49 protein-coding genes and 6 tRNA genes (1 of these 55 running past the window's edge) are annotated in these 57,671 nt (G+C 47.8%); 20 read left to right on the top strand and 35 right to left on the bottom strand.

The genetic code is table 11. From position 1 onward, the window contains the following. The 13 genes in view from RCH83_RS03315 to RCH83_RS03255 are tightly spaced (at most 37 nt apart) and all read right to left on the bottom strand, a layout consistent with a single transcriptional unit that may run on beyond the window. Positions 1-1,295: the 5' portion of a putative O-glycosylation ligase, exosortase A system-associated gene (locus RCH83_RS03315; protein WP_306518999.1), read on the bottom strand. 4 nt of this gene lie to the left of the window's left edge; the window shows 1,295 of its 1,299 coding nt (coding positions 1-1,295); its start codon is at positions 1,293-1,295; its stop codon lies off the left edge, out of view. Continuing rightward, the gene (locus RCH83_RS03310) at positions 1,296-2,522 is read right to left on the bottom strand and encodes a glycosyltransferase (protein WP_306518997.1); all 1,227 of its coding nucleotides are present in this window, start codon (positions 2,520-2,522) and stop codon (positions 1,296-1,298) included. It abuts the gene before it with no gap. After that, complete coding sequence (locus RCH83_RS03305) at positions 2,522-3,757, bottom strand: TIGR04063 family PEP-CTERM/XrtA system glycosyltransferase (protein ID WP_306518995.1); 1,236 nt, start codon at positions 3,755-3,757, stop codon at positions 2,522-2,524. Before RCH83_RS03305 ends, RCH83_RS03310 begins: the two co-directional genes overlap by 1 nt. Further along, positions 3,754-4,743, bottom strand: coding sequence for a hypothetical protein (locus RCH83_RS03300; protein WP_306518993.1), 990 nt, complete (start codon positions 4,741-4,743; stop codon positions 3,754-3,756). The genes RCH83_RS03305 and RCH83_RS03300 overlap by 4 nt, the downstream gene beginning before the upstream one ends. A gap of 29 nt (positions 4,744-4,772) precedes the next feature. Continuing rightward, positions 4,773-6,089, bottom strand: a complete 1,317-nt coding sequence (locus tag RCH83_RS03295) for a nucleotide sugar dehydrogenase (protein WP_306518991.1) — start codon at positions 6,087-6,089, stop codon at positions 4,773-4,775. Continuing rightward, complete coding sequence (locus RCH83_RS03290) at positions 6,089-7,318, bottom strand: TIGR03087 family PEP-CTERM/XrtA system glycosyltransferase (protein ID WP_306518989.1); 1,230 nt, start codon at positions 7,316-7,318, stop codon at positions 6,089-6,091. Before RCH83_RS03290 ends, RCH83_RS03295 begins: the two co-directional genes overlap by 1 nt. Next, positions 7,315-9,234: an asparagine synthase (glutamine-hydrolyzing) gene (gene asnB / locus RCH83_RS03285; RefSeq protein WP_306518987.1), complete on the bottom strand. Its 1,920-nt coding sequence runs from the start codon at positions 9,232-9,234 to the stop codon at positions 7,315-7,317. Before asnB ends, RCH83_RS03290 begins: the two co-directional genes overlap by 4 nt. Positions 9,235-9,236: 2 nt before the next feature. Further along, positions 9,237-11,132 carry an XrtA/PEP-CTERM system amidotransferase gene (locus tag RCH83_RS03280; protein ID WP_306518985.1) on the bottom strand — a complete coding sequence of 632 codons (1,896 nt, stop codon included), beginning with the start codon at positions 11,130-11,132 and terminating at the stop codon, positions 9,237-9,239. Between the two features lie 21 nt (positions 11,133-11,153). Beyond that, entirely contained in the window at positions 11,154-12,311 is a 1,158-nt protein-coding gene (locus tag RCH83_RS03275) for a TIGR03088 family PEP-CTERM/XrtA system glycosyltransferase (RefSeq protein WP_306518983.1), read from the bottom strand. Then, complete coding sequence (gene xrtA, locus RCH83_RS03270; RefSeq protein ID WP_306518982.1) at positions 12,308-13,807, bottom strand: exosortase A; 1,500 nt, start codon at positions 13,805-13,807, stop codon at positions 12,308-12,310. Before xrtA ends, RCH83_RS03275 begins: the two co-directional genes overlap by 4 nt. A gap of 3 nt (positions 13,808-13,810) precedes the next feature. After that, entirely contained in the window at positions 13,811-14,842 is a 1,032-nt protein-coding gene (locus tag RCH83_RS03265; protein ID WP_306518980.1) for a FemAB family XrtA/PEP-CTERM system-associated protein, read from the bottom strand. A gap of 37 nt (positions 14,843-14,879) precedes the next feature. Beyond that, complete coding sequence (locus tag RCH83_RS03260) at positions 14,880-15,743, bottom strand: XrtA system polysaccharide deacetylase (RefSeq protein ID WP_306518978.1); 864 nt, start codon at positions 15,741-15,743, stop codon at positions 14,880-14,882. 4 nt (positions 15,744-15,747) lie between these two features. Then, on the bottom strand, positions 15,748-17,154 hold the full coding sequence (locus tag RCH83_RS03255) for a TIGR03013 family XrtA/PEP-CTERM system glycosyltransferase (protein ID WP_306518976.1): 1,407 nt from the start codon (positions 17,152-17,154) through the stop codon (positions 15,748-15,750). Positions 17,155-17,338: 184 nt separating this feature from the next. Here RCH83_RS03255 and RCH83_RS03250 point away from each other — a divergent pair, with 184 nt between their 5' ends. The 4 genes from RCH83_RS03250 to RCH83_RS03235 are packed head-to-tail and all read left to right on the top strand — an operon-like array spanning position 17,339 to position 22,154. Next, positions 17,339-17,968 (top strand): XrtA/PEP-CTERM system exopolysaccharide export protein, encoded by a 630-nt coding sequence (locus RCH83_RS03250; RefSeq protein WP_373689737.1) that lies wholly within the window; start codon positions 17,339-17,341, stop codon positions 17,966-17,968. Positions 17,969-17,990: 22 nt separating this feature from the next. Then, positions 17,991-19,583 carry an XrtA system polysaccharide chain length determinant gene (locus RCH83_RS03245; protein ID WP_306518974.1) on the top strand — a complete coding sequence of 531 codons (1,593 nt, stop codon included), beginning with the start codon at positions 17,991-17,993 and terminating at the stop codon, positions 19,581-19,583. Further along, positions 19,580-20,512 carry an XrtA-associated tyrosine autokinase gene (locus RCH83_RS03240; protein WP_306518972.1) on the top strand — a complete coding sequence of 311 codons (933 nt, stop codon included), beginning with the start codon at positions 19,580-19,582 and terminating at the stop codon, positions 20,510-20,512. The genes RCH83_RS03245 and RCH83_RS03240 overlap by 4 nt, the downstream gene beginning before the upstream one ends. Then, positions 20,493-22,154 carry a hypothetical protein gene (locus tag RCH83_RS03235; RefSeq protein WP_306518970.1) on the top strand — a complete coding sequence of 554 codons (1,662 nt, stop codon included), beginning with the start codon at positions 20,493-20,495 and terminating at the stop codon, positions 22,152-22,154. Before RCH83_RS03240 ends, RCH83_RS03235 begins: the two co-directional genes overlap by 20 nt. 68 nt (positions 22,155-22,222) lie before the next feature. On the opposite strand, the gene RCH83_RS03230 is transcribed toward RCH83_RS03235, so the two are convergent. Then, on the bottom strand, positions 22,223-23,251 hold the full coding sequence (locus RCH83_RS03230; protein ID WP_306518968.1) for an XrtA/PEP-CTERM system-associated ATPase: 1,029 nt from the start codon (positions 23,249-23,251) through the stop codon (positions 22,223-22,225). 313 nt (positions 23,252-23,564) lie between these two features. Between RCH83_RS03230 and RCH83_RS03225 the strand changes: the two genes are divergently transcribed. The 6 genes from RCH83_RS03225 (at position 23,565) to RCH83_RS03200 (ending at position 24,172) form a co-directional block, all read left to right on the top strand. Beyond that, a tRNA-Ala gene (locus RCH83_RS03225) sits at positions 23,565-23,640 on the top strand. A gap of 13 nt (positions 23,641-23,653) precedes the next feature. Further along, positions 23,654-23,729 (top strand) — tRNA-Glu (locus tag RCH83_RS03220). A gap of 30 nt (positions 23,730-23,759) precedes the next feature. Then, a tRNA-Glu gene (locus RCH83_RS03215) sits at positions 23,760-23,835 on the top strand. 26 nt (positions 23,836-23,861) lie between these two features. Continuing rightward, a tRNA-Glu gene (locus RCH83_RS03210) sits at positions 23,862-23,937 on the top strand. Between the two features lie 22 nt (positions 23,938-23,959). Next, a tRNA-Glu gene (locus RCH83_RS03205) sits at positions 23,960-24,035 on the top strand. Positions 24,036-24,096: 61 nt separating this feature from the next. Further along, positions 24,097-24,172 (top strand) — tRNA-Ala (locus RCH83_RS03200). Between the two features lie 194 nt (positions 24,173-24,366). Here RCH83_RS03200 and RCH83_RS03195 read toward each other — a convergent pair. Continuing rightward, positions 24,367-24,954, bottom strand: a complete 588-nt coding sequence (locus RCH83_RS03195; protein ID WP_306518966.1) for an arylesterase — start codon at positions 24,952-24,954, stop codon at positions 24,367-24,369. Here RCH83_RS03195 and RCH83_RS03190 point away from each other — a divergent pair. Continuing rightward, positions 24,953-25,660 carry an ABC transporter ATP-binding protein gene (locus tag RCH83_RS03190; RefSeq protein ID WP_306518964.1) on the top strand — a complete coding sequence of 236 codons (708 nt, stop codon included), beginning with the start codon at positions 24,953-24,955 and terminating at the stop codon, positions 25,658-25,660. The genes RCH83_RS03195 and RCH83_RS03190 overlap by 2 nt on opposite strands. Further along, positions 25,650-28,220 (top strand): ABC transporter permease, encoded by a 2,571-nt coding sequence (locus RCH83_RS03185; RefSeq protein WP_306518962.1) that lies wholly within the window; start codon positions 25,650-25,652, stop codon positions 28,218-28,220. Before RCH83_RS03190 ends, RCH83_RS03185 begins: the two co-directional genes overlap by 11 nt. A 125-nt stretch (positions 28,221-28,345) precedes the next feature. On the opposite strand, the gene RCH83_RS03180 is transcribed toward RCH83_RS03185, so the two are convergent. The 6 genes from RCH83_RS03180 to RCH83_RS03155 form a co-directional block, all read right to left on the bottom strand. Then, the gene (locus RCH83_RS03180; RefSeq protein ID WP_306518960.1) at positions 28,346-29,239 is read right to left on the bottom strand and encodes a TIGR01777 family oxidoreductase; all 894 of its coding nucleotides are present in this window, start codon (positions 29,237-29,239) and stop codon (positions 28,346-28,348) included. A 43-nt stretch (positions 29,240-29,282) separates the two neighbouring features. Beyond that, positions 29,283-29,648, bottom strand: coding sequence for a dihydroneopterin triphosphate 2'-epimerase (gene folX / locus RCH83_RS03175; RefSeq protein WP_306518958.1), 366 nt, complete (start codon positions 29,646-29,648; stop codon positions 29,283-29,285). Between the two features lie 79 nt (positions 29,649-29,727). Beyond that, positions 29,728-30,111 (bottom strand): lysozyme inhibitor LprI family protein, encoded by a 384-nt coding sequence (locus tag RCH83_RS03170; protein ID WP_306518956.1) that lies wholly within the window; start codon positions 30,109-30,111, stop codon positions 29,728-29,730. A 39-nt stretch (positions 30,112-30,150) separates the two neighbouring features. Further along, the gene (locus RCH83_RS03165) at positions 30,151-31,470 is read right to left on the bottom strand and encodes an ATP-binding protein (protein WP_306518954.1); all 1,320 of its coding nucleotides are present in this window, start codon (positions 31,468-31,470) and stop codon (positions 30,151-30,153) included. Continuing rightward, the gene (locus RCH83_RS03160; RefSeq protein ID WP_306518952.1) at positions 31,470-32,147 is read right to left on the bottom strand and encodes a response regulator transcription factor; all 678 of its coding nucleotides are present in this window, start codon (positions 32,145-32,147) and stop codon (positions 31,470-31,472) included. Before RCH83_RS03160 ends, RCH83_RS03165 begins: the two co-directional genes overlap by 1 nt. A 113-nt stretch (positions 32,148-32,260) precedes the next feature. Beyond that, complete coding sequence (locus RCH83_RS03155; RefSeq protein ID WP_306518950.1) at positions 32,261-32,767, bottom strand: glycine zipper 2TM domain-containing protein; 507 nt, start codon at positions 32,765-32,767, stop codon at positions 32,261-32,263. Between the two features lie 245 nt (positions 32,768-33,012). Here RCH83_RS03155 and RCH83_RS03150 point away from each other — a divergent pair, with 245 nt between their 5' ends. After that, positions 33,013-33,348, top strand: coding sequence for a helix-hairpin-helix domain-containing protein (locus RCH83_RS03150; RefSeq protein WP_306518948.1), 336 nt, complete (start codon positions 33,013-33,015; stop codon positions 33,346-33,348). Between the two features lie 164 nt (positions 33,349-33,512). Here RCH83_RS03150 and RCH83_RS03145 read toward each other — a convergent pair whose 3' ends face one another. The 10 genes from RCH83_RS03145 to RCH83_RS03100 all read right to left on the bottom strand — a co-directional run bounded on the left by RCH83_RS03145 (position 33,513) and on the right by RCH83_RS03100 (position 44,930). Continuing rightward, on the bottom strand, positions 33,513-34,736 hold the full coding sequence (locus tag RCH83_RS03145) for an EAL and HDOD domain-containing protein (protein WP_306518946.1): 1,224 nt from the start codon (positions 34,734-34,736) through the stop codon (positions 33,513-33,515). A 135-nt stretch (positions 34,737-34,871) separates the two neighbouring features. Next, complete coding sequence (gene putP, locus RCH83_RS03140; RefSeq protein ID WP_306518944.1) at positions 34,872-36,362, bottom strand: sodium/proline symporter PutP; 1,491 nt, start codon at positions 36,360-36,362, stop codon at positions 34,872-34,874. Positions 36,363-36,554: 192 nt separating this feature from the next. After that, on the bottom strand, positions 36,555-37,277 hold the full coding sequence (locus RCH83_RS03135; protein ID WP_306518942.1) for a DUF3379 family protein: 723 nt from the start codon (positions 37,275-37,277) through the stop codon (positions 36,555-36,557). Next, entirely contained in the window at positions 37,270-37,830 is a 561-nt protein-coding gene (locus RCH83_RS03130; RefSeq protein ID WP_306518940.1) for a sigma-70 family RNA polymerase sigma factor, read from the bottom strand. Before RCH83_RS03130 ends, RCH83_RS03135 begins: the two co-directional genes overlap by 8 nt. A gap of 116 nt (positions 37,831-37,946) precedes the next feature. Next, positions 37,947-39,641 (bottom strand): BatD family protein, encoded by a 1,695-nt coding sequence (locus RCH83_RS03125; protein ID WP_306518938.1) that lies wholly within the window; start codon positions 39,639-39,641, stop codon positions 37,947-37,949. Continuing rightward, positions 39,635-41,482, bottom strand: coding sequence for a VWA domain-containing protein (locus RCH83_RS03120; protein WP_306518936.1), 1,848 nt, complete (start codon positions 41,480-41,482; stop codon positions 39,635-39,637). Before RCH83_RS03120 ends, RCH83_RS03125 begins: the two co-directional genes overlap by 7 nt. After that, positions 41,472-42,476, bottom strand: coding sequence for a VWA domain-containing protein (locus RCH83_RS03115; RefSeq protein ID WP_306518934.1), 1,005 nt, complete (start codon positions 42,474-42,476; stop codon positions 41,472-41,474). The genes RCH83_RS03120 and RCH83_RS03115 overlap by 11 nt, the downstream gene beginning before the upstream one ends. Continuing rightward, entirely contained in the window at positions 42,469-43,005 is a 537-nt protein-coding gene (locus RCH83_RS03110) for a DUF4381 domain-containing protein (RefSeq protein WP_306518932.1), read from the bottom strand. Before RCH83_RS03110 ends, RCH83_RS03115 begins: the two co-directional genes overlap by 8 nt. Beyond that, positions 42,992-43,966, bottom strand: coding sequence for a DUF58 domain-containing protein (locus RCH83_RS03105; protein ID WP_306518930.1), 975 nt, complete (start codon positions 43,964-43,966; stop codon positions 42,992-42,994). Before RCH83_RS03105 ends, RCH83_RS03110 begins: the two co-directional genes overlap by 14 nt. Positions 43,967-43,979: 13 nt before the next feature. After that, entirely contained in the window at positions 43,980-44,930 is a 951-nt protein-coding gene (locus RCH83_RS03100) for a MoxR family ATPase (protein WP_306518928.1), read from the bottom strand. A 247-nt stretch (positions 44,931-45,177) separates the two neighbouring features. On the opposite strand from RCH83_RS03100, the gene fadI reads away from it, so the two are divergent. From fadI to RCH83_RS03085, 3 genes are all read left to right on the top strand, one after another. Then, positions 45,178-46,488, top strand: a complete 1,311-nt coding sequence (fadI, locus tag RCH83_RS03095) for an acetyl-CoA C-acyltransferase FadI (RefSeq protein WP_306518926.1) — start codon at positions 45,178-45,180, stop codon at positions 46,486-46,488. Beyond that, positions 46,488-48,647: a fatty acid oxidation complex subunit alpha FadJ gene (fadJ, locus tag RCH83_RS03090; protein WP_306518924.1), complete on the top strand. Its 2,160-nt coding sequence runs from the start codon at positions 46,488-46,490 to the stop codon at positions 48,645-48,647. Before fadI ends, fadJ begins: the two co-directional genes overlap by 1 nt. An 85-nt stretch (positions 48,648-48,732) precedes the next feature. Beyond that, a complete protein-coding gene (locus tag RCH83_RS03085; RefSeq protein WP_306518922.1) occupies positions 48,733-48,927 on the top strand; it encodes a hypothetical protein in 195 nt (64 codons plus the stop codon). On the opposite strand, the gene RCH83_RS03080 is transcribed toward RCH83_RS03085, so the two are convergent. Next, positions 48,924-49,736: a LysR family transcriptional regulator gene (locus RCH83_RS03080; RefSeq protein WP_306518920.1), complete on the bottom strand. Its 813-nt coding sequence runs from the start codon at positions 49,734-49,736 to the stop codon at positions 48,924-48,926. The two genes, RCH83_RS03085 and RCH83_RS03080, sit on opposite strands and share 4 nt — an antisense overlap. Positions 49,737-49,865: 129 nt before the next feature. On the opposite strand from RCH83_RS03080, the gene maoP reads away from it, so the two are divergent. Next, positions 49,866-50,213, top strand: coding sequence for a DUF413 domain-containing protein (gene maoP, locus RCH83_RS03075; protein WP_306519127.1), 348 nt, complete (start codon positions 49,866-49,868; stop codon positions 50,211-50,213). A gap of 44 nt (positions 50,214-50,257) precedes the next feature. Further along, positions 50,258-50,413 carry a hypothetical protein gene (locus RCH83_RS03070; protein WP_306518918.1) on the top strand — a complete coding sequence of 52 codons (156 nt, stop codon included), beginning with the start codon at positions 50,258-50,260 and terminating at the stop codon, positions 50,411-50,413. Between the two features lie 354 nt (positions 50,414-50,767). Here RCH83_RS03070 and RCH83_RS03065 read toward each other — a convergent pair whose 3' ends face one another. Next, a complete protein-coding gene (locus RCH83_RS03065; RefSeq protein ID WP_306518916.1) occupies positions 50,768-52,924 on the bottom strand; it encodes a bifunctional diguanylate cyclase/phosphodiesterase in 2,157 nt (718 codons plus the stop codon). A 225-nt stretch (positions 52,925-53,149) separates the two neighbouring features. Then, a complete protein-coding gene (locus RCH83_RS03060; protein WP_306518914.1) occupies positions 53,150-55,924 on the bottom strand; it encodes an insulinase family protein in 2,775 nt (924 codons plus the stop codon). Positions 55,925-56,094: 170 nt separating this feature from the next. Between RCH83_RS03060 and sixA the strand changes: the two genes are divergently transcribed. Beyond that, positions 56,095-56,583 (top strand): phosphohistidine phosphatase SixA, encoded by a 489-nt coding sequence (gene sixA / locus RCH83_RS03055; RefSeq protein WP_306518912.1) that lies wholly within the window; start codon positions 56,095-56,097, stop codon positions 56,581-56,583. Positions 56,584-56,635: 52 nt separating this feature from the next. On the opposite strand, the gene smrB is transcribed toward sixA, so the two are convergent. Continuing rightward, positions 56,636-57,163 (bottom strand): endonuclease SmrB, encoded by a 528-nt coding sequence (gene smrB / locus RCH83_RS03050; protein ID WP_306518911.1) that lies wholly within the window; start codon positions 57,161-57,163, stop codon positions 56,636-56,638. Between the two features lie 35 nt (positions 57,164-57,198). On the opposite strand from smrB, the gene RCH83_RS03045 reads away from it, so the two are divergent. Then, positions 57,199-57,671: HemK family protein methyltransferase (locus tag RCH83_RS03045; RefSeq protein ID WP_306518909.1), on the top strand; the 473-nt coding region annotated here is incomplete at its 3' end.

The following is a 57,671-nucleotide window of genomic DNA, read 5'->3' as shown; positions in this document are numbered from 1 at the left end:
GATGTGGCTTCCTGCGAAACTAAGGCTGGTTCTTTTGCGTTGTTTATTTGTTTTTGTGTGACCGCAAGCAGCGCCACTATTGAAATAACAATATGAAATGGTAAGTCAAAATAGCCCAGCCCCAGAAATGCCCCACCGACGGCGTAAGCGATCAAACTGCACTGCAACATTTTTGCAAGCAGAGCCTGCGAAGCAAACTCCGCTTTACCATCACATAACCTGATCACCTTATTGGCGCTTTTCCAGCTGGTGAAATAAATCATAAACCAGAGGAAAAAGCCGATAAAACCATGATGCGCCATGATCTGGAAATAAATACTGTGTGAATCCTGAAATTCCGGGGCAAAAGGGGCGTATTTCAGATAGTTATTGGCATTAAAGGCATTATAACCACCGCCAAATACTTCGGATTTAGCCAGATTAAATGCCATATGCCAGGCGTCAAAACGGCCGCTGACTGAAGTGTCGTATTGTTCACCTTTGGTTTCGTCGACCACTATGGTGCCCATACGTTCATGCCAGCTTTGTGGCATAAAGTTATAAGCTAGCGGCGCCGCCAGAATAAACATCAGCAAAAAGCCCATTTTATTTGGGCCTTTTAACCACAAAAAAGCTGCCACTGCCAAAGTGCCTAATAAGGCGCCGCGCGACTGTGAACCCAATACGGAAATAACGATAAAACCCATCAGTAACAACAGGCCCCGTTTTGCCCAGATCCAGTTGGCCGGTAATTGGCTGCGCAAATAAAATAACACCGGAAAAATAATCAGCAGGGAAATTGCCAGTTCATTATTACCAGCAAAAAAACCACCATTTGGTCCCCAGACCCGGCCACCGCCGCCTGTCCTTAAGGTAAAAATACCACCTTTAAAACCATAAAAAGCAATACTCAGAGCCACCACCCAAAGCGCCAACTCGATACGGCGAACACTGGTGAGCATAGCCAAAATAACCAGCGTAAATATCTGAATAGTCATGACTTTTTCAAACTGCTGACTGGCGTAAGCACTTTCCGGATTTACAAAAAAAGTAATACACATCCAAAGGTCAAACAACAATAAAAACTTCACCGGTGTTTCCATTGGTACTTTTTTCGGTTCTTTGCTAAATAGAAAACCAGCCAGCAAAGTCAGGCCAATACCGGCAGAAACAGGCATAGTCTGAATAAAGCCAAAAGCCTGACGGTGTGGCACCATATAAGAAATCCAGCACCAGACTAAAACACCATAAAAGGGCCGGCGTAAAATAATGGGCACACTGATCAGCAGCACCAACAGGATAAAAATATCGCGCATTTAGGGCTTAGCTCCGCTGTCAGGTTCAGCCGGGCCCCCAAGGCGCTGATACAAAAAGTGCAACTGCGCAATACGCAAATCCCAGTGATTGGCTTTGGCATAATCTGTCAGCACAGTCGATTGCCATTGGGTTGTCAGGGCATTAAAAAGCGCCGTACTTAACGCTTTGTGCTCATCAAGCGGCACTATCAGGCCAAGTTCAGGCTGGCAGACCACCTCTGCGTTACCACCAACATCTGTCGCCACTACAGGTAAAGCGCAGGCCATGGCTTCCAGAATCACATTGGCCCAGCCTTCGTTGGCTGACGCCAGTACAAATACATCAGCGGCCGATAACGGCTGTTTTAAGGCTGCAGGCGGCAAAGCACCCAAAAAATGCACTCTGTGCGCTAAACCAAGTTGTGCGGTCAGGCTGCGAAGTTCAGGTTCATAATTACCTTCGGCATTGGCGCCGCCCACCACCAGATAATGTACATCCAGGCCTTGTTGGATTAAATCCGGCAGGCAGTTGATCACATGATGAAAACCTTTACGTTTCACCAGGCCGCCGACTGTAATTAAAACTTTGGCATCCAGCGGTAAACCCAGTTGTTGCCGTGCTTCGGTTTTATCGATCACACTAAACTTTTCGGTGTCGATACCATTCCCAACCACAGTAAATTTAGCGGCGTCGGCGCCAAGACGAACGGCATGTTGTTTTAACGAGTCCGACACACAAATCATCGCCGATGCCTGTTGCCAGGTTTGTAACAGTTGTTCACGCCGGCCCGGTAAAGTTGCGTGTGGCACTTCAGTGCCTCTTAAGGTCACGGTACATGGAATGGCCAGCTCTTTGGCAATGCCGCTGGCGGCCAAACCATCGGGGTAGGTAAAGTGGCTGTCAATCAGGGCAAAAGGGGTTTTTTGGTGTAGTTTTTTAATCAGCGCTCCTGCCGCCCTTGCCATCGACGCTGCGTCATTATTACGGCCAAAACCGGGTATAGAAAAAAATCTCGGGTAATACACGCTGATGCCTTGTTGTGTTTCCATCAGCGCTGGCATAGGTCGGTAGTCTGGTTTAAACAACCGGATCAGACTTTGACCAGGAAACCAGGGCACCGGGCTTATCACTGTTAAATCATAGAGTTTTGCCAAGCGAAAAGTGCGTTCGCGGACAAAAAGCCCGGCGTTGGGCCTGGCTGAACTTGGAAATAACGAGCTGAAAATTAATAACCTGGCTTTTTTCATCAGCGCACGTTCTTCTTGTTGTCGTTTTGTTTTTGCAGCAGTGCACGGTAAATATCCGGGTAGGGCGCTGTGCTGTTTTTCCAGTTGCGAACCTGCTCCACAAAACGCCGGCCATTTTGTTTGAGTCTGTCCCAGTCGTGTTGATTAGCCAGCAGCTCGCTGATGCTAAGCGCAAGCGCCGCTGCGTCGTCGGCTTTAAATAACACACCGGTTTCGCCGTGCTGAATCAGCTCACGATGGCCACCAATATCAGAGGCCAACACCAGACCAAGCTGGGCCATGGCTTCCAGCGGTTTTAGCGGTGTTACCAGCTCTGTCAGCCGGATAGATTCTCTTGGATAAACAAAAATATCGACCAGGCTGTAATACTGCGCTACTTGCTGGTGTGGCACCCGGCCGGTAAAAATGACTCTGTCGCTGATGCCAAGTTGTTCGGCCTGAGCTTTAAGCGCTTGCTCTTGCAAACCGCCGCCCACCAGCAATAACACCAGATTGGGCTGGCTGTCTTTTAGTTTGGCCAGCGCATCAAGCAGAATATGCAGCCCTTCATAACGGTAAAAAGAGCCTAAAAACCCAAGCACAGTTTTGCCTTCGAGCTGATGTTTGCTGGCAAGGTCGCTATTGCGTTCAGTCAGCGGTGGGAAGGCATCAATATCCACGCCATTAGGCACTATGCTGATGTTGTTTGCCTGGATGCCCCATTGTTGCACCTGAGTGGCCAGCCCTTGGCAGATAGTGACTACATGGTCGGCGCTATGCAGCGCTTTTTTCTCCAGCCACTGGCCAAGCCGGTAACGCAAATCACCTTCTTTACAGGTGCCATGACTGACAGCTGCGTCTTCCCAGCTGGCGCGCATTTCGTATACCAGCGGAATACCAAAACGACGGGCTACGCTGGCGGCGGCTATTGCATTCAGTGACGGTGAGTGGGCGTGCAGAATATCTGGTTTTTCTTGTGTGATCAGTTCAGCCAGCCGCTGTTTTAACGTGCTTATCACATCCCACTGGTTCAGCACCGGCACTTTGGCAAGAGCGCCCTGGGCTGTGCGGTAGAACTTCAGGCCATCCACCATTTCGTCGGCTGGCGCTTCGGCATAATGTTTGGTGCTGGTCAGCTGTACAGTTTCTATACCCAGCTTGTGTTGTTCACGCAAAATAGCGAGGCTTCTGAAAGAATAACCACTGTGCAGCGGCACTGAATGATCAAAAATATGCAGAACTTTTAACGGCGTCATTTGGCTTCCTTGCGGTGCAGCCTTGAAGCAAGGCTGCGAACTAATGTCACGAGCAACACAAAAAACAGCAGGCTTTCCAGAGCTAAAATGCCCCAGAGCAGGTTTTTTAATTGATACATATGGTTAATTTGCGCCTGGTTTTCAGCTGTGGTTATGGCATACAGTTTGGGGAACTCGCCAAGCGCAACCGCCAACAGCTGTTCAACATGTGGTGAAATGTGGCGGGCTGTTGCAAGCACAGGGTGCTGGTCGTAACTTAAGCTGTTGTTGGCCCAATACATAAAAAAGGTGTTGCGACCTTGTTGGAAATAATCCAATAAATGCTGGTTGTCGCGAAAACCGAAGTTTTTTGCTGAGGTACGCACTATTTCAATCTGTTGTGGTGCACTGAACAATAAGTGTCTGAATTCCAGCACTGACAACGGTTGTTTTGTGGTCGCATCTACGGCGTAAAAACGGTTAAATAAATCCAGCATGATCCATTTTTGCCATTGTGCATCCCAAATCTCACTCAAGGCATGGCCGTGCCCGGCAAAACCATCAAAAGAAATACCCCATTCGCGCACCGGAATGTTCAGGGCATAAGCAATACTGTTGGTTACCTGAGTGTAGTCAGCACAATAACCGGTACTTTGTTGTTCTATCGCTAACAAAGCTGTGTGGCTGTCGGATTGAATAGCGCCGCCGAGGCGTTTTTGTTGTTCAAACCTTTGGGATAACTGCAGCAGTTGTTGCAGCGCGCCAGCAGTGATTTGTGTTGCGACAGGCGTTTGTGCTGCAACTGGCGCAACCCACTGACTGAGCCAGTCTGGCACAGTGGCTGTTTCCTTGCGAAAATCCGCAGGATAGTCAGTTGCCGCCCAGTGGAATTCAGCTTCAGCTGCACTTTGAAACACCATGGCGTTTCGAAGGCGCACCAGCTCGCTGCTGGATGGAAAAAACGCCAGCAATAACAATAACGGCAACATCATTGCCGTTATTAACATTGTTATTTTTTTTCCCAAAGACAACATTATTACCAGCACAAGCCAATATAACGGGCTTTGAGCATAGAAATGTCTTTTAAATGCACCAGGTCAATCAGAGTGTGATCGGCCGTGAGTTTGGCACAGACGTCAGCCACTAAAGCTTTGTCATTTAAACCCAGCACTATCACAGGGTTATCCGCCAGCAAAGCGTCAATGTCAGTGGTCATCAGATCGCCAATATGCGGAATAGACTCTTCAATATATTTTTTATTGGCGCCAATCAGTTTGGAAATACTGACTTCAGGGTCAAAAATATTCAGCAGTTTGCCTTTGCCAATTAAAAACTCGGCCAAATCAACCAGCGGACTTTCACGTAAATCGTCAGTACCAGATTTAAAACTTAAGCCAACCATGCCAATTTTGCGTTGACCCGTTGCCAGAATTTTCTGACAGGCTTGTTGCAGATGTACAGCGTTGGACGCCAGCACATGGCCCAACATCGGAATTTCGATATCGGCTTGTTTGGCCACATATTGCATAGCGCGTAAATCTTTGGGCAGGCAAGAGCCACCAAAAGCAAAACCTGGTTTTAAATAAGCGGTGGAAATATTCAGCTGTTTGTCGGCACAGACTAAATCCATCACTTTAAACGGATCTACCGCCAGACCATCACAAAGCCGCGCCACTTCATTGGCAAAAGTGATTTTCAGCGCGTGGAAAATGTTACAGAAGTACTTCACAGTTTCGGCGGTTTTGACGTCGGTTTTTTTGTATTCACCCGGCAGATGGCCAAACATTTGTTGCATCACACCATGGGCACGCTCTGAATTGGCGCCAACAATGGTAAAAGGCGGGTTGTCATAATCTTTAATGGAGCTGCCTTCACGCAAAAATTCCGGTTGGAAGCAGATATCAAAATCAACACCGTCTTTTTTACCGGAATGTTGTTCCAGCAGGGTTTTTAACACACCTTCCACTGTGCCTGGCAGCAAGGTTGAGCGAAACACGATGGTGTGGTAACTGGTTTTTTTCGCCAGCGCTTTGCCCAGCTGCTCAGCCAAACGTAACACGGCGGTTTGATCCTGACTGCCATTCGCTTGAGATGGGGTGCCCACACAAATAAAAGACAATTCGGTTTTTAACAACGAAGCTTCGACATCCTGACTGATTTGCACCAGCTGGCGGCTCACCACGTCGGCCATCAGCTCTGGCATACCTTCTTCAATAACCGGGGACTTTCCGTCCTGAATTAATGCCAGTTTAACCGGATCTATATCAACGCCAATCACTTTGTGGCCGTCACGGGCAAGGCAGGCCAGCGACACTGCTCCGACATAACCTAAGCCAAAAATACTGATATTCATCACTGCACTTCCTGTTGTGTTAACTGTTTTGTTGCATGTAAGTCTATACATCTGTTCACAATAGTGTCCAGATGCGCCATGGAGTAGCGCCATTGGTGGTTGCTGAGCATACGCTCACGGCCGGCTTTGGCATAACGGCTGCGAAGTTCAGGCTCTGTCATTAAACGCAGCGCCTGACGGGCCAGTTCTTCTTTGGTGTCGGCGATTAAAAAATGTTCGTTGACCACAGCGTCAATACCACCGGCGGCTTCGGAGCTGCTGATCACCGGCACACCCATCGCCATGGCTTCAAGAATTTTATTCTGGGTGCCGCGGGCAATTTTAAGCGGCGCCACCATAGCCGCTGTTTTGCGGATAAAAGGCCGCACATCAGGCACACTGCCGGTGACAATCACACCTGGCAGTTTGGCCAAAGCCAGAATTTCTTTGCTGGGTTCGGCACCAACTATATAAAGTTTGGCATCTGGCAATTTGGCGCGAATAAGTGGCCAGGCACCGGCACAAAACTGCAACATGGCTTGCTGATTCGGGTAATAGTCCATCCGGCCAATAAAAGAAATGCTGTGCATTTCATAATCCAGGTTTTGTGGATCCGGACAAAAATAGTCGCTGTCGACCCCATTTGGAAACCAGTCGGTGGCCGGTGCTTTTTGATAACTTTGTAAGGTCTCAAGTTCGGCTTTGGTGGTACAGCTACTCAGGTCAAAGCGGGTGGCCAGTTGTTTTTCAGCACGTAACATTTTTAACCCTTCCAGCAAATAACCCAGATTCAGTGGGAAAGGTTTAAATTCGCGGTACGCCAGCCACTTTTGCGAGTCCATATCACCAAAATCGAGGATTTTTGGAATGTCAGTGACATGAGCCACGTACTGTGCAACAGATGAACAATGCACAAAAATGAGATCAAATTGCTGTTCAGCCAGTAACTGATTGATATGTTTGGCTAAGTCCGGGCTGTAAAAATAACCCATTGACGAAGGCGTCAGCAGTGGCAGACGCAAAATCATGCGGGCAAACTGCACCGGCTCGCTGACCACAGCAGCATAATAATGACTGCAATATTGTTTGATGCCTTCACCTTCGGCCGCTTCCGCTTTATTACGAGCCAGAGATGCAACAAAAACTTCATGGCCCTGTTGCTGGAAGTGGCGGATCATATTAAAAGGCCGGATCTTGCCGCCTCTTTTTGGCGGAAAGGGGAAACGGTGACAGATATACAAAATTTTCATATCGAAGCCCTGATGGTTTCAGTCAGTTGTTCGGCGCTTTGACCATCAAGGTACAACCGGCACCAGATTTCCAGATTCAGCAAAGCCAGCAGGTGATCGGTATGATCTTCCTGCTGGGCAAAATGTTGTGCCAGCGTTTGTTCAATCACGGGCCAATGTAATAAACCACGTTTTTCCACAGTGTCGCGGTTGATAAAAAACTGCAATAACGCCGCCAGTTCTTTTTTCAGCCAGGCGCCGAGTGGGGCGCCAAAACCACGTTTTTTCCGATCCAGAATATCAGCTGATAATAAATCAGACATCGACTCTTTCAGCAGATGTTTTAACCTGCCGTTTTTCATCACCAACTGCTGCGGAATTTGCACCGCCAGTTCCACCATCTGATGGTCTAAAAATGGTACCCGGCATTCGAGCGAAGTGGCCATGGTCATTTTATCGGTCAGCATTAATAAATCGTCGGCCAGTTGTGTTTGCCGGTCAGTGTCAAACATGCGCCACAACGTTTCGCTTGCTTTACTTTGTTGATAAGTGCGACTGACCCAATCATTGCTCTGGTTGAGTGTTAATAACTGCCGGCGTTTGTCGTCGCTAAACACCTGCATATAATTCTGATAACGCTCAGCCGGCGCTAAATCGGCCGAAGCAATAAAAGCTTTGCCAAGTCTTAAGGTATTCAGCAGGCCGGAATGGCGGTCGCTTGGCAACATCGCGGCCAGCGGTTTAATCAGCTTTTGGCGGATAAAAGCCGGAATTTGCTGATAACGTTCTAAATAATGTTCACCCAGATAACGGCGGTAACCACCAAACAGCTCATCGCCACCAACACCGGATAAAATCACAGTCACGTCTTTTCGGGCAAACTCAGACACCAAAAAGGTGGTGATAAAAGCGCTGTCAGCGACAGGTTCATCAAGATGCCATAACAACTTGGGTAACAAAGACACCACGTCGGGTTTGACCAGAATTTCATGGTGTTCAGTGCCAAACTGGCTGGCGACAGCTTTGGCATAGGGCAGTTCGTTATAAAAAGCACCGGCATCACCGGTATCAAAACCAATAGCGTAAGTTTTTACCGGTCCTTTGCTGTGACGTGACATTAATGCCACTACGGCGCTGGAATCGACACCACCTGATAAAAAGGCGCCAATAGGCACATCACTGACCATCTGCATTTCAACCGACTGCTCCAGCTGGCTGCGGATGGCCTGTACCCATTGTTGTTCAGTGCGGCTGTGGTTTTGCTGAAAGTCCGGCTGCCAATATTGTTGTTCGCTGATACCACTTGGGTTGATCAACAGATAACTGGCCACCGGTAGTTTACGGATACCGGCAAACATCGACAAAGGTGCCGGCACATAACCTAAAGCCAAATATTGCTCAAGCGCCTGTGGATCTATGGCTTTTTCCACGCCTGGCAAAGCCAGAATTGCTTTGGCTTCAGTGGCAAAGGCCAGATAACCTGATTGCTGCGAAATATACAAAGGTTTAATGCCAAGCCGGTCACGTGCTAACAACAACTGTTGTTTATTGTTGTCCCACAGGGCAAAAGCAAACATACCGTTCAGGTGTTGCAAACAATCGAGGCCATATTCCTGATACAGATGCAAAATAACTTCGACATCGGAATTGGTTTTAAAAGCATATTTACCGGATAACTGCTGGCGTAGCTCACGGTAATTATAAATTTCACCATTACACACCAGTACCAGCGAACCGTCGGCGCTGCTGATAGGCTGATGACCGCCGGCAAGGTCAATTACTGACAAGCGGGTCATGCCAATAGCGACGTTATCAGCTACAAAACCGCCATGATCATCCGGACCGCGGTGACGGGTAACAGTGGCCATCACATCAAGCCATTGTGAGGGAAATTGTTGTGGTCTTTGGGTGGCCACTACACCATGAATACCACACATGGTTAACCCACCTGCTGACGATAAAACTGGCTGAACATTAATAAAGTCCAGAGTGCTGAGCTGTGGTCATGTGTGCCAGCCTGGTGCTGATCGTACAGCTGACGGATATATTGTTGATTAAACAAGCCGGAATCAGCCAGCTGTTCACAACTTAATAATTGCCACAGTTTTTGTTTCAGCGGGCCGCGGAACCAGCTTGCCAGAGGCACAGAAAAACCCATTTTTTTGCGGTACAAAATGTCATGTGGTAAATATGGTTCCATCGCCTTTTTAAAAGCAGCTTTACCTTCATTGCCCTGGATATTCAGACTGGACGGAATGCGGCTGGCCCATTCCACCACTTTGTGGTCAATCAGCGGCACCCGGACTTCCAGCGAATGCGCCATACTGGCACGGTCTACTTTGGTCAGAATGTCACCGACCAGATAGGTTTTCATATCCAGATATTGCACCAGTTTCAGCGGATCTTCGGTGCCGGCGTTGGCGGCATGGCGCTCAAACACTTCCAGTGACCGATAACCGGCCAGTTGTTGTTTCAGCTTGTTGCTAAACAACTGATTACGGGCGTCAACACGCATAATCGACATGGTATTGGCATAACCTGACACCGCATCCAGCGCCATCGACTGAAAGGTGGTTTTGGCACGTAAAAAACGCGGAGCCCAATCCAGTTTTGGATAAACCTTGCCAAGGGTGCCAAATAACGGTTTACGCACAGAGGCAGGTAACACAGAACGCATTTTTTCTTCATGCAGCTGATAACGGTAACGGCGGTAACCGCCAAAAAGCTCATCACCACCATCACCAGACAAAGCAACTGTTACATGCTGGCGCGCCAGCTGGCAAACCCGGTAAGTCGGGATAGCTGAGCTGTCGGCATAAGGTTCATCGTATAAATGGGCCAGCTCGTCAATCAGCGAAAAGTCATTGCCGTCCACCACCTGAGTTCTGTGATTTGTTTTATATTGCTCCGCCACCTGATTGGCATAATCACTTTCGTCAAATTTCGGGTCGTCAAAACCGATAGAACAGGTGTTAACAGGTTTATCTCCCTGAATTTTTGCCATCAATGCGACTACTGCGCTGGAGTCAACACCGCCGGACAAAAATGCGCCAAGCGGCACTTCGGCAATCAGCCGGATATCCACAGCCTGACGTAGTCGTTCTACCAGCTCTTCCTGTACTTCTTTTTCAGTCAGCGGTGTTTTTGCAAAATCCACATCCCAATATTGCACTGGTTGCAAAGGGCCACGGCGATTTTTATCAATCAGTAAATAGTGGCCTGGGTTTAGTTTGTAAGCCTGACTGTAAATAGTGTAAGGCTCTGGTACATAACCAAAAGTGAAATAATCTTCAATGGCAGGGGCGTACAACGTTTTGTCAAAATCAGGGTGTTGGGTCAGTACTTTGAGTTCTGAACCAAATAACAGCTCGCCGTTTGGCAGTACCGAATAAAACATCGGTTTAATGCCCATACGGTCGCGCGCCATAAAAATTTGTTGTTTCACTCTGTCCCAAATAACAAAAGCGAACATACCGCGAAAATGTTGCACACAATCCACACCCCATTCTTCCCAGGCGTGCACTATGGTTTCGGTATCGCCATGGGTGGAAAACACATGGCCACGGGCTTTCAGTTCAGTGGTCAGTTCAGCAAAATTGTAAATTTCACCATTAAATACCACGGCAACTTCACCGGTTTCGTTAAACAGCGGTTGATGGCTGCCGGCAATATCAATAATGGACAAACGGCGGTGCGCCAGGCCAACACCAGGCTCAAAATGGTAACCGTCGGCGTCCGGGCCGCGATGTGACTGTGCTGTATTCATCTTTTTCAGCAGAATAGGATCTACCGCAGATGTATTGTTTAATTGAAAAATACCGGCAATACCGCACATGAACTTCAACCTTCCTGTTTTTTAATATTTTTGATGATACAAAGCTTTGTAACGACTGACCATCTGTTTGATACTGAATTGTTGCAGCGCACTTTCGCGCGCTGCGGCCGACTTGCCGGCCAGTTGGGCCGGATCAGCAGCAATAGCAGCCATCAGCGCAGTGAGCTCAGTTAAATTGTTGTTGTCAAATAACCAACCTGTCAGGTTGTGTTGTACCAGTTCAGGGTTACCACCGACCCGGCTTGCCAGCACAGGCACACCACAGGCCATGGCTTCGAGAATAGTGTTTGAAATACCTTCGGCCAAAGACGGCAACACAAAAACATCAAAACAGTGCATCAGCGCCGCCACATCGTCTCTGTTGCCTGCCAGCCAGCAATGTTCAGCAACGCCCCCTTGCGCCAGCATATCGGCAATAGGTTGTTGCAGTTTGCCATCACCAACGATAACCAGCGCAGCTTGAGCGGCAAAATTAGGGTCCTGCTGGCAGTTGTTGATAAAAGCTTTGGCCAGCAGCTGCTGATTTTTCACTTCGGCCATACGGCCAACACAACCAAAAATCAGCGACTTGTGCTGCAGTTGTTTTGGCAATAAGGTCAGGTTTTTTGCTTCAGGCTGAAACTTGTTGGTATCAACACCATTACAAATGAGCGCCAGCCGCTCTGGTTTTACCTGCACCTGTTGTAACAGATAATGTTGGGCCTCAGCAGATAAACAAATGTACTGATGAATAAATAACCTGAATAAACGTTTGAGCTGTAAATACTTTTTATTGCTGCCGCTTAGGTCAGCCATATCCCAGCCATGTTCACCATGGATGCGGTAGCCAATACCAGCCAGCACAGCACAAAGCTGATATTCAAGCGCAGCCAGATTACGACTGTGGCAAATATCCGGTTTTAACTGACGCAGCAGTTTCAGGCAACGCCAGAACGAAGCCAGATCGTGACCTGGTTTCTTCTGCAGGTTAAAAATCTGTACCTGTGGGTGTTTTATACGGCTGAAAAACGCTGGATCATGATCGGTCAGGCAAATAATGCTGTGTCTGAATTGATTGTGGTCCAGTTGATTAATCAGATTGACCACGCCGTTTTCCAGCCCGCCGGTATGAAAAGCAAATACCAGATGGCAAATATGCACAACTTTATCTTCAGCCTGGGTCAAACAGATGTTGTTCATTGTTGCGGACCGGTTTCAAGCTGACGCAATAACGGCAACATCTGATTCAGTTGTTGTTCCAACTGTGCTCTGGCCTGTTGCACATCGCCTTCATATTCAATGCTAAGGGCAAAAAAACTGCCATAAGCACTGATACCAAATACTTTGGATAATGCCTGATAAAAAGTTGCCAGAGTTGGGTTTGCGGTTTGAGTATCTGCGGTCTGATACCAATACCACATCAGCATTTTACGGTCTGGCAGTGCTCTTAAATCCACCTCTGTGACACTAAAAGCACCGACTGATGTCAGGCTCAGGCGCTGTTGTGTTGACGGCGCCCAAAGCTCAGACTGAAATATTTTGTTGTCCCAGTTCACCAGTTCTTTATTGTGTTGATGCCGGTAAAAAGCGGCGTAAAAAGCGATATGTTGTATCTGGCCCTGCACCAGATCGCTGGCATGGCTAAATTGCGGTAACAAAGTTGGGTCGGTTACCGGCGTCAGGCTTTGTTGTAACTGAGTGATATTGTAAGGTGCTGTTGTTTGCTGGCTACTGACATTATTCAGCAGCAAAGTACCGGGCAATAAAATTGCAACTAACAAGGCTAACCAGGGCTGTTGCCGGGCACCAGTTACTGATACTGCGCTGCTTGATGCTGTTGTTGCGACAGGATCGGCAAATTTATTGCCAACATAAAACATCAGAAACACAATCAAACCAAAAAACGCCCAGCCATAAATCAGGTGATCAACACCAACCGCATATTTCATGCCCGACACATGGGCAATCATAATAATGCCGTAAGCACGTAACCCATTGGCAATAACAGGAACCACCACCGAAGCCAGCACAAATATCAGCTGCTTCTTTTTACTGCGGTAACTCAGGTAAGCAAAGATGGTGCCTGTGGCGAGTGATGCAATCAGGTAACGGATACCTGAGCAAGCTTCGGCGACATGGAAAACGCCACTTGGAATCGTCAGGTATAAGCCCTCGCGATACACCGGAATTTGACTCCAGCGCAGCGCTGCCACTGAAATGTCAGCGGTGACCTGCTGTAGCTGTGGCACCAGCGAATCGCCAAGCGGCACGGCAAAAATAAGATAAGCCAGAGGGAACTGCCACAACTTAAATACCGCAGTGCCCAAACACAACCAGACCAACACCGGGATCATCAGTATCACCGCCAGTTGTTTGGCGGCATCCACTGCAGTGACATCAGCAAATAACCACAGCAACAACAACAGCAACAACAAAGGCAAGGCATACCAGCAAGGGCGCCAGTCGAGTGCGGCAGTTTCAGTACGTTTCTGCCAGATAAGGTACAGACTGATGGGAATGATTAAAAAACCGTGGGCAAAGGTATCAGAACGGCGCCAGATGGCCTGCATCGACCACAGCGTGTCAGCAAAGGTCAATAACCAGCTGATGAGCAGCAGCAAAAAACAACCGGCAAACAGCAGGTTGTTTCGGGAATTTGTTGCTGTAGCTGGCGTGACGTGCAGGTTATTGGCCATCCGTCACCCCAGATAATGTGCGAGTTTAGGACCTAGCCAGCGGCTGATTGCCAGCGGCAGCTTTTGCCACATTTTTATAAACAACTGATACTTAGGGTTATTTGGACTCAGATTTGATAGTTGTGTCGCGTTGATCAACTTAAACTGATAGTGCAGTACCTGGTCTTGCATACCCCAGTGTTTTTTATAGCTATAGGCGCCTGATTCGAGTTTGCTGCGGCCAAAATCATAAAAAGTACAGCTTTTGTCTTTTTTGGCGTGACACATCAGCTGGTAATACATTAAATCGTTGCTTTTTAGTTCGCGCGCTACAGGTTTTCCGCCCCCATAGTAGGGCAGTACCTGATTTTTATAATAAAAATTAAACACAGATGACACAGCTTCGCCGTCTTTACGGATGGTCAGAATTTCGGTTTGTGCCGGAAATACCTGTTGCAGCGCATCAATCAGTTTTTTGCTGAACACCGGAGTGCCTAAATTTCGCAGACTTTCGGAATAAATAGCGTAAAAATCGTGGTTGTTGCTGTCGAGCTGCCAGCTCATATCGGTTTGCAGGGCTTTGCGAATCAACGCACGTTGATTCTTTTTAATGCCGGCTAAAATAGCGGCATCGTCGGCGGCAAGTTCGCAACCAAAGGTCGCGTGTTGGCTGCGCGTCAGCCAGTCGTTGTCCTGGGCATCACGATAACGCAGCTCCACATGATCAACACCAAGCTCACGGCCGATTTCAATGGCTTTTTGTTCCAGTGCACGACGCACATCAGCTGCACCCACTGCGCCACCGTAAACACAAAAAGGCGTAGACACCAGGGCATTGCCAAACAACTTACTGTTGACCCATGCCAAAGGCAGAACACCGACAATCTGGTCGTCTTGTGTGGCGTATAAATAGTAACTCGGGTGGCCCAGTGTTTGTTGCAAAACCAGTTGCCAGCCGCAGAGGTGGAAAAAAGTGCCATCGGCCTGTTGGTCAACAAAAGCGTCCCATGCCGAACGTTTTGGATCATCCAGGGCTAAAGTGTTGATCTGGTACATCTAAATCCTTTAGTTGTGCTTTTTGATGGAATTTATTTCAGCGCTTTAGTGTGTCCTGGTACACCTGGCCCAGACTACGCCAGTGAAAATCGGTCAGCAGACGATCCAGTTTGTGTTCCATTTTGTCCAGATTGACATAATGACGGAACTTTGACTTGCGGCCGGCTTCTGCCACCCGGGGTTGGGCCGGATCTATTTCCCAGGGATGGAAATAGAACATATAAGGCATCTGGTCATTGCGTAAAAACTTGCTGATCAGCTTTTTACTAAGCCAATAAGGCATTAAACGGAAATAACCACCCCCGGCTATGGGCAACTGGCGACCATACATAGTCAAAGTTGGCATTGGTATTTCCCAGATGCCTTCAGGGCGCAGATAAGGTTGTTGTGGCCAGTCCGGAACCCCATATAAATCATGTTTCACCGGATAGGTGCTGGAGCTGTACAAATGACCGGCTTGTTGCAGTATGTCGAAAGCCCATTCACTTTGTTTATTAATCGAAAAGCTGGGCGCACGGTAACCAATCACGGCTTCGCCAGTCAGCTGTTCCAGAATATCTTTGGCTTTGTGGATATCAGCGGTGAATTCGGCCTGACTTTGCTGATGCACTCGGGTGTGGGCATAACCATGGCTTGCGACTTCATGACCACGGCGTTTAACTTCTTTGACCAGCTCAGGAAAACGTTCAGCGACCCAGCCCAGAAAAAAGAAGGTGGCAGTTGCGCCGTTGCGATCAAATTGGTCCAATAACTGGCGGGTATTGCGATCAACCCTTGGTACCATATCCTGCCAGTCGGAAGGTTTGATGTTGTTCTCAAAAGCCGCCACATGGAAATAATCTTCAACGTCGACCGTCAGCGCATTAAACTTCTGTGCACTTGATTTTGGCAATGATGTCATTGATTTAACGCCCTTTGCCAAAAAGCACAATCTCTACTGTACGAATAAGGATAACCAGATCCAGCAGCAGGGTACGATGTTTGATGTAATACAAATCAAACTTCAGTTTTTCCTGTGCATCTTCAGTGGTAGAGCCATATGGATATTTTAATTGTGCCCAACCGGTTAAACCTGGTTTTACGTTGTGACGCTGATTGTAATAAGGAATTTCTTTCACCAGTTTTTCGACAAATTCCGGACGTTCTGGCCGTGGACCCACAAAACCCATATCACCAACAATAATGTTAAATAACTGCGGTAATTCATCAATACGATATTTACGGATAAAACCGCCAATTTTTGTGACACGGTCGTCGTTCACAGTGGCCCATTTGGCGCCATTTTTTTCGGCGTCAGCTCTCATACTGCGAAACTTCAGGATATGAAACGGCTTACCGTCAATACCGATGCGGATTTGTTTATACAAAATTGGCGTACCGGTGCGTCGGCCGTCATCCAGATAAATAGCGAGGGCAGTGATTAACATCAGCGGCCATACCAGCAACAAAACACAGATCGCTAACAAGGCATTAAGGCGGTGATCAAGGCTGGTTTTAAACCTGTGGTTCATTTCAAAACCGTTAGAATAAATAACCCAGCTTGGATATATCAGGTTCACTGCAATCTGACCTGTTTCCTGTTCAATAAAATCCAAAATTTCGATAACATCGATACCGCGGGTTTTACATTTGAATAAATGTTCAACAGGTAACATATTGCGTCTTTCGTCGCAGGCAATCACTAATTGTTCAATTTCATGTTCACAGGCATATTCGTACAAATCATTTTTGTAATCGAAATGTATCTTTCTTGCTTCCGGAATGTGACCTGGCTGGTCGCCATCGATCAACACAAAACCGTGAACTTCAAAGTTTCTTTTATCAACGTTACGGCGCATACGGCGTTCAATAATTGAAGCACGTTCACCCGAACCTAATATCATCACTTTGCGGCGACTGATTTTGGTGATGTCGTGATATTGGAACAGCATACGAAATGATGTCAGTGTCAACACCGACAATAAAGCAGCAGTCAGGCTGTAGGTGATGCCTAAATGTAACGAAGGCACTATGCTGAAAATAACCACTTCGAGCAGAATACCGGCCAAAATCAGGGTGATAACCACACGCTTAAAAACACCACCTGTGTCTTCACGCAGTTTTTGATCATAAAGACCAACCGATAATGCACACAGCATTACGCTGCCAGTAAAAAGCACAGCATTAATTGCGGCCATTTCCTGGTCGACGGGTTGGTAAAAGGAATATACATAAGATGCCAACAAGCTGGAGACGAGTAATAACAACATTTCCCCGAGCAAAAACAACTTATCAGCCAACGTATTTTTACCGAATCGAACAGCCTTATTCATTAACACTTCTTCCTGAGTCTGAAACAACAATTTCAGTTTTCAATTTTGTCCACTTGACTAAGTGAATTTGCTGGAGAAGTATACGCTTGTGTGAATAAAACTGAAATTAATTTTTTATGTCTGCAGCCACATCGTTGTAAAATTCGGTTATATTACAAACGCATTAGCAATAAGGACGCAATATATGAATGCAAAGTTAGTTTTGGCTCAAGTTTTCGCCATTGGTGCGATGCTGGTGCTGCAGGGTTGTAGCAGTAATCAGTTAGCTCCTGCCACTGTTCAAAATTCAATGACCACTAAGGTCACAGATTATAAATACCTGATTGGCCCCAACGACACTGTGACCATCTTTGTCTGGCGTAACCCTGAGCTCTCCGGCTCTTTTATCGTGCGCCCTGACGGTCAGATCACCACTTCTTTAGTTGAAGATATTGCTGTCGCCGGTAAGACGCCTACCCAACTGGCGCGGGAAATGGAAACCATCCTGGCCAAGTTTATCCGTGACCCTGTGGTCACTGTTTCGGTCAATGGTTTTGTCGGCCCATACAGCGAGCAGGTGCGGGTGATTGGTGCCGCAGCGCAGCCACAGGCCTACCCATACCGTCAATATATGACGTTGCTCGATTTGATGATAGCGTCCGGCGGTTTAACTGAGTTTGCCAGTGGCAACAGTGCCAAACTGGTGCGCACCATGAATGGCAAACAGGTCAGTTATGAAGTGAAGCTTGATGATTTAATCCGGGACGGCGACATTTCGGCCAACGTGGATATGTTGCCTGGTGACATCGTAATTATTCCGGAAGCCTGGTTCTGATAGTAGTCGCTGGAGTAGTTCGATGAAGGAATTAAACCTTGCAATAGAAATGTTGCTTATCTATTTACAGGGAGTTTGGTTAAGGCGTCGGTATATCGTTATCACGGCTTGGGTTATCTGCCCTATTGGTTGGTTAGTGGTGTTTAATATGCCACCAACTTACGAAGCCAATACCAAGTTATATGTAGAAACCCGTTCTATCCTGGACCCTGCATTGCAGGGCCTGACCATCAGAACTAATCCTGACGAAGAAATTCAACTAATGGCCAGAACCTTATTGAGCCGGCCAAATCTGGAAAAAATTGCCATGGCAACAGATTTGGACGTCACAGTGTCTGACCGTCAGTCTTATGAAAATCTGATAGATGCGCTGCAGAAAAACATTAAGTTGTCTTCTGCCGGCCGCGAAAATATCTATGTTATTTCTTATGCAAATGCTTCCCCACAGTTGGCAAAACGTCTGGTGCAGGAAACGCTCAATATTTTTGTTGAAAGCCGGGTAGGGAACGCTGCCGCGGATAACAAAAAGACGGCAGAGTTTCTCGACAGTCAAATTAAAGATTACGAGCGCCGTTTGGAAGAAGCGGAAGCCCGTTTGTCTGAGTTTAAGAAAAATGAGCTGTTAACCGGACCTACGGCAGATCAGGGTTTTTATGGCCGTATAGAGGCTGAAAAACAACGTCTGGACGAAGCTCAACTGCAAATGCGTGAGCTTGAAGGGCAATTAGCCTCTGCCCGCCGGCAACTTGAAGGTGAAGACCCGGTGATGTTTGATTACAGCACAGGCGCACCAGCAGGTTTCAGCTCGCAGTATGACGAGCGGATCCGCGCTTTGCAGAACCAAATGGATGCATTATTGATCCGTTACACTGAAGCGCATCCGGATGTGATTGAAACCAAAAAACTGATCGAAAGCTTGCAGGAACTGCGTAACGCCGATATTGCGCAACTTGAACAAGCTTCAGTCGCATCTCCGGGCGCCAGCAGTAATCTGAATCAGAATCAGGTTTATCAGGAGCTGAAGCTGAATGTTGCACGGCTGGAAAATGAAATGGCTTCTGTCAGCGTCCGGGTTCGTAATTACAGCGAAAAACTGGCTCAGCTTGAGTCACAACGTAATACCATTCCGGATATTGAAGCGAAATTCACCGGCTTAAACCGCGACTACGAAATTACCAAAGGTAAATACGAAGAACTGTTAAGCAGGCGCGAAGCGATTGATTTGTCGCAAAAAGCTGATGAATCACAACAAGATGTTCAGTTTAAGATTATTGAACCTCCTCATGTACCTATGAAACCATCAGGACCACCAAGAGTGTTGTTTTACACCCTGGTGTTATTTGGTGGTATTGCTGCAGGTATCTTTATGGCTTTTGTCCGTAGCCAGTTACAACCTGTGGTAACCAGTGCGTTGCAGTTAAAAACCATTTCTGATTTCCCGGTTTTTGGTCTGGTATCGCATACGCAAAAAGCGGCGTTGCTGCGGCAAAATAAAAAACATCTGGTGTATTTTCTCGGACTCAGCGGCATGTTGTTATTCAGTTATTGTCTGTTGATCACAAATGAAATGATTTTTGGTTTTACCGCCAAACAATTATTGGGACGGTTGTTATGAGCACTATAGAAAAAGCCCTGGATAAACTGGGCGCTATGAGTCCAGCAACAGCCGAACCTGTCGCTGAAAGCACAGAGCAGGCCGCGCAAGCGCAAGAATCAGCGGCTCAGGTGCATGATGCCGTTCAGACCAATGAAACAGCCAAAGCTGTTGCTGACGACAAAACTTCAGAAGCTGCAGCAGAGCCGGCGGCGCCAAGACTGATGTTAGAAATAGATTTGGCCAGTCTGAGCGAGCGGAATTTTGTGTCGATGGCAACCGAGCGCCGGTTGATTTATGAAGAGTTCCGCGTGATCAAACGCAAGCTTATCAACAACGCTTTTGGCAGTTTAAGCAAAACGTTAAATCATCCGAATCTTATTCTGGTCACCAGCAGCAGGCCGGGTGAAGGAAAAACCTTTACCTCAGTGAATCTGGCGCTGAGTATTGCGCTGGAGCAAGATAAAACTGTTTTGTTGGTGGATGCTGATGTGTTGCGGCCGAATGTCTCCCGTACACTGGAAATTTCGACTCAGCTGGGTTTAACCGATTATCTGAGTTCCAATGATGTTGATGTTTCGGACATTATGTACAGCACTAATGTTGAACGTCTGAAAATTATCACCGCAGGTAAACCCCATCATTTATCTACTGAGTTATTGGCCAGCGACAAGATGATTGAACTGGTGCAGGAATTTGCTTCCCGTTATCCGGACCGGATTGTTATTTTTGATGCGCCACCTTTGCTTGGCGTCAACGAAACTTGTGTGATGGCTGCAATGTGTGGGCAGGCCGTTGTGGTGCTGGAAGAAAACAAAACCAAGTTGCACGAACTGGACAAAGCGTTAAGTTTGCTGCCAAAAGAGTTGGCCGTGGGTTTTGTGATCAATAAAGCATATTACAGTCGCGATAAAGGATATGGCTACGGTTATGGATATTATGCGGAATAACAAAGTGCGTTCAGCTGGCATAGGTGGCGTATTGACATGGCCCTTATTGTTGTTGAGCACCCCTGCGCTCTGTGCTGTGGAAGTGATCCCAACGCTGGCGCTCGAGACCCACGCTTACCGGCTGAAACTTGCTGACAATAATGACGCTGACAGAGGGCTGGCGCAGACGCTGGCTCCCGGTGTCAGTCTGACTTACGACAATTCCTGGTTGCAGTCAGCGCTGAATATTGAACAAAAAGCTGTTATTTATCGTGATGAACAAAGGGATAACGAAAGTTATACCGATTTTCGCCTGACCAACAGAGCAAATTTCTGGCGTGATGACCTTACGCTGAGATTTGGTGCAGGTCAGTCATATCGGGCTGCAAGTTCAAACTTATCCCGTTATGTTGATGAAATTACCGCCAGCGGTGATATGGCAAAAGTTCAGACCCGAGAGGCTGGGGCAGGTTATCAATTTGACCGCTACAACTGGCTGAATGCATTTTTTGATGTAAATGCGGCACAAGCCAGTACAGATAAAAGTGTCTCTGCAGTTTTTAATGACGACCCTTTTGCCGATGTTGCACTGGACAATCAGACCTTAACGGGCAGCGCCGAAATTAAGTCAAAAAACAGAGCCAGTAAGTTTTTTTATGGTTTCAGGGCTAACGGCCAGAAAACCAGCCGGGAATTTGGTGAGGACTTGTACAGCCGACGCGGTAATGGTGTTATTGGTGTGCCGTTTTTCTGGCGGGTGGCGATGATAGCGCAGGGCAGTTATGAAAGTAACAGTAATTTAGGGCAAGTAAATTCCCAGTTTGCCAATTACCGCAGTTATCAAAGTGTTGGCGGCGGTTTTGAGTGGAATATCTCCGACCGTTCCTGGTGGAACCTGACGTACAATAAAATTAATAACTTTCAGGGTGAAAGCGAATATATCGGCACCCAGTTTAATTTTCAGCCGTCGCGCCGTACTAAGTTAACCGGTAGCCTTGACCGTCGTTTTTTTGGCCGTACAGCTGAGCTTTCCGGCAGTTACAGTCTGAAACACCTGACGATGGCAGTACGGGTGTCCGACAGCGTAAATTCTTTGCTGGCACTTAATGCCGGTGATGCAGACTTTGGTTTATTTGTGTGTCCGCCCGGTGTTGCTCCGGGTCTTGCAAGCTGTTTTCAGCCACCAACTGCCCAATACCGGCCGCAACCCGGCGAGCGTTATTTTAATATTCAGCTGCCAGGTGAAGACTTAAGTGATGCGCTGGTGGTCAGACGCTCGGTAAATTACACCATAGGTTATGATTTCAGCCGGTTAAAGCTGCAGTTGCAGCTCGGTGAACGCAGAGATATTTACCTGGAACAGGACGCTGAATCACAAGACAGAAATGCTTCTGTCAACGCTAACTGGCAGTTGTCAAAACGAAATAGTATTGCAGCCACTTCTTCTTATTCAAAAATCAAATTTGAAGGCGAAACAGGCCTTAGCAATAGTTTTGGCAACAGACAAGGCACGCAGGCCAGTAATTCGTTGAGTTTTAACCGTCAGATTAATGAAAAATTAACGGCCGGATTGACTGCCAGACATACAGAAATTGATTTTGAAGGGCGGGAGCTGGATTATCAGGAAGACCGCTTGTCATTTGATATCAAATTTACATTTTAAATCAGTGATTCTGGTGCAAAAAAGGCAGCTTCGGCTGCCTTTTTGCTGTTTCTGTATCTGCCTTTGTGTCAGTTGTCATCTTTATCAAGTTTTTTAATCACCTGCTGATGCTGCTGATTGATCAGAATATCGAGTTCTTTGGCCATTTTTATTTTATGTTCTAACGAATTATCCAGCAGGCCAGACAGTTCACTTAACATGGCATGATATGGGTTCAGGCTGTTAGCTACTGCTGGCGCTGTTGTTGGCGCAGGCGCAGGCACTTCACTTTGCACCGGCGTTTGTTGCGCCACTTCACCCCGGATTTCTTTAATAACTTCCTGAATGTCTTGTGCTGACAGCAGGGTTTTATCTTCTAAAAATCCAAAAAGTAACACTCTGTCCATCAGATTATTAATTTTGCGCGGAATACCCTGACTAAACTGATAAATCAATGGAAAACAAGCTGCCTCAAGCAAGGCGCGGTTCACACCAGCCTGCACAATCCGGTATTCAATATAAGCCTGACAATCTTCAGGAGTTAAAGCCGATAAATTGGAAGAGGCAATAATACGTTGCCGGAACTGTTCCATATGAGGAGATTGAATAATGGCGTTCAGCTCATTTTGCCCCAGCAGAAAACTTTGCAGCAGCGGTTTGCCTGCAAGCTGGAAATTCGACAACATACGCAGCTCTTCCACTGATTCCAATGGCAAATTTTGTGCTTCATCGACAATCAGCAAAGCTCTTTTATTCTGCTGATGTAACTGCGTTAAGTAAATTGAGATGGCTTCGAGATAAGCTGCTTTATTATTGTCTTTGACACTAAGCTGAAACACCGAAGCTATCATTCGTAATAAATCATCGGGGCTGAGTTTAGAGCTGACAATTTGTCTGGCAATTATCCGCTGATGATCCAGTTTGCCAAGCAACTGATTGGCAATAGTGGTTTTGCCTGTGCCAACATCTCCTGTAATCACAATAAAACCTTCACCCTGACTTAAACCATATTGCAAATAGGCGAGGGCGCGTTTATGCAACTTACTGGCATAAAACCATTGCGGATTTGGCGTGAGTTGAAAAGGCCGGTCGTGAAATCCGTAATACGCTTCGTACATCAGTATTTATCCCTAAAGTTGCGGCAGTTTATAAAGTTCAGCTGTGAAATGACACAAATAAAAGCAGCAGAATCATACCACAACAGGGCGAAAATCCGGCAAATTTGTCTGCTGTTGCTGCGGGATATCAGCTGTGAAAAATGCACCGATGCTACTGTTTTCGCGCGCATTTTCGCCGTCATGCCTAAAAAACATCCGAACAGATTCAGCCTTGGAAAAAAGTATTGACACACATAGGTATGCCTCATAGAATGCGCCTCGTCTTGTGAAGCAACGCAGTTAAGTAATTAAATGTGCGCTTACAATATGGTGTGGGGCTATAGCTCAGCTGGGAGAGCGCTTGCATGGCATGCAAGAGGTCAGCGGTTCGATCCCGCTTAGCTCCACCAAATTTTACGATGTGTCCCTTTCGTCTAGAGGCCTAGGACACCGCCCTTTCACGGCGGTAACAGGGGTTCGAATCCCCTAAGGGACGCCAAGTAAACACAAGACACGAATGTATCCGCGGGTCCCTTTCGTCTAGAGGCCTAGGACACCGCCCTTTCACGGCGGTAACAGGGGTTCGAATCCCCTAAGGGACGCCAATACATTCACCCGATAACAGCACTGTGTCCCTTTCGTCTAGAGGCCTAGGACACCGCCCTTTCACGGCGGTAACAGGGGTTCGAATCCCCTAAGGGACGCCACGCTGCTATCAAATCCTGGGATGTCCCTTTCGTCTAGAGGCCTAGGACACCGCCCTTTCACGGCGGTAACAGGGGTTCGAATCCCCTAAGGGACGCCACTTAGGACATTCTTCAGTTGTACCATCTTGTTGCCTCAATCCAGTTGGCAGCAGTCTCGATGGGGCTATAGCTCAGCTGGGAGAGCGCTTGCATGGCATGCAAGAGGTCAGCGGTTCGATCCCGCTTAGCTCCACCAAACTCCGTAATTTTCCTTGTAAGTTAAATCACACTCACAATAATTTGGCTTATTGGCTTATTGGCTTATTGGCTTATTGGCTTATTGGCTTATTGGCTTATTGGCTTATTGGCTTATTGGCTTATTGGCTTTCCATTTCATAACCAGCCTTTTAGCCGTTGCAGCGTGAGCTACAAAGGCTTCAGGATATTTCCTTACAATTTCAACAGCAAAGGCAAGATAAAATCGCGGATAATCGGCTGTGCTTTTTCGTTGGGATGGATACCGTCACTCAGCATCAAACTGGGATCTGTGGCAATCTGATCCATAAAAAACGGCCAATAATGCACCTGATGTTTTTCGGCCAATGCCGGATATAAATCGACAAATAACTTATTGTAACGTGGGCCATAGTTCGGTGGGATCCGTATCTGCATCAGTATAGCTTTTGCCTGTTGTTGTTGAACAAGGCGAATGATGGCACTGAGGTTTTTTTCCAGTTGTGCTACCGGAAAACCACGCAAGCCATCGTTGCCACCCAGTTCAATCAACACCGCATCAGGTTGATGTGTTTTTAATAATTCGGGTAATCTGGCTAAACCGCCAGCTGTGGTTTCGCCGCTGATACTGGCATTAATCAGCTGCCAGTGGTTTTGTTGCTGCTGTAGTAAATGTACCCAGCCTTGTTGTTGTGTCATGCCGTAGCCGGCACTGAGACTATCGCCAAGGACCAATAATTTTTGTGGTTGTGCCTGTACGAACAAAGTGCAGCAGGCCAATAAGATGGTGAAAAAAACTCTCATGTCATTACTACCTAAGATTGATATTCAGGCTAAAGCCTTAAGCAAAGAAGTTCAGCTGCCCGATGCCAGGCTGACTATCCTGCAGCAAGTCAACCTAACAATCAACAGTGGTGAAACTGTGGCTGTGGTTGGTGCTTCGGGCTCTGGCAAATCAACGTTATTAGGCATTCTGGCTGGATTAGATACTGCCAGCAGTGGTGAGGTGTATCTGGCAGGTCAGCCATTGCATCAATTAGATGATGATGCCAGAGCACAACTGCGCGCCAGGGAAGTTGGTTTTGTATTTCAGTCTTTTTTATTATTGCCAAGCTTAACCGCACTGGAAAACGTAACTTTGCCGGCAGAACTTGCCGGAATTAAAGACGCAACAGCGAGGGGGCGTAAGCTGTTGGCCGATGTTGGTTTAACAGCAAGAGCAGATTTTTACCCCAGTCAGCTCTCTGGTGGTGAACAACAACGAGTGGCTATAGCCCGTGCTTTTATCACAGAACCCGCCATTTTATTTGCCGATGAACCTTCGGCTAACCTTGATGCCGCCACAGGCGCCAAAATTGAAGATTTGTTATTTGCGCTGAATGAACAGCAGGGCACAACTTTGGTTTTGGTCACCCACAATCCGCAGTTAGCAAAACGTTGCCAACGTCAGCTTAATATGCATGCCGGTGAGCTGTCAGAACAACAGCCGGAGGTCAGTGATGTGGCTTAATATTGCCGCGCGGCTGTTCTGGCGTGAACTGCGCCGTGGTGAGCTATGGGTAATTGCTTTTGCCTTATGTCTGGCCGTTTTTACTGTGGTGAGCTTAACCGGCATTACTGAAAGTGTACGTTCAGCGCTATCACAACGCAGCAGTAACTTTATTGCGGCGGATAAAATTCTGCGCTCCAGTTTGCCTTTTAACGAAGAGATTTTCCGTACCGCCGATACGCTTGGACTCACAACCGCCAAACAAATGCAGTTCAGCACCATGGTGTTTGCCGGCGACCTGATGCAACTGGTCAGTGTCAAAGCTGTGTCAGAAAGTTACCCGCTGCGGGGCAATTTATTGTTAAAAACTTCAGAACAGCCTGATGCAACGCTATTAAAGAGCATCAGTGCACAGCAAGTGTTTCTGGAACCCCGTTTATTGCAGCTGCTGAATATCAGGGTTGGCGACACGCTGGAGCTGGGCGTCAGTCGTTTTGTGGTGGCTGGTATTATTGCCGAAGAGCCTGATGCACCCTTAAGTGTATTTGGCAATGCACCAAGGTTATTGATGCATGTGGACGATGTTGCTGCGACTCAAATAGTGCAGCCGGGCAGCCGCATTGGTTATCGTTATCAGTTTGCCGGAGACAGCGCTGCCCTCAAAACGCTGGAGCTGCAGGTAAAACCTATGCTGACGGTGCACGATCGCTGGCAGAGTCTGGACAGAGAATCTGCAGTGGGCTCAGCGCTTGACCGAGCGGAAAAGTTTTTATTATTGGCCGGTTTATTGGGCATAGTGCTGGCAGCTTGTGCGGCTGCAGTGGCTGCCAGCCAATATAGCCAACGCCATCAGATGGCGGTTGCTGTGATTAAAGCACTGGGTGTAACCACCGCCATGGCAAGGCGCATTTATGCCAGTCATCTGGCGATGGTCAGTGTGTTTAGTATAGGGATTGGGCTGTTGCTTGGGCAGCTGGCAAGTTCAGGTGCTCAGTGGTTTATTGAAGTCTGGCTTGGTGACTACCGGCCTGAGTTCAGTGTCAGGCCTTTGTGGCTTGGTGCTTTAACCGGATTGATCTGTGCAACTTTGTTTTCGGCCAGGCCCATCTGGCGGCTGGCCGCAGTGCCGGCTTTGAATGTATTGCGGCAGCGTGGTCAGAGTTTTCAGCTGGATATATGGCAGCTGGTTACCGGTGGTCTGGCCATCTGGTTGTTGATGTGGCTGTTTAGTGGTGACTGGTGGTTATCAAGTTGGCTGTTTTTGCTTTGTCTGGCATTTGCCGCCTTGTTGCTGGGCATGGCTGCGGTACTGGTGCGGGTGGCCAAACCTATGGCAGCAGGGCAAAGCAGCGCATTAAAACTGGCACTTGCCAATTTGCGCCGCAGATTATGGCCCAACAGTTTTCAGTTGATCACTTTTAGTCTGGCGTTATTTTTAACTTTGATATTGTATTTCCTGCGTGCTGAGCTGATTTCGCAGTGGCAACAACAAGTGCCGGCAGGTGCGCCCAATCAGTTTCTGGTCAACATCACCGAAACGGAAAAACCGCAGATCATTGGTTTGTTGCAACAAAATCAGCTCAAAGCCGGTGACTTTTATCCGATGGTGTCAGGCCGGGTGTTGACGGTCAATAATGAAACCCTGGCAGATCCGGAAAGCCAAAATGATGCAGAGCGGCAAAAAGGCGAACAGCAGGCCGACGCTGCGGGCGGCGGGGAATCGGCCAAGCGAAACATGGAACAAACAACAGCAGATAACCGGGTAAAAAGGGAAGGTATAGGGCGTGAATTAAATCTGACCTGGCTGACAACTTTACCGGCCAATAATGACATAGTCGCTGGCGCCTGGTTTGGCACTGCGGACAAAGCTCAGGTATCTGTAGAAGAAAAACTGGCGGAACGGCTGGCACTGCAACTTGGCGATAAAATTGGCTTTTCTGTTGGCGGTCAACCATTTACCGCAACAGTCAGCAGTTTCAGGAAAGTGGATTGGAATAGTCTGCAGCCGAACTTTTTTATGATTTTGTCGCCGGATCTGATGCAAAATTTTCCGGCCACTTACCTGACCGCTTTTTATTTGCCAAAACAACAAACGGCATTGCTCAATGAGATGGCGCGCAGTTTTCCAACCATTTCTGTGTTGTCGGTTGATAATATCTTAAAGCAAATCAACGACATTATTGCGCAGGTTTCACTGGCACTTACTGTCATTTTGGTGTTGGTGTTTGCCGCTGCCGTCTTGGTACTGGTGGCGCAGGTTCAGGCAACCTTAGAACAACGCGAGCAGGAGCTGGCAATTTTACGAACCCTGGGTGCCAAAACCGTGTTTTTACGCCAGGCTGTTTTGGCAGAATTTGCCGCCCTGGGTCTGATGGCTGGGGTTTTTGCCACTGTACTGGCAGAAGTGCTGCTTGCTGTGTTGCAAATGCGGTTATTCCAGTTGCCGTTTTCGCTGCATTTTAACTTGTGGTGGATAGGGCCTGGTCTTGGCATGGTGCTGATTTGTGGTCTTGGCTGGTTGTTGTTGCGACATTTGTTGTTATTACCAACCCCGGTATTGTTGCGTCGGGCTCTAAGCTAGCGCTCAGCCTGTATAACAAAAAGCCTGCAATAGCAGGCTTTTTGTTAATATTACGATCTGGTTATCTCAGGCGCAGCCTCACGTCATGCGCAGCACAGCACCTTGTGCAGAGCCAAAATGGGTTGTTACAGCGGCAGCGCCTGTAGTGCCGCTCTGAGCTGGTTATATTTAAAGTGAAAGCCGGCATCTAACAGCTGTTTTGGGTAGACATTCTGACCAAACAACAAAATATCGGACATTTCGCCAAACAACAGTCGCACCACCATGGCGGGTACCGGCAACATTGCGGGTTTGCCCAGGCGTTCAGCAAGGAGTTTTGTCCATTGTTTATTGGTCACGGCCATAGGTGCTGTTGCATTAAAAACACCTTTTAATTCGGGGTGTTGCAATAAAAAGTCAAAAGCCGCACTAACATCATCCAGATGGATCCACGACATATACTGCTCACCACTGCCTATCCGGCCGCCCAGCCCAAGCTTAAAAGCTGGCAACATTTTGGCCAGTGCGCCGCCACGTGGTGCCAGCACAATACCAAGCCGCAGAATACACACTCTGGTTTGGGCTGAATTGGCCCTGTTCGCCAGATTTTCCCAACGGGCACAAATGTCGTGGCTGAACTCCGGATAATAAGACTGATAACTTTCATCGATAGTTTCGCCAGACTGCCTGCCATAAAAGCCGACAGCGGATGCATTTAACAAAGTGTGGGGTGGGGTTGTCGCTTGTTGAATACAGCTGACCAGCTGCTCTGTCAGCTGCCATCTGCTTTGGCAAATGCGTGTTTTTTGACTGTTAGTCCAGCGTTTATCTGCAATAGATTCGCCAGCTAGGTTCACCACTACATCTATCTGATTAAAATCAACTTGCTGCAGTGTTGTCACCGCTTTGACCGTGGTGCCGAATTTTTGCGACACTTTGTCGGCAAAACGGCTTAATACGGTAATTTGATGATGAGGTTGCCACAGATTAACCAGTGCTGTGCCGACCAGACCCGTTGCGCCCGTCACTAAAATCCGCATGCAGTGGCTCCTTTGCCTTGTCACCTGATGAGTATAGCCAGTCTCAGTTTTTATGAACGGATAAGGTCAAAGACACCGAATCGGCAAAACGCAGCGCATAAGGTTTATCAATTTCGACTTCTGCAAATCGAACCGCAGGGTGTGCAGATGCCAGCGCCAGTACTTCTGCCGTCAGCTTCTCTAATAACGAAAAACGATTATTTTCAACCAGCTGAATAATATCTTTGGTGATAGTGCGGTAGTTCAGTGCTTTGCTCATGTCATCGGTATCAGCCGCCTGCACCGCACTGTATTCGATGCGTGCATTGATAATCACATCCTGTTTATTATTAATTTCTTCGTCTTTAATACCAATGTAAGTGCGCAGCCGCAGATTTTTTATCCGGATCACAGCGTTATTTAAATTCATGCAAAGTCCTGTTATACAAAGTTCGGAAATAGAATATGGCTGATGCCGCCATGCTATACGGCGCGCATCGTCTGAACGATCAGTACCTGATATTCTTCATCACTTCAGTTTGTTGTTTCAGCTGCTCAATCATACATTCTTTGTACACACCGGCGCCGGCCTGACTGTCCGGGATCAAAGCAAGATACTGCCAGCGGCAGTGATCAAGGCTGAATTTCTGAAATGTATCGCGCGAACGCTGAAAAACCCGCAGTGGATCGCCACGGCCTGTGCTGCGTTCCATTTCCTGCAACCTGAATAAGTGATTGTTTTCCCAAGTTTTTAGCTCGCGTTCAGTTTTTTCCAGTTCCTGGTCCAGGCAACGCGAATATTCAATCTGAAATTGTCGTTTGTCGGCACAACTGCTGGCCGCCATTACTTCAACCGGCAATAAAGCTAACAAAAAAATAGGTAATGCTTTCATAGATATCCACACAATTAACCGGTAACTGGCTGATTCTGGTTAGTATTGATGATCGGCAAAATTCAATTGAAATCTGGCCCCGCCAAGTTCACTGCGATCAATCTGCAGTTCTCCTGAATAAGATGAACAGAGTTCATGAACTATGGATAAACCGACACCATGACCTTCTTTATAGGTATCAAGCCGGGTACCACGATGTAATAAATCTTTGGTTTTGCCGGCGGGAACCCCGGGACCATCGTCTTCGACCGATATATGGAACGGCTTTTGACTGACGCTGATCCTGACCCGATGCTGGCAGGCTTTAAAGGCATTGTCGAGCAGATTTCCGAGCATTTCCATTAAATCGGTTTCGTCACCGCGGAACATAGTGCCAGCCGGAGCATCGATGGTCAGCTGCACATTTTTATCACGGTAAATTTTCAGTAATGCATTTTGCAGTTGCTCCAGCACCGGAGCCACAGGTATCTGTTTTTGCCAGACATCTTGCCCGGAGCTGCTGGCGCGTTTGAGCTGATGTTCAATCATGGCGGTGATACGGTCTATTTGTTCACGCAGTTCAGGTTGCTGCGCCAGTGCTGAGGTATTCAGCACTGCCACCGGTGTTTTTAATGCATGAGCCAAATCACTTAAATGGTGGCGGTAACGTTGTTTTTGTCTGTTCTGGCTGGCCAGCAGCAGGTTCACATCTTCTTTTAAAGTTCGAAGTTCTGCCGGGTACTGGCCGGTTAATTGTTGTTGCTGGCCACTTTCCACTTGTCTGATTTCATGGTCAAGCGCCGATAGCGGTTCTGTGGTCCAATAATAAGCCAGCAGCATCACCAGCAGCAGCACAGCCGCAATGCCAATAAACCAGCGGGCCAGGGTACTGCGGAAGCTTTGTACCGGTGCGTCCAGCAATTTTTGGTCTTGTACTATATGAATGGTCAACGGCATGCTGCGTTCACCCATGTCAAACAACAACGCAAAAGACAAAGTCCAATACACCTGACCCTCTTGCTCCAGCGCTACAAATTCGTGTTTACCGGGTAACATTTCATGTTGGGGCGGTGTGAAATTTTGGTTCAGCGATGAATCGGATTGCCATAACAATTTGTCTTCACTGACAATAAAAGCACTGGTACCTGAGTCGGGGCGCAGAAAATCAGCAGGCAGAATACTGTTATTTATTTCAAGAATATCGTTTTTAGAGGTAAGTTCGGCTAAAAATGAATAAAGATGAACTTCGAGTTTTTGTTCGGTGCTGGTCAGCAGTTGGGCCAGAAAGGCCCGTTCTATCGCAAAAAATGAAACCGGCAGTAAAAACAGCATCAGCACCAGACTGATCACTGCCTGCCGGACTTTTAACGATAACATCATCAGCTCACGGCCAGATTAAAACGATAACCGCGGCCACGCAGCGTTTCTATCGGTTTGAGTTCACCGTCCGGGTCGAGTTTTTTGCGTAAACGCAGCACAAACACCTCAATAACGTTGCTGTCCAGATCAAAATCCTGATCATAAATATGTTCAGTCAGCTCAGTTTTTGACACCACTTTGGTTGGGTTATGCATAAAGTATTCAAGGACTTTATATTCATAAGCCGTCAGCGGCACTTCTTCACCGTTGCAAAATACCTGCTGGGTTCTGCTGTTCAGGCTGACCGGACCCGCGTTCAGCGTTGGATCGGGCTGACCGGCAGCACGGCGGATCAGTGCATTACAACGGGCCAGAAGTTCTTCAACATGAAAAGGTTTTGTCAGGTAATCGTCAGCACCTGCATCCAACCCCTGTACTTTTTCCTGCCAGCTGCCACGAGCCGTCAGAATAATCACCGGTGTTTTGATATCTTGTTGCCGGGCTTTGCGGATCAGTGACAGTCCATCCAGCTTAGGTAAACCAATATCGATAATGGCCAGATCATATGGATATTCACTGAGTTTAAAAAATCCGTCAGCGCCATCATGAGATAAATCGACACTGAATTGTTGTTGGGTTAAATGGTTTTTTACCTGTTCAGCCAACAAAATTTCATCTTCTACCACCAATACCCGCATGTGCATTCCTTATGACATTAAACCGCACTGTGGCGGTATAAACGGCCTGCTTTTTAGCAAACTGAGTTGTTAGTTATTAGCGAAACTGCCACACCGACAGAGGGTGTGCTTTGTTATCTCGAGGTTGCAGGCTCAACATAAACCGGCATTTGTGGCCCCGGATCTCTGTCCATCAGGGTGGTGTATTCGCGGCCGTTAAGTTGATAAGTGACTTGATAACCGTCAATGACACTTTGGTATTCGACTTCAGTGCCGGCCTGATAACACACAGTTTCATGATGCATTACGTCTGTGCCATTTTTCTGGCCTATATCATGTCCGACAGCTCCACCTAACACCGCGCCTGCGGCCATCCCAACTTTTTTATTAGAGCTGTTATGGCCAATTGCATTGCCTAAAGCGCCACCAATAATAGCACCGACAATAGTAGGGGCTGCAGAATCTGAGTGACGTTTGACGACCTGGCGTTCTTCACAAACACGTTTGGGTCTGTGCACTTCAATGGTGCGGTAAACAGGCTGTGCCGACGTCACAGTGGCCATTTGATATTGGTCACGGTATTGCTGGGAATAACTGGTACAGGCCGTCATCAACGGTAATAACAACACCAGATATTTCATAAAACATCCTCCACAGACAAATATAACATCAGGCTATCGCATCAAGTCTTAATTGCAGCTGAATCTTAAAAACGAAAAAATGCGAAGTTAAAAGTATATAAAAAGTTAAATATATGAAAATTAATTGTCTATCTTCTGTAAGGGTTATAGCTGAATGACAGTTTCATTCAGCTGATATGCCCAACAACGTCGGAACAGAATCAGTTCCGTATTGTAATACCGGTTAAACACACAAGGAAAGTAACATGGATGCAAAATCACTTTTAATGGCCACCTTTGTGGTTGCCGCGGCCTGCAGCCTGAACCCGGTGCTGGCAATTCAATCTTCCGCTGTGGTTGCCAAGGTTGGTGCTCAGGAAAGTAGTAAAAACAGCGGTGAGGCCCCTGTAGGCAAACTGAGCATTAATAAAGCCAGTCAGGAGCAGTTAGAAGCTATTCCAGGTATAGGCGCGAAAAAAGCGCAGGCTATTCTTGAATACATCAAAAAAAATGGTCCTATTAAAAACCAGCAACAACTGATGGAAGTAAAGGGCATCGGCGAGAAACTGGCGGAAAAAATTGGTGGTTTTGTCAGTTATTAGCCTGATTGGTGTTGACCCCATCCGGTAGCTGCTTCGCTGGTGTGGCAAAACACCACAAGTCGATAAGAAAAAACCGGTCAGTGCCTGCACTCTGACCGGTTTTTTGTGTTTGCTTAAGCTGTTTATTTTGCAGTACGCAACCATGTTATTGCAGCGCACGGGTTCTAGTTGTCGCCAAGAGCCCGCATCTGTTCGTTGGCCCATTGCACTGCTTCGTGATACGCATCAGGCAATGATTTTGCTTCAAGCCCCAGGCGGGCGATAGCGCTGTTGGCATCCTGCCAGTGCGCCTGCTCGTAACATTTCACCAGTGACAGATATTCGGCCAGTAAGCCCTGATTATCAATTAAGGCATCTTTAATATCTTTGGATAGAGGCAGCTTGCTCATCACTGATGTCATTGGCTCGTCCAGTATGGCGTCCATCAGTGACATCATGCCGGTTAAAAAGGCTTTGGCCGTGTCGGTTTTGCGATGTATTTGTGCTATCCCTTCGGCAAATTTTGCCCTGGTCATTGCCAGGCGCATCAGCTCAGCCGGTTTTTCACTGCTGACTTGTGCGGTAAACAGCACCGACAGGAATTTTTTTAATTCCAGCTGACCCAGCACAACCAATGCCTGTTTAATAGTTTCAATTTCGGACCGGCGTTTAAATACAGCAGAGTTGGAATAACGCAATAATTTATAAGACAGATTTACATCACGTTCGAAAATTGAGGTGATTTTTGATAAGTCCATCTCAGATTTCGAGGTTTCGTACAATAATTCGGCCAAAGTCATCTGGGCAGGTGACAACGCTTTACTTTGTAACATTTCAGGTTTAGAGAAAAAATAACCCTGAAAATAACTGAATCCCATTTTTAAAGCTGATTGAAACTCTTCGTTGGTTTCAACTTTTTCCGCCAGCAACTTAATATTCGGGAAAGGTGCTGTGGCGGTCAGGACTTCCTGAATCACTTCAGCTGTGGTGTTGCGAAAATCGATTTTAATAATGTCGATATGGGGATAAAAATGGCGCCATACCGGCTGATGAATATAATCGTCAAGTGCTATGACATAACCCAGTTCTTTTAAATGTTGTACTTCTGCCAGTAGTCTTTTCCCTGGCTGCACAGTTTCCAGAATTTCGACAACTACTTGTTCTTTTGGCAGCATCGAAGGAAATTTTTTTAACAGGGTATCGAGAGTAAAATTGATAAATCCCAGTTTATCACCAAGAAAATCATCCAAACCAAAGTTAAACTGACTGCCGGCTATCATCCTTGAGGTTGCTTCGTCACCATCAATATCCGGGAAAACGTTTTCCAGACCGTCGCGAAACAATAACTCATAAGCATAGAGGTTTTTATCTCGGTCCAGAATGGGCTGGCGGGCGGCATAAAAGTACATACAGACTACAGTTCCTTACTGGGTATTCTGGCAAGCAATGTAGCAAAGAATTCTGTTGCTAGGGAACAAAAATTTGCCGTGCTGACATTTTAGTGAAGCCCGCCTGTAGAATAGGCGGGCTGTCTGATGAAAGTGTTAAGATTTCAGTTTGTGCAACATGGCGGAAAACTCCTGCTGCAAGCTATCGTCCGGTGCTTTTGTGCAGAGGCTGACCACGACTATCGCCAGCGTTGACAACAGAACACCTGGTACCATGGCATAAATAAAGTCATCCAGTTGTTTACCGTCAATCGTCAGCGGACTGAAGACCCAGACCAGCACAGTGACAGCACCTGTGATCATGCCAGCCAGCGCTCCCCAGTGGTTCATTCTGCGCCAGTACAGGCTCATCAGTACCAGCGGACCAAAAGCGGCACCAAAACCTGCCCAGGCATTGCTCACCAGGCTCAGAATTGAACTGCTGCGATCCAGCGCTATCACAATGGCGACCATGGCCACTAAAAACACCGAAACACGTCCCATCATCACCAGATGTTTATCTGAGGCTGTTTTATTTAAAAATGTTTTATAGAAGTCCTGGGTCAGAGCGCTGGAGGTCACCAGCAATTGACTGGAAATAGTGCTCATCACCGCAGCCAACAGTGCAGCCAATAAAAATCCGGTGACAAAAGGATGAAACAACACCTGCGACATCAGAATAAAAATAGTTTCAGGGTCTTTTAATGTCTGACCACTTTGATGGATATAAGCAATACCAACAAAACCGGTGGCAATAGCACCCAAAAGCGAAATGATCATCCATGACATGCCTATACGGCGGGCGACCGGAAAATCTTTTACCGAACGGATCGCCATAAAACGCACGATAATGTGAGGCTGGCCAAAATAACCCAGACCCCAGGCCAACAACGAAATAACACCCAGCACACTGGTGCCGGTGAAAATATCCAGATGGTTCGGATTCAGGCTTTGTACTGTATCAAGCACTGGACCTATGCCTCCCACCACATTTAGTGCTGCCATTGGTACCAGCACCAGCGCAATAAACATAATAATGCCTTGCACAAAGTCCGTCATACTGACCGCCAGAAAACCACCAAGCAAGGTGTACATAATGACCACACCGGCGGTCAGCGCCAGACCCCAGAAATAATCCAGCCCAAAAACTGACTCAAATAATTTGCCGCCGGCAACCACACCAGAGGCGGTGTAAAGGGTAAAAAACACCACAATAACCAAAGCTGAAATCAGCCGTAACATCCGGGTGCGGTCGGCAAAACGGTTTTCAAGATAATCGGGCAGGGTGATAGAGTCTTTGGCATGTTCGGTGTAAACCCGAAACCGCGGTGCCAGCAACAGGTAGTTCAGCCAGGCGCCAATCACCAGACCAACAGCAAGCCAGATTTGCGAAATGCCCAGCGCATATAAAGCGCCGGGTAAGCCCATCAGCAACCAGCCACTCATATCGGATGCGCCTGCAGATAAAGCAGTGACGGCCGGGCCCAGCTTACGGCCACCCAGCATATACTCCGACAAATTACTGCTTGATTGGCGATAAGCGTACAGCCCGATGGCCAGCATGGCGGCGAAATAAATCACCAGTGCGAGAATAGTGCCTGTTTCCAAAATAACGACCTCATCTGAGTTATTGGTATTGTTGATAGTCTGTGAAAGCCGGCAGCTTGCTAAACAGAGTTGCAGTGAGGGTTAAAACTGCAACAGGCTGAGCGGCGGCACATGCTAACAAGGGGGTGTCGTTTCAGCCAGTGCTTTTCTGTGATTGCACCAACAGATGCTACCAGTTGCAGTTGCCTTGGTTCAGGATCTTTGTCCCGGATTAAAGCTGAACTGTTGTTGCAGTTTGTCTGCAAGCGGTGTTAGCTGTTGTTGTTTGGCCGCCACCAGCACCAAATCAGCGCCGGCAAGGGCCAGACTCTGTCCGTGAAAATTGTCGTCGGCAAAACCCTGATTAGGTTGCCAGCCATGATCTTTTGGCAATACAAACACAGTGACAGGACCGTCCTGCGTCTTGAGGATCAGATGCAGCGCACGCACACCGCGGAAATTACAAAATCTGGCATAGTGTACCTGACCGTCAAAACCATCAAGTTTGCCAGCAAAATCCGCCATCAGGGCATTAACTGTTGCCATAGGTAATTGTTCATTTAGGCTTACCAGCGCACTGGCTTCATGGTACACATGGGCCAGTGCATAACTGCCCAGGTCGTTGCCAAAATGGACAAATTCAAAGCGAAGTTGCACCAGGCCCGCCGTCAGTGCTACGGCTGCCGCTATGCCATAAGTCCATTGCCGGCGTCGTTTTTGTTGCCTGAACCCGGCCAACTGCTGATTAAACATTAAGCGGTCGGCTAGTTCATGCGGCACCCCGACTTGCATGGCCTGTAGCAGCTGCGTGTCCAGCTGCAATAATTCCTGTTGCAGTTGTTTTTTTGCTTCGTCTTGCTGCAGCGCTTGTTGTAGTTCAGTGGTACCAGCTTTTGGATCACTGAATAAACGACGACGAAATTCCAGTTCATCCATGGCGATGGCTCCCCAAATTTGTGCTTTTGATAAGTTCGCGCAGCTGGTGGCGGGCGCGGTACAGTCTGGTGTTCACTGTATTGAGATTTAACGCCAGAGTGGTGGCAATTTCTTCACCTGTCATGCCAAGCAAAACCTGCATCACCAGCGGTTCACGGTACTCAAGATCAAGACCGAGAATGAGTTGTTGTAACTGAGATTGTTCGGCAAGTTGTTCAGGTGAGCCCGAATGTTGGTCGCTGAGCTCGTCTTGTTCTATCTCCTGATAATCAAACTGTTTGCGTTCAAAACGCCTGGCATTTTCCCGCCTTAAGATGGTGACCAGCCAACCTTTGGCAGAGCCGGCATCCAGCAGAGAGTCCAGATGTTTCCATGCGCGCAGAAAAGTCTCCTGCACTAAATCATCGGCGATGGCTTTGTGCTGACATAACCAATATGCATACCGGTATAAATCGGCATAAAAGGTTTTTACCAGAGCCTGATAACGCAGATCTTTACTGCTCATGTTCGGGGATTCATCATTTTTTGAACTGTATTGACAATAGACCGGCATGCGGCAAAAAAATGTTCAGTCTTTCATAAAAAAGGGCCGCTCGAAAATAGCAGCCCTGTTTCAACGTTCCGGACTGGCCGGTGAAGCACAAAGTACAGTGCAGCCAGCGCCAGCTGTTAACCCGGATAAAGCGGCCTTAGCTGTGATTTTACCGGCAGCTGCTGCACATGTTTATATTTAGCAAAAGCTTCAAATAATGGTTGTCCTTGCCAGGCGGCAGCTGTGGGCTGATAAGGTTGATGGCAGAGTTTTTCCACTTCATGCCTGAGCTCACAGTCGGGCAGATGCTGCAATAACTGTGGCAAACGTACAATCTGGCTGTCAATGCCTTGACTTGCCCACTGCACCAGTTGGGCAGCAGCTTCACTGCTGTTATTGGCAAGGCAGGCGGCTTTGAGTTTGCGTGAACTGAATTTTAATTGCGGCTGTGGCGCTATAGCCTGAGCACTTTGTGGTCTGGGTAATTTTGGCAGCAACCATAAGGCCAGGGTGGTGAGCCATAACAATAACATTGTTGTGCTGCTGTAACTCCAGAACCATGGACTGACTGACTGCGGCTGAGCGTTAATTTCGTTTGCCGGTGTTACTGCGGCCACCACAGCTTCGGCATTGACCTGAGCTTCTGGTTGTGACGGGTTCAGCGCTACTTTTAAAGTACGCTCCGGCAGCTCAGCGTACGCCAGCTCATTGGTTTTGCTGTTCCACCATGGAATGCGGACTGCAGGTAACACCAGGTCACCGTTTTGTGTGGCAATCACGGCTGAAGTAAAAACTTTTTGTGCCACCAGCCGGCCATTACGTTCAGCTTTTTTGCTTTGTGGCTGCTCGGCGTAACTTTTAATGCCCGCAGGTAAAGGGATATTCAGATCCGGTAACTGGTGATCGGCCAAATCCAACGCCGTCAGGGTAATAGTACGGGTGACGGGTTCACCTTGTGTTAGTTCATTGCCCGGCGGTGTCCACTCTTCGGTCAGCGCCACCAGTTCAGACACCAGCCATTCGCCCTGAAAGTTGTCCGGCATGGGCTTCACTGTCAGTTTCAGCGCCTGGCCCTGAGCAGAAACTGTTTTGGTTTTGGCAAAATAATCATATCTTGAACTCTGACGGTCAATCATTTCACCTTTAAACCAGGGCGCAGCCAAATCAAAGCTCCCTTGTTGCTGCACTATGACCGTATAACGGCGGGTGATGGTCTGATAACGTTGCCCATTAACCAGTTCTGAACCTTCGATATCCTTGCCAAGCTGCTCTATGGTGGCACCCGGCAACTCAGGCTGACTCAGGCTGCCGCGCTGTAAATCACCGTTAAAAAAGATTTTGACGTCGTAATACACCAGCTGCTGTACATAAAGTTCGTTGCTGCTTAAGCTACTTTCAATAAAAAGTTCATCTGAGCCTGTGCCATTTGGGTCCGCGGCAACCACTGTCAGCGGAATAGGATCGCTGCGTAACCCTTCAATTTCAAAAGCAGGGATCACAAAGTTACCGGTTTTTTTGGCAAATAAACTCAGTTGCCAGCGCGTGCTCTGACTGGAGCGGCCATTAATAATTTGCATACTCTGGCTAATCGCAGGGGCACTGAAATTAAAGTCATTGGCAAGAACTGAAAAATCCAGTTGATGACCTGACACTTTTTCATCCAGTTCTATTTGCAGCAGCAATTCTTCACCCAGCATCACCGGATTTTTATCAACAGTGGCTTGTAGTGATGTTGCCGCCTGTGCCTGGTTGCTGCACAGCAGCAAGGTTGCAGCGAATGTCAGCGCGCTGAACAGCGCTTGAGCCGGCCAGCGTTTCAACAGGGTTACCATTCTTGTTCTACTCCTTTGGGTAAACGTTGTTGCTGTCGTTTTTGATATTCCAATAACATTTTATTGCGTAATAACAATGCCGGGTCGTCCTGCACTTTGCGCATTAAACCATCCAGTTGCTGGCTTTGCTCAGGGCTGGCATTGGGCCAGGCTTCGCGCACGGCTTTTTGTTGTTGCTGTTGTTCGCTCAGTGCCTGCTCTTGCGCAGACTTAGCTTCGGCTGGCTTTTGCCCGGCCTTGGCATTTTTTTCCTGTTGTTGTTCACTTTGCGGTTCAGCATCTTTGCCGTCGCTATTCTGGCCGTTTTCTTGTTGTGTAGCAGAGTCCGATTTTTCGTTTTGTTGTTCCTGCTGTTGGCCTTGCTGGCCGTCTTTGGACTGCTGCTCTGAGTTCTGTTGTTCAGAATTTTGTTGTTCAGTGTTTTTTTCCGGGTTTTGCTGATTTTGCTGCTGCTGCTGCTGCTGCTGCTGCTGCTGTTGTTGCAACAGCTGTTTGGCAAGTTCAGTGTTTTGCGCAAGGCCGGGTAAATCAGGCTGAAGTTTTCCGGCTTGCTGATATGCCTGCAGTGCTTCATCAAATTTTTGCTGTTGCATCAGGCTGTTACCCAGATTGTAACGTCCGGCAGCCGAGTTATCCTGGCGGAATAGCTGTTCAGCCGCCTGATACTCACCGCTGCGGTAAGCTGCGTTACCTTGCCACAAAGGATCGGCGAATTTTTCCTGTGCTTTGGCATAATCTTTTTCAGCGTAAGCGGCCTTGGCCTGTTGTTGTGGTGTTTGCCATAAATCTCGCCATTCTATGGCTTCAGCAGCTTGTGGCAGCAATAACAAAGGTAACAACACCAGCACCGAGGCTCTTTTGCCAAGCCACAAGGCCAGAGGCAATAACAACCAGCACAAATATACCCCTGCATCCTGCCATTGTTCGCCACTGATTTTACTGCTTTGTCCGTCCTCTGCACCGGCCATACTGAGCGGCGGTAATGCCAGCAGTGCCTGAATATCAGCAGCGTCAAAACTGCTCTGCCTGAACACACCCCCGGTGAGGCTGGCCAGTTCTTTGAGCTGAGTCAGCGGTACTTTGGGGATCACAATGCTACCCTGACGGTCTTTAAGCAGTTCACCTGAGCTGAGTTTAACGGGCGCACCCTCAGCGCTGCCAACGGCCAGCACCGACAAGCGGTGTGGGAAGTTATTCAGGCTTTGGCGTAAAGTCTGATAATGACTTTGGCTGTAACCGTCAGTGATAAGCACCACATCACCTTTTGGATAACCCGCCTGTTTTAACAGCCGGGCGGCAAGCTCAAGTGCACTTTGCAGGTTTGAACCTTGTGCCGGCATAATTTCAGGGCTCAGATCAGGCAATAACAGTTTGATATTGTTGTGATCAGGGGTCAGTGGCGAAATAACATATGCATCAGCGGCAAAGGTTAATAACGCCAGCTCACCTTCTTTAAGCTGACTGGTGAAATCCAGTGCTTTAAAACGCGCCTGGGTGAGCCGGTTTGGCTTGACGTCTGTTGACAGCATCGACAACGACATGTCCAGCACCAGCACTGTGGCTTTATTCAGCGCAAAAGCCGGTTGGGGTAGTTTGTGTACACTGGGGCCTGCCAGCGCAATAACCAGCAATAACAAGCTGCCAAGCAGCCACAAATAAGGTGTCTTGTGTTGTTGCTGTACTGTGTTGTCTTGTAATAAGGTCAGTTGCAGATGTTTTGGCAGCAGTTGCCGCCATGGACTGGCCGCTTGCTGATAACGCCACGCCAGATAAACACAAAATAATGTCAGTGGCAGCAACAATAACCAGAGTGGACGTAGCCAATGCAGTTCAAATGGCATGGTCTGAACCTCCGCGACGCCATTGTTGCCAGGGGAGCTTTGCCAATATCAGCAGCAAAATCAGCATCAATGCAGTGGCCAGCGGCCAGTGCAGCAAACTTTGTTGTGGCCGGTAATTCAGCTGATCTCTTTCGATAGGTTCAAGCTGGTCAAGCAGCTGATAAATCTGTTGCAGCTCATTTAAATCACGGGCCCTGAAATAGCGCCCGCCAGTGGCTGTGGCAAGTTCAGTTAATAACACTTCATCCAGATCGTCCGACGGATTGACCAATTGCGGGCCAAAAATACCTTGTTGCACCATTTGTTCAGCACCCACACCCACTGTATATATTTTTACACCTGCGGCTTTGGCAAGCTCCAGCGCTTCGCGTGGCTGAATATTACCTGCAGTGTTGGCGCCATCGCTGAGTAAAATCAGCACCTTATTCGAGCTTTCATAGGTATTAAATCTTTTGACTGCAAGGCCGATGGCTTCACCAATAGCTGTACGTTGCCCGACCAGTCCAAGTACGGCTTCGTCCAGCATTTGTTGGACTGTCTGGCGGTCAAAAGTTAACGGTGTTTGTTGATAAGCGGCATCGGCAAAAAGCACCAGGCCAAGGCGGTCGCCCTGACGCTGCTGTATAAAATCGGACAAGACAAACTTCACTACATCCAACCGGTTGGCGGCCTGGCCCTCAATTACCATGTCGTTGATATTCATCGAACCTGACAAATCAACAGCCAGCATCATATCGCGGCCTTGTTGTGGCAGTGTGACTGCTTCACCAAGCCATTTTGGTGCTGCCGCCGCAGTGACCAGCAATAACCAGATAACAGCAAACAACAATTGCCGGCGTTTTGGCACTGTTGACGCTGTCTGCGCTGACTGCACTCTGGCCACTTGCGCCAGTGGCGGTAAATACAGGCTGGCACCCGCTGTTTTTTGTTTGGTTTTTAGCAAAAAGGGCAGTACCAACAGCACAAAAGCCCAGGGGTAACTGAAATCAAACATGCTTTACTCCCTGCGCTGTGTTGGCATTGCCGTTGCTCAGGCGAAGGTCAGCTTGTTGCAACCAGATCAGCGCAAAAGCGGCATAACGTTGCACTTCGGCGGGGTCAGCTGACTGTTGGTAATGTAAAGCCAATAAATCGGGCAGGGGGGCGCCGTTTATTTTGAGCTGCCCGCTGGCGGTTAAGGTCGACACCAAAAACTGCTGCCAGTTTTTACCGCTATAGGCCAAAGCCGGATGTTGTGGAGCTTCGCTTAACAACCATCTTTTTAGCAGGCTGGTGATTTGTGCGGGCGCATCAGGCTTGTTCAGGTCGATAGTTGATAATGTGGCAAGGGCAAATCGTCTTGGTGCCCGGCGCTGCTGAAAGTGCTGATAACGGCGCAATAATAACCAAAATACCACAACAACAAAAACCGCCAACAACCACCAGACCGGCGCCAGATACCAGTCGTTTGCTAACAAAGGTTCCTGAATATCTGCAAGTTGTGCCAACGCTGCATTTTGTGGCTGAGCATTAGTTGTGGTCATGCTTCCTCCCGCTTAGCTGAGTCAACAAAGGTATGGCAGCGCTGAACTGCCAGCTGGTAAGGCCAAGCGTGGTCCAGTGTTGTTGTAGCTGTTGCTGAAACTGCTGTTGTTGCTGCAGGTATTGTTGCTGCACTTTAGAAGAGTCCAGCTGCAAACTGATAGGGCTTGCACCATCAGAAACCTGCGCCATGCCGGATGCCTGTGCCGGGATAGACTGTTCAAGCGGATCGTCAAGCTGACAAATCCGAACTTCATTATGCAGGCTTAAAGCGCGCAAATGCCGCAGACAACTTTCGTCCAGCTGCTGAAAATCAGAAATCACAAACACCAGACTACCAGGCCTTGCCAAACGGCGTAGTTGACCCAAAGCCAACGCCAGATTATGGTTTGGTGGCGTTGTGGATTGATTTAACAAGGCCAGAGCCTGTTGTTGCAGTTCAGTAAGCTGGTGCAGATAACGTAATACGGCCTGACTGCGTCCTGCCGGTTTTAACTCGCGGATTTGCTGTTGATGAAACACAATACCACCGAGTTTGTCGCCGGTTTTTTTCACATGCCAGGCAATTAAAGCGGCCAGATGACAAGCCTGCACCGACTTTAACAGCAGCGCTGAGCCAAACTGCATGGAGCTACCCAAATCTGTCAGGATAAACACCGGCCGTTCTTTTTCTTCACGGAATAGTTTGGTGTGCACTTTGCCGGTGCGTGCTGTGACACGCCAGTCAATAGTACGTACGTCATCACCATTCTGATAATGCCGTACTTCATCAAATTCCATACCGCGGCCTTTGCTTTTGGCCAGATAACTGCCGGCTAGTTTGCTTTGAATAGTCTGAGCCGGTGTTAAGTCAAAAAGCTGGGTATGCCGCTGATATCTGAGCAGTTGTTTTAAATCAACTTCGGTACCGTTGCTGTGCAGTTCAGCCAGCCATTGGCTGATTTGGGTGGTGCTGGCGCTCATCTTCGCCTTTCCTTCAGGCAACTGGCACCAGACTGAGTATTTCAGTCAACACATCATCGGTGCTGACACCTTCGGCTTCTGCTTCATAAGTCAGCAATAATCGGTGACGCACTACATTATGAAACACAGCCTGCACATCATCCGGTGTCACAAAATCGCGGCCAGCCAGCCAGGCTTTGGCGCGGGCGCAACGTTCCAGTGCTATGGTGGCGCGTGGGCTGGCGCCGTAGGCTATCCAGCGGCCAAGTTTGGGGCTGTAGTCGGCGGCGCGGCGGGTGGCCATAATCAGCTGCACCACATATTGCTCCAGACTTTCGGCAAAATGCAGTTTTAAAATGGCTTTACGGGCGGCAAAAATATCACTTTGGCTGATACGTACCGGTTGTTCGGCCGCTTGCTCCAGCGCTTCACCGCGGGTCAGTTTTAAAATGGCGAGTTCAGTAGCAGCGTCCGGATAATCCACTTTTAAATGCAGTAAAAAGCGGTCAAGTTGTGCTTCCGGAAGCGGATAAGTACCTTCCTGCTCCAGCGGGTTTTGGGTGGCCATCACCAGAAACAACTCAGGTAACTTATAGCTATGACGGCCAACGGTAATTTGTTTTTCGGCCATCGCTTCTAATAAAGCGGACTGCACTTTGGCAGGGGCGCGGTTAATTTCATCGGCCAGAATAATATGATGAAACAAAGGGCCACTCTGAAATTCAAATTTACCGGTTTCAGGGCGGTAAATGTCAGTGCCGGTTAAATCCGCAGGTAATAAGTCGGGGGTAAACTGAATACGGTGAAAACTACCTTCCACCCCATGAGCAAGGGCATTCACAGCCCTTGTTTTGGCAAGACCCGGCGGGCCTTCTACCAATAAATGGCCATTGGCGAGTAAAGCCAGCAAAATCCCTTCGGTCAGAGCGGGTTGGCCTAATACCTGAGAGTCCAGATAGGTTTTTAACTTATTAAATGCGTTCACAGCTGCACTCTTATTCGTTGTTCCGTTGATTGAGGGATGGATGCTGTTGGTTTTTGATGCACAGTCCATCTGAATTAATTGATTATTTATCAAGCGTTTCGGCTTAAATACGACTAGGCTTTTTGCCATGTCAGGATATAAGGTCTTTATGTCATTAAAACAACTGTTTTAATTTGTCAGATCTCTCGTTACAATCAAAAAAAATTACAGGTCAGACCTGTGTCGGATAAAACCAAGAGGATCATTCATGTCCAGCCAGATTAAATTAACCAATCGTCAGGGCGACCGTATTGCGATAGTTCGCGGTTTACGTACGCCATTTGCCAAACAAGCAACTGAGTTCCACGGGGTTTCTGCCCTGGATTTGGGCAAACTGGTCGTCAATGAATTGTTGATCCGCAGTGAGCTGGATGCCAAATTAATTGATCAGGTGGTTTATGGTCAAGTTGTACAGATGCCGGAAGCGCCGAATATTGCACGGGAAATTGTATTAGGTACCGGTATGAACGTGCACACTGACGGTTTTAGTGTGACCCGCGCTTGTGCCACCAGTTTCCAGTCTGTGGTCAGTGTGACTGAAGCCATGATGGCAGGTGTCAGTAAAGTGGCGATTGCCGGTGGCGCCGACTCAAGCTCAGTGCTGCCAGTTGGCGTTAGTAAAGCTTTGGCCCGCGCTCTGGTGGATTTAACCAAAGCCAAAACTTTTGGTCAGAAAGTGGCGATTTTCCGCCGCCTTGGCCTGCGTGATTTATTGCCGGTGCCACCTGCTGTTGCTGAATACACCACAGGTTTGTCGATGGGTGACACCGCAGAGCAAATGGCCAAAAGCCATGGCATCAGCCGCGCCGATCAGGACGCTATGGCACACCGCTCTCATAGCCTGGCCGCTAAAGCCTGGGAAATGGGCCTGATGAAAGATGAAGTGATGGCCGCTCATGTGGAGCCATACAACAAGTTTCTGGAGATGGATAACAATATCCGTAAAGACTCAAAACTGGAATCTTACAGCAAGTTAAAACCAGTGTTTGACCGTAACTACGGCACTGTTACTGCCGCTACCAGTACCCCATTAACAGATGGTGCTTCAGCGGTACTGATGATGCCGGAAAGTTATGCCAAAGCCTTAGGTTATAAACCACTGGGTTATGTACGCAGCTACGCTTTTGCCGCTATTGATGTGTGGGAAGACATGCTGATGGGCCCATCTTATGCGACTCCTATTGCCCTTGAGCGCGCCGGTTTAACCCTCAACGACTTAACTTTAATTGAAATGCACGAAGCTTTTGCCGCTCAGGCGCTTGCCAATATGAAAATGTTTGGCAGCAAAAAATTCGCCGAAGAAAAACTGGGCCGCTCCAGTGCCATTGGTGACATTGATATGGCGAAATTTAACGTGAACGGTGGTTCGCTGGCTTATGGCCACCCATTTGCCGCTACAGGTACCCGCTTAATTACCCAGACATTAAATGAATTAAACCGCCGTGGTGGTGGTATTGGTTTAACCACAGCCTGCGCGGCCGGTGGTTTGGGCGCTGCCATGATAGTGGAGACTGAATAATGACGGAGCAAACAGTGATCGAGCAAACAGGGACCGCAAAAACTTTTACGCTGAACCTGCGTGATGATGGTGTTGGCGTGATTACCATGGATGTGGCCGGCGAAAGCATGAATGTGCTCAAAGCCGCTTTTGCCGATGAAATTAAAACATTACTTGATGAAATCCGTGGCAATAAAAATATCAAAGGTTTGGTGATTATCTCCGGCAAGCCAGACTCTTTTATTGCCGGTGCTGATATTACTATGCTGGATGCCTGCAAAACAGCGCAGGAAGCCACTGAAATTGCCGCCATGGGGCAGCAGATGTTTGGCCAGCTGGAGGCATTAAATGTGCCACTGATCGCCGCTATTCACGGCCCTTGTTTAGGCGGCGGCCTGGAGCTGGCCATGGCCTGTCATGGCCGGGTTGCCACTGACGATGGCAAAACAGTGTTGGGTTTACCTGAAGTACAGCTGGGGTTATTACCAGGCAGTGGCGGCACCCAAAGATTGCCAAAACTGGTGGGTTTGCAAAAAGCGCTGGATATGATGCTGACCGGTAAACAACTGCGTGCTGTGCAGGCGAAAAAAGCCGGTTTAGTCGATGTAGTTGTGCCAAAAAGCATTTTATTAGAAGCCGCTGTAAAAATGGCGCTCTCCGGTAAACCGGATCGCAGCAAAGCCGTCAAACTGCCATTTGTTGGCCAGTTGCTGGAATTTACGTCGATTGGCCGCGGCATTTTATTTAGCCAGGCGACCAAACAAACCTTATTAAAAACAGGCGGCCATTATCCGGCGCCGCTGAAAATCATCGAAGCCATCAAAGCCGGCGTTGACAGCGGCATGGCCCGTGGACTTCAGGTAGAAGCTCAGGCTTTTGGTGAGCTTTGTATGACGTCGGTTTCCAAAGCTTTACGTGGCTTATTTTTTGCCACCACCCAGATGAAAAAAGAATCGGGTGCCGGTGATGTCAAAGCCGGTAAAGTGAAAAAAGCCGCTGTGCTGGGTGGTGGTCTGATGGGTGGTGGTATCGCCAACGTCACCACTGGAAAAGCTGGCATCCCTGTTCGTATTAAAGATATTAATCAGCAAGGCATCAGCAATGCGCTGAAATACAGCTATAGCCTGCTAAATAAGAAGTTTAAACGCCGTTATATCAGCCGCACTGAAATGCAAAAGCAGATGGCGTTATTAACTGGTAGCACTGATTACAGCGGTTTTCATGATGTAGACCTGGTGGTGGAAGCTGTGTTTGAAGATTTAGCGCTCAAACAGCAGATGGTGAAAGACATTGAAAGCCATTGTCATGAAAATACTATTTTTGCCTCCAACACCAGCTCTTTGCCTATTGGCCAGATAGCGGCACAAGCAGCCCGGCCGGAAAACGTCATTGGTCTGCATTATTTTTCACCGGTCGACAAAATGCCGTTGGTGGAAGTGATAGCCCATGAAAAAACCTCAGCTCAAACTATTGCCACTACTGTTGCTTTTGCCCGTAAACAAGGCAAAACCCCGATAGTGGTGAAAGACGGTGCCGGTTTTTATGTGAACCGTATCCTGGCTTTATATATGAATGAAGCGGCCAATTTGCTGCTCGAAGGCGAGCCGGTAGAAAAACTGGATAAAGCCCTGACTAAATTTGGTTTGCCGGTTGGACCTATTACTTTGCTGGATGAAGTGGGCATTGATGTAGGTGCCAAAATTTCGCCAATTCTGGAACGGGAACTGGGTGAACGTTTTAAAGCACCAGCTGCTTTTGACAAGCTGATTGCCGATGGCCGCAAAGGTAAAAAAGTGGAAAAAGGCTTTTACCTGTATGGTGCTAAAGCGAATAAAGGCAAAAAAGAAGTAGATACCTCAGTGTATACATTGTTGGGTGTGCAGCCCGGCGGCAAGTTATCACCAGAGCAAATCAGCAACCGTTGTTTAGTGCAGATGCTGAATGAAGCTGTGCGTTGTCTGGAAGAGGGGATTATCGCTTCTGCGCGTGATGGTGATATAGGCGCAATTTTTGGCATAGGTTTCCCGCCTTTTATTGGTGGACCTTTCCGTTATATCGACGCTATGGGCGCAACCACCTTGGTTGCCGACTTACGTCGTTATGAAGCGCAGTTTGGTAGCCGTTTTGCGCCAAGTACGTTGTTATTACAAATGGCGGAGCAGGGCAAAACATTTTATTAAAATGCGATAAGCCGCATGGCTTTGTTACTGCTGATGAAAAAAAGAGCTGCTATAATGCGGCTCTTTTTTTTCGGGGGGCTGTGCCTTGTTGTTGTTACTGTTGTCGCCACTCTGCTCTTTCTACTTTTTTGTGTTGGCCCGCCGCGCCGGGCTGAAGTCTTTGCCCTGGGTGGTGCTGGGCGCTCTGACAGGGCCACTGGCATTGCCGTTATTTCACAACCACAAGCGCATGGCGCTACGCAAAGCATTAGGCCATGGGCTAGTGTGGTTTAAACCTTAAAGAGGGCTGTGCAGCACCCCACAGCTTTGTAATGCCAGCCGCCACTGCTCAGGCCATTGTTCTCCCGGCTGGCTATAAGCCCAGACACTCTGTTGTACAGTCGCCTGACTGAGTTTGCGCATCTTGCCTTGTTCTACTGCGGTTTGTACCAATACCGACGGCAGATAAGCACAAGCTTTATGTTGTTGCAGCCATTGGCACACTAACCTTGGATCTGAACTGCTGAAATTCAGCGGCTCTGCCGTCAATCGGGGCATTGCAGTGTGTTGCTGCACTGCACATTCATGTTGCAATTGGACAACCTCAGCGGCCGACACCGGCCACCAATGGATGTAACCAAGGCAAAGGCCTTCCAGCGGCGCTAATTCGGATTTTGGCGCGCCAATATAAACAACAGCTTCATAGTCATGCCAGTTCGCTTTGTTGTCGTCGCTTGCCAGACTATGCACCTGCCAATATTGTTGTGGCAAAAATAAGCTATTTAGCTGTTTTGCAGGCAACAGGGCGGCAAGACCAGCACTGAGCAGCATCTTTCGGTTTTTCTGCAGATGATACTGTTGATTTAATTGTTGTTTGGCGGTTTGAATCGCTGCCAATACAGCTTGTGCATGCGGCAGCAACAATTCTCCTGCCGCAGTTAGCTGAATATTGTTGCGAAACCTGCTGAACAAAATAACGCCTAAACTTTGTTCCAGCTGGCGCACCCTGAAGCTGACGGCGGATTGGGTCAGATACAGATTCTCGGCGGCTTTACCAAAGTGGCGGGTTTTCTGAACTTCAAGGAAGGTTTTTAACAGCTCAGTATCCAAAGTGGATCCTTAAAAATTTTGATTGTAACCATAAAAAATATTTGTTTTACGATCGGAATTTTGTTTACCATACTCCGCACAGTTTAATTGGGATAGCTTTAGATTCAACGAGATCAGGGGAAAAAAGTGATGCAGCAAAGTTTTGTGGCTAAACGTCGCTTTTTTGATGACCGGAATTTCCCAAAGGGGTTTACCCGGTCAGGACGCTTCACGCTGGCAGAGGGCAATCTGCTGGAAAAGCATGGTGCGGCGATGCAGGAGCTGGAAGACGGCCAACGTCAACCAGTGAATGAAGAAGAGCAACGTTTTTTATTAGTATGCCGCGGCGAAGCCGAAGCAGAATCAGGCTTTGAAAAGGTCTGGAGCAAATACAAACAAAAAGTGCAGGAAAAGAAAAAGTTTCACACTGTGTTTGGTAAAAAGCGTATTGCCGATGGCAGTGACGATTTTTCATATGTAGAAACCGATAACGACTAAAGCGGCATAAAGTTGCAATATAGCAACAGGCAGAGGATGTTACTGTGGGCGATTTTTTCAGTAAGCTGTTACAACCTGAGGTAATAGTGTTTTTAATTCCGCTGGCCGCTATTGGTCTGGGTGGTTTAAGAATGTGGCTCAGTCATCAGGAACGGATGGAAAAAATCCGTAATGGTATAGATCCGGATAAAAAAGCTTAGTTGCGGCTCGTCTGCAGTAAAGACATGATGTTGTCAAAGCTGAGGATGTGAAGATACAAGAAAAGGAGCTCAGGCTCCTTTTTTGTTATGGCAAAATAATATCATCATGACGGTGTTGAACTTGCCACCGGATTTTGTGGACCCTGCATTATATTTGCCTGCTGCCTGACATACTTAATACCACGCTGCAGTGCCAATACAACCTGATAATCAGTACACAGTGTTTATGCCAGGCTAATGTCTTGCCAGCAGCGGGCAATTTGCTCTTTTGCACAACAATATGTTTTATGGTGTAGATAAGGTTGTTAGCTGATCCCGCTGAGGGCATTGTTTTTTCGGGCTGGTGAAATGTTGTTACAGTGCAGCAGGTACCGCACTTAATTTGGGCTTTTGCTGTTTCTGATCTTTTAAAAACTGGGTAAAGTCGTCCGCCGACAAAGGTTTACTGTAATAATAACCCTGAATAATTTCACAGCGCAGTTGTTTTAACTGTTGTAATTGTTCGGCATATTCAACCCCTTCAGCTACCACTGTCAGGCTGAGGTTATGGGCTATGGTCACTATGGTATCCACCATATTGCGGCCACGGGCTGTATTCATATCGTCAATAAAAGCTTTGTCTATTTTCAGCGTATTGAGCGGAAATTGTTTTAAATAAGCCAAAGAGGAATAACCTGTGCCAAAGTCATCCATTGCCAGATGGATACCGCGGGCGCGCAGTTTTTTCATGGTATCAATGGCCAGTTTTGGCGACTGCATTACAGTGCCTTCGGTAATTTCCAGCTCAAGGTGGTAAGAAGGTAACTCTGTTTGTTGCAATACATCGTCAATTTGCTCACACAAATAAGGCAGCATAAACTGCTTAACAGATAAGTTAACAGCCACCCGGCCATGGAATAACCCCTGATCAATCCAGCGTTTGACATCCAGACAGGCTTTGCGCAAAACCACTTCACCAATTTCAACTATCTGACCTGTTTCTTCCGACACAGGAATAAAAGAGGCCGGGCTTATCAGGCCACGTTTGGGCGTGATAAAACGCACCAGCGCTTCCATGCCAACCAGCTGGCCACTCAGGATGTCCATTTTCGGCTGGTAATACACCGCAAAATAATCTTCTTTTAAACCGTGGCGAATTAGGTTTTCCAATTGCAGGCGTTTGACCGCCAGCTTGTTCATCGAATCATTAAAAAACAGATATCGGTTGGCACCTTCATGTTTGGCATGGTACATGGCGGTATCAGCGTTTCGTAGCAGAGCTTCTGGATCGGCGCCGTCTTCGGGGTATAACACAATACCAATACTGCTGGTGACAGCCAGCTCATGCTGGTTGATAAAAAACGGCAGATTAATTTGTTTAATCAGTTCTTTGGCAAGAGAAGTGATGGTGTGGATGTCGTTGGTATCTTCCAGCAGAATGGCAAACTCGTCGCCGCCAAGACGATACAGCCGGTCTTTTTGTCTGGTGCGTTCAGTTAATCGTTCGGCCAGCTTAATAAGCAGGCTATCACCCAATTGATGACCTAAAGAGTCATTGATTTTTTTGAAGTTATCTAAGTCAAAAACCAACAGCGCATGACGAACTTCACGTTCAACCAACCGACTGAGTTCAGCAGAAAACAAAGCCCGGTTTGGCAACCCGGTTAAGGTATCTGAATTGGCCAGACGGCTTAATTCGGCTTCTTTACGTTTACGTTCGGAAATGTCCGAAAATACCGCCACATATTGGGTGATGGTGTGGTGTTCATCCTTGACCACATCAAAATTCAGCTCAGCCTGGTAAATTTCGCCATTGGAACGTTGATCCTGAATTTCACCTTGCCAGCTGCCTTCAGACTGCAACTTCAGCCCTATGTCCTGCAAAAATCTGTTGGGGTAGAGTGCCAGATCAAATGGCTTTTTGATCACCTGCTCCCGGCTTTTACCAGTAATGCTGCTGAAGGAATAATTGACTTCAATGACGGTAAAGTTGGTGTCACAAATCACCACAGCGTCAGAGATATTTTCCAGACAACGGGCAAAAAGTTCCAGCCGCTCTTCAGTATGTTTTAACAGCTGAATGTTTTTTAAGGTCCCTGTCATCCGGGTTGCTGCGCCGTCGGCATCTGTACTGACCACCTTGCCGCGGTCCAATACCCAAATCCAGCCGCCATCGGATGCCCTTAAGCGGTAAGCCGCTTCAAAATGAGGCGTTTCACCGGCCAGATGCTGATAAAGCTGCTCTGTCACCCGTTCGATATCTTTGGGATGAATTTGTTCGCGGTTGGGCGGGAACTGGTTAGTTTCAGGTTTTAATTCAACAGCCTGCTGCCATGAGCTGGAACGATATAAAGTACCGGCGCCAATATTCCAGTCCCATAATTCGTCGCCGCTGCCCCAGAGCGACAACCTTAACCGTTCTTCACTTTGTTCCAGCCGGCTTTGATAACGGCGCATTTTCAGGATAGACAAGTGCGCCAACAACAAAGCGCCAAATGAAAATAATAAAATAGAAGAAAGGATATAAGGCATAGAGCCTTGCCAGTCTAAAGCAAGAGCCGGAAGCGGCGTGATAAAAACGATACTTAGCAGCGCGTTGTTGTTGATTTTTTTATTATTTTTCACACGTCTGTACGTCAGAAAGTCTGTTGAAGCTAAGTTATATAAAATTAGCAATACTGTCAAAGCCAATCTGGCTGACGGCTCAATTGTTCAGCACTCGAGTGCTGCAGCTGTGTTGATGCTACAGCACTCTATTTATTGGGGTTCTGTTAAGGTTTTTAACAACGTAATGGCCGCAGTTGCATCCAGCGTTTTCATATGGGAGTGTGGCGGGGCACCACTTGTGGCAAGAAATATCGCATCGTAGTCCGGCGCCAGTAAACTCTGACAAAAAATCACAAAATCAGCCAGGTTGAGCTTGCTCAATTCCTGCTGAATTTGTTCGGATAAACAACATTGATAATCTCCCTGACCAATGGCAAGCCAAATACGTTTTGCTCTGTTGCCCAGGCTATTGTCCCGTTCCCTGATCTGGCTGGCTAAACTTTGTTTGAGGGCGTTAAATTCATCCGCCGACAGTTCCGGTAATTCGCTGAGAAACCGCTGATAAAAGCTCAGCGTTGCCTGATATAACAGTTTGGCATCCGCTCTTGGCGACTGAATATAAAATGCCATACCGGGTCTTAAATTCATCGGTACATAACCCGTACCCACCAGATAACCCAGTTGTTGTTCCGTGCGAAGTTCGTGAAAATATTCAGGTGAAATCAAATGGTTGGCGAGCATAAATAAGGCCATATCCAAAGGAGTGCGGTCGCGCGCCGGCAGATAAATCACCAGAGCTTCATCCTCCTGCGCTAATGGTAGTTCCAGCCAGATGGGACCAACGCCTTCGGTATTGTGGCTAAAACGTTCAGAACGCTGACAGCGCGCAGGCACAGTGCCAAGCCATTTTGCCAACTGCTGCTGCAATGTGCTGATGTCCTGCTCTTTCCAGTGGCCAATCATCAAAGCTTCAACATGCACCTGCTGAAACATCCGGGCGTAAAAGCGCTTAAAATCACTGAAACTGCAATTTTCCAGCACAGTGGCCAGGGTGTCAGACTCCGGATTTAACGGTTGCAATAAAGCAGACAACTTACTAAATAGTTGTGTGATGGGTTTGTTGCGGGCTTGATTATGCCAGTGCCTGACCAATTGCCGTTGTAATTCAATAAATCTGCTTTCGCTAAAACGGCATTTGGGCATCTGTTGCAGAATATCGTACAACAAAGCAATTTGGTTGCCGGCAAGGCCGCTGCAGTGCAAAGTCAGACCCTGTTGCTGTACATGCAGGTTATATTGCAAACCGGCAGTGGTGGCAGCATAAAATTGCTCGTTAATTTCATCAAGGAATAACTCCAGCCACAGTTTACAAAGGGCCAGTTCAACCAGTCCTGCTGTGGTGTTTGGCAGTGTAAGTTCAACAAAAATATGGCCTTTGGGTGTCTGAAAGTCGGCATCTGGTTTAAACCAGAGTTTCATACCGTCAGCCTGATAATAAAGTTGTGGCAGCGCTTTGCTGGCAGCTTTGTCCAATAACTGCAGCTCTTCAACCAGATAAGGGTTGGCATCTGGCAGATGGCAATCTGGCAGCGGTGTTGCCTGTTGTAATTTTTTCAGTAAGTCGGTGGTGATAGGTAACTGACTATAAGGTGTGTGATACCAGCGTGCCTGACGGTCAACACTGACCTCCGGCGCTATCAGCATGAGCCGCAAATTGCGTTCATGGAAAAAGCTTAACAGATGCTGGTACAGCGCTTCTGTTGGCATTTCCATGCGGTAATCGCCAAAGACATAATCCTCCTGCGGGTAATGTTGCAGGTTCACCGCCAAATCACTGGCCAGTTGCAAGGGTGTTTTTTGTTCCTGATACAAAAAGCTCCAGCGCACCAGCTTTTGCCTTTCAGCAAAAATGCCGGATGGAAAAGGTTGTTTTTTAAGCATGGCAAGATAAGAAAAGCTGGCCAGCAGAATATCATCCAGCGCATGCATGCCCTGCGGTGTCAGTTCAAAGGCCAGCGTAAAGTCTTTGTAATTACTGCCGTCAATGCCCCCGCCCGCACTTAAAGTGTTGACCAACCCCCGGCCTTTTAAATGACTTAATAACGAGCCTGGACCTTCGTCGCCAAGCAGATGTGCCAGAAAACTCACCAGTTTGAATCTGTACCATGGCTGGATGTCGGGCAGGGCAAAACTGGCAACAAAACGCTGAGTAGGTTTATGTGGCTGAATATTCAGCTGAATGCCCAGATGTTCATCCAGATAAAGCGGTGGCACCAATGCTGCTTTAGGCGGCAGGCCATCCGGTAAACCGGAAAAATAACGTTCAGCCCATTGCGCCTGTACTTCGAGCGGCGCGTTGGACACCAGGGTTAAGGTCATCCTGCTGGCGCTGTATTGATTCTGGTAAAAATCCCGCACCGCCTGTTGGGCCGTTTGACCTGGTCTGTCGTCAAGCGTTGACAGATTGCCAACAGAAAATTTGGCAAAAGGGTGGTCGGGGTTAATGCTTTCTTTGTGGGCCTGATAAATACGGCGGCCATCATCTTTGAGTTTCATCGAAAACTCAGCTTCTATGGCATGGCGTTCTTTGTCGACCGCTTCTGTACTGAACAGCGGAGCACTGAGCATATCTGCAAAACGCTCTAATGCTGCTGTGTAAGCATCATGTTGAATATCAAAGTAAAAACAGCTGTGTTCTGTGCCTGTCCATGCATTATGGCTGCCTGCATTTGTGGCAATAAACTGCTGATACTCACCGGCTTGCGGAAACTTCTCTGAGCCTAAAAACACCAGATGTTCTAAAAAATGCGCCAAACCTTCGCGGTCAACCGGATCGTCAAAATGGCCAACATTCACCGCCATGGCGGCTGCGCTTTTTTCTGCGTCCTGCTGTTGTACCAATAACACCCGTAAACCGTTGGCCAGCATCAGTGGCTGGTACAGGCGTTGGTCGTTAGGGCTTTGCACCATATGACTTTTTTTCAATTCAGGCCTCGTGTGGCTGAGTGTCAGGATCAAGGATACCGGCTGTTATCATATCGAATAGGAATATAAAGCTGAAATTTTATGCTTTATTAACAGTTACTGTGACAGCAATCTTTCATTATCATAGCGCACTCTTTTCGCGTTGGTCGCGAAGTTGTCTAGGTGTACTCATGGTCAATCTGGTTATCATGCGGCACGGCGAAGCCGAGCCACAAAGCAGTCAGGATAGTCAAAGGCAGCTTACTGCCAAAGGCCGGGATGAAGTTAGCCAAATGGCGTTATGGTTATCCCAACATTATCAGGCGTTTGATCTGGTGTTATGCAGCCCTTATGTGCGTACCCGCCAAACCGCTGAGCTAATGCTCAAAGCGCAGCCTGCCACAACCCGGCTGGAAATCTTACCCGAACTGGTTCCCGAGGGCGATAGCCACCAGGTGCAGCTATATCTGGATGCTTTACGTGCGGAAAATGCTGAATTAAGAGTGTTGTTGGTATCTCATATGCCGCTGGTAAGTTTTCTGGTCGAGACTTTTACCAAAACTGGCAATACGCCGATATTCGAAACTTCAGGACTGGTCGGTATTTATTACCAGCCTGGTGAAGCCGGTAAATTGTTAGAGCGTCTGGCGCCTGCCGATTTGGCGTTACTTAGTCATTAACAAATTTCAGCAACAGCTTTTTTATTGCACTGTATTTATTAAAAACGCCGCTTTAAAGTGGCGTTTTTAATAACACCAATAAAGCGCCGTCTCTGCCCCAGTGGGTTGGTGCTGTGTGAAAAGCCCGCACATTCGGATGTTGGATCAGCCAGTTAGGTACTTTTCGGGCCAGAATGCCACTGCCTTTGCCATGCACAATACAAGCGCAGTTAAAATGCTCACGCTGACAATAAGCTAACAAGCCAGCCAGTTCAGTTTTGGCTTGTTGCTGGCTTAAACCATGTAAATCCAGCACCACACCAGGCTGGTAATCACCGCGTTTGAGGTTTTTAGCCAGATGGGGATCTTCACCCGGTTGCACATAACGAATGATGCTGCCATCAGGCTGATACCCTTCAAACTCATCTGAGAAGTAGAATAAATTCGGTTCTTCTGCTTCGATAGACGTCTTTACGGCAGTTTTTTTGTTGCGGGGCAGGCGGGCAGGCGGTATCTTGTCCTGCGCCATAGGGCGGGCGCCCGTGACTGAGTCCCGGAACAGCTGAATTTCTTCTTCACTAAGTAACTGAGGTTTGCGCATCCGCGCAAGTCTATACAAAGAGCAATGCGAAATAAATGACTGAACATCAACCTTTTGAACTGACCGCAGAATTAATCAACGAAGCAGTCAGTGAGCTGTTTTCTATTCATGACTGGCTACGCTGGGCCGTTTCTCAGTTTAATGCGGCGGATCTGTATTTTGGTCATGGTACCGACAATCCGTGGGACGATGCCGGTCAGCTGATGGCTTTTACTTTGCATTTTACCCATCTGGCAGAATCTGCTTTATTACAAACCAGACTGACCAGCACAGAAAAACGCCGTTTTGCCGCTTTAGTGCAACAACGTATTGAACAACGCATGCCTTCAGCTTATTTAACCCAACAAGCCTTTTTTGCCGGTTTACCTTTTTATGTGGATGAACGGGTATTGGTGCCACGTTCACCTATCAGTGAGCTCATTACCCGCCAGTTTGCTGACTGGTTCCCGGTGGAGCCTCCGGCGCGTATTCTGGATTTATGCACCGGCTCTGGTTGTATTGCCATTGC

It is taken from the genome of Rheinheimera sp. (assembly GCF_030824435.1).
Lineage (GTDB): Bacteria > Pseudomonadota > Gammaproteobacteria > Enterobacterales > Alteromonadaceae > Pararheinheimera.
This window is presented reverse-complemented; position numbering and strand designations above follow the sequence as displayed.

Bases quoted from the DNA above. Each gene is read 5' to 3' on its own strand.
- RCH83_RS03310 (WP_306518997.1), bottom strand. From the start codon at position 2,522: ATGAAAAAAGCCAGGTTATTAATTTTCAGCTCGTTATTTCCAAGTTCA.
- RCH83_RS03305 (WP_306518995.1), bottom strand. From the start codon at position 3,757: ATGACGCCGTTAAAAGTTCTGCATATTTTTGATCATTCAGTGCCGCTG.
- RCH83_RS03300 (WP_306518993.1), bottom strand. From the start codon at position 4,743: ATGTTAATAACGGCAATGATGTTGCCGTTATTGTTATTGCTGGCGTTT.
- RCH83_RS03295 (WP_306518991.1), bottom strand. From the start codon at position 6,089: ATGAATATCAGTATTTTTGGCTTAGGTTATGTCGGAGCAGTGTCGCTG.
- RCH83_RS03290 (WP_306518989.1), bottom strand. From the start codon at position 7,318: ATGAAAATTTTGTATATCTGTCACCGTTTCCCCTTTCCGCCAAAAAGA.
- asnB (WP_306518987.1), bottom strand. From the start codon at position 9,234: ATGTGTGGTATTCATGGTGTAGTGGCCACCCAAAGACCACAACAATTT.
- RCH83_RS03280 (WP_306518985.1), bottom strand. From the start codon at position 11,132: ATGTGCGGTATTGCCGGTATTTTTCAATTAAACAATACATCTGCGGTA.
- RCH83_RS03275 (WP_306518983.1), bottom strand. From the start codon at position 12,311: ATGAACAACATCTGTTTGACCCAGGCTGAAGATAAAGTTGTGCATATT.
- xrtA (WP_306518982.1), bottom strand. From the start codon at position 13,807: ATGGCCAATAACCTGCACGTCACGCCAGCTACAGCAACAAATTCCCGA.
- RCH83_RS03265 (WP_306518980.1), bottom strand. From the start codon at position 14,842: ATGTACCAGATCAACACTTTAGCCCTGGATGATCCAAAACGTTCGGCA.
- RCH83_RS03260 (WP_306518978.1), bottom strand. From the start codon at position 15,743: ATGACATCATTGCCAAAATCAAGTGCACAGAAGTTTAATGCGCTGACG.
- RCH83_RS03255 (WP_306518976.1), bottom strand. From the start codon at position 17,154: ATGAATAAGGCTGTTCGATTCGGTAAAAATACGTTGGCTGATAAGTTG.
- RCH83_RS03250 (WP_373689737.1), top strand. From the start codon at position 17,339: ATGAATGCAAAGTTAGTTTTGGCTCAAGTTTTCGCCATTGGTGCGATG.
- RCH83_RS03245 (WP_306518974.1), top strand. From the start codon at position 17,991: ATGAAGGAATTAAACCTTGCAATAGAAATGTTGCTTATCTATTTACAG.
- RCH83_RS03240 (WP_306518972.1), top strand. From the start codon at position 19,580: ATGAGCACTATAGAAAAAGCCCTGGATAAACTGGGCGCTATGAGTCCA.
- RCH83_RS03235 (WP_306518970.1), top strand. From the start codon at position 20,493: ATGGATATTATGCGGAATAACAAAGTGCGTTCAGCTGGCATAGGTGGC.
- RCH83_RS03230 (WP_306518968.1), bottom strand. From the start codon at position 23,251: ATGTACGAAGCGTATTACGGATTTCACGACCGGCCTTTTCAACTCACG.
- RCH83_RS03190 (WP_306518964.1), top strand. From the start codon at position 24,953: ATGTCATTACTACCTAAGATTGATATTCAGGCTAAAGCCTTAAGCAAA.
- RCH83_RS03195 (WP_306518966.1), bottom strand. From the start codon at position 24,954: ATGAGAGTTTTTTTCACCATCTTATTGGCCTGCTGCACTTTGTTCGTA.
- RCH83_RS03185 (WP_306518962.1), top strand. From the start codon at position 25,650: ATGTGGCTTAATATTGCCGCGCGGCTGTTCTGGCGTGAACTGCGCCGT.
- RCH83_RS03180 (WP_306518960.1), bottom strand. From the start codon at position 29,239: ATGCGGATTTTAGTGACGGGCGCAACGGGTCTGGTCGGCACAGCACTG.
- folX (WP_306518958.1), bottom strand. From the start codon at position 29,648: ATGAATTTAAATAACGCTGTGATCCGGATAAAAAATCTGCGGCTGCGC.
- RCH83_RS03170 (WP_306518956.1), bottom strand. From the start codon at position 30,111: ATGAAAGCATTACCTATTTTTTTGTTAGCTTTATTGCCGGTTGAAGTA.
- RCH83_RS03165 (WP_306518954.1), bottom strand. From the start codon at position 31,470: ATGATGTTATCGTTAAAAGTCCGGCAGGCAGTGATCAGTCTGGTGCTG.
- RCH83_RS03160 (WP_306518952.1), bottom strand. From the start codon at position 32,147: ATGCGGGTATTGGTGGTAGAAGATGAAATTTTGTTGGCTGAACAGGTA.
- RCH83_RS03155 (WP_306518950.1), bottom strand. From the start codon at position 32,767: ATGAAATATCTGGTGTTGTTATTACCGTTGATGACGGCCTGTACCAGT.
- RCH83_RS03150 (WP_306518948.1), top strand. From the start codon at position 33,013: ATGGATGCAAAATCACTTTTAATGGCCACCTTTGTGGTTGCCGCGGCC.
- RCH83_RS03145 (WP_306518946.1), bottom strand. From the start codon at position 34,736: ATGTACTTTTATGCCGCCCGCCAGCCCATTCTGGACCGAGATAAAAAC.
- RCH83_RS03135 (WP_306518942.1), bottom strand. From the start codon at position 37,277: ATGGATGAACTGGAATTTCGTCGTCGTTTATTCAGTGATCCAAAAGCT.
- RCH83_RS03130 (WP_306518940.1), bottom strand. From the start codon at position 37,830: ATGCCGGTCTATTGTCAATACAGTTCAAAAAATGATGAATCCCCGAAC.
- RCH83_RS03125 (WP_306518938.1), bottom strand. From the start codon at position 39,641: ATGGTAACCCTGTTGAAACGCTGGCCGGCTCAAGCGCTGTTCAGCGCG.
- RCH83_RS03120 (WP_306518936.1), bottom strand. From the start codon at position 41,482: ATGCCATTTGAACTGCATTGGCTACGTCCACTCTGGTTATTGTTGCTG.
- RCH83_RS03115 (WP_306518934.1), bottom strand. From the start codon at position 42,476: ATGTTTGATTTCAGTTACCCCTGGGCTTTTGTGCTGTTGGTACTGCCC.
- RCH83_RS03110 (WP_306518932.1), bottom strand. From the start codon at position 43,005: ATGACCACAACTAATGCTCAGCCACAAAATGCAGCGTTGGCACAACTT.
- RCH83_RS03105 (WP_306518930.1), bottom strand. From the start codon at position 43,966: ATGAGCGCCAGCACCACCCAAATCAGCCAATGGCTGGCTGAACTGCAC.
- fadI (WP_306518926.1), top strand. From the start codon at position 45,178: ATGTCCAGCCAGATTAAATTAACCAATCGTCAGGGCGACCGTATTGCG.
- fadJ (WP_306518924.1), top strand. From the start codon at position 46,488: ATGACGGAGCAAACAGTGATCGAGCAAACAGGGACCGCAAAAACTTTT.
- maoP (WP_306519127.1), top strand. From the start codon at position 49,866: ATGCAGCAAAGTTTTGTGGCTAAACGTCGCTTTTTTGATGACCGGAAT.
- RCH83_RS03065 (WP_306518916.1), bottom strand. From the start codon at position 52,924: ATGCCTTATATCCTTTCTTCTATTTTATTATTTTCATTTGGCGCTTTG.
- sixA (WP_306518912.1), top strand. From the start codon at position 56,095: ATGGTCAATCTGGTTATCATGCGGCACGGCGAAGCCGAGCCACAAAGC.
- smrB (WP_306518911.1), bottom strand. From the start codon at position 57,163: ATGCGCAAACCTCAGTTACTTAGTGAAGAAGAAATTCAGCTGTTCCGG.